Here is a 57,444-nt window from a genome sequence, read left to right on the forward strand (position 1 = left end):
GGCGCGGCAGCGGTTCGGCAGCGCGGCACGGCAGCGCGGCACGGCAGCGCGGCACGGCAGCGCGGCACGGCAGCGCGGCCGCGGTTCGGTCGAACGGAGGCCGCAGGTTGGACAGCAGCGACTTAGATAGCGGAGATCACCCGGGCGACAGCGCCCAGCGAGCCGGGCACCAGGCTGTAGTACGACCAGGTTCCACGTTTGGCGCGGCTGAGAAACCCCGCCTCCACGAGCACCTTGAGGTGGTGCGAGATGGTTGGCTGGCTCAGGGTGAGCTGGTCGGTCAGGTCGCAGACGCAGGCTTCCTGGTTGGCATGGGCTGAGACGATCGAGATGATGCGCAGCCGGGCCGGATCGGCGAGGGCTTTGAGCGAATGGGCGAGGGCGTCGGCGTGCTCAGGGGAGGTGGCCGCGCGCGTCGGCGGAGTGGAGCAGGCATCCGCTCGCGAAATGTCGGTCAGGGGCAGGATCTGGGTAAACGTCACGTGAATACACTCTCCTTAGATTGACATTGGTCGATGTACTGCTCTAGCGTAAGGATCGACAACGATCAATGTTAGCGCGAATCGCTGTCATCAATACTTGGAGATTCGTGAGCAACACAGCACTAGCACCCACCCGGCTCGGCGCAATGGACCGGCTGCTGCCGGTCTGGATCCTCGCCGCCATGGGCCTCGGCCTGCTGCTCGCCGTGTTCGTTCCGGCCGTCGGTGACGTGCTCCACGCCTTCACCATCGGGTCGATCAGCGTGCCGATCGCCATCGGACTGCTCATCATGATGTACCCGGTGCTCGCCAAGGTGCGCTACACGGATGCCCGTGCCGTCGCCGCCGACAAACGCCTGCTGGTCTCCTCCCTGCTGCTGAACTGGCTGGTCGGCCCAGCCCTCATGTTCGCCCTGGCCTGGATTTTTCTGCCCGACCTGCCGGAATACCGCACCGGGCTCATCATCGTCGGCCTCGCCCGCTGCATCGCCATGGTGCTGATCTGGAACGACCTTGCCTGCGGTGACCGCGAAGCCGCAGCCTTCCTCGTCGCCGTGAACTCGGTCTTCCAGGTCGTCGCATTCGGCGCCCTCGGCTGGTTCTACCTGCAAATACTGCCGGGCTGGCTCGGTCTGCCGACCACGAGCGCCGAGTTCTCGATCTGGGCCATCACCGCGAGCGTTCTGGTGTTCCTAGGCATACCGCTCCTGGCCGGTTATCTGTCCCGTCGCATTGGCGAGGCTCGGCGTGGCCGCGACTGGTACGAGGCCAAGTTCCTGCCCCGGGTCGGCCCGTTCGCCCTCTGGGGCCTGTTGTTCACGATCGTGATGCTCTTCGCCCTGCAGGGCCAGCAGGTCATCGATCATCCGGGTGATGTGGCGCGCATCGCCCTGCCGATGCTGGTCTACTTCGCCGTGATGTTCTTGGTCGGGTTTTTCACCGGTCGCCTGCTGCGCATGACGTACGAGCGCACCACGACCCTCGCCTTCACGGCCGCCGGTAACAACTTCGAGCTCGCCATCGCCGTTGCGATCGGAACCTTCGGCGCCCTCAGCGGCCAGGCCCTCGCCGGCATCGTCGGTCCGCTCATCGAGGTCCCCGCCCTCGTCGCCCTCGTCTACGTCGCGCTCTGGCTCAAGCCCCGCCTGTTTCCCGAGCGGATGCCCGCGGCCGACGCGCCGACGACGCCCGCGGCATCCTCTCTCGTTTAGACCACACTCAAGGAAGAAGCGTTCTATGAAACCCTCCGTACTATTCGTCTGCGTGCACAACGCCGGCCGCTCGCAGATGGCCGCCGGTTATCTGACCGCGCTGGCGCAGGGACGAGTCGACGTGTTTTCGGCTGGCTCCGAACCGAAGGATCAGATCAACCCGGTAGCGATCGCCGCGATGGCCGAAGAGGGCATCGATATCGCCGGTAACGTGCCGAAGATTCTCACGACCGAAGCCGTCAGGCAGTCCGACGTGGTCATCACCATGGGCTGCGGCGACGCCTGCCCGATCTTTCCCGGCAAGCGCTACGAGGACTGGCTGCTGGACGACCCGGCCGGCCAGGGCATCGAGAGCGTGCGCCCCATTCGCGATGAGATCAAGGCGCGCGTCGAGGCGCTCCTCGCCGAGATTCTGCCGGTCAAGGCCTAACCATGCTTCCCGGCCTCAGCTATCCCGAAGAGTCCCTCAAGCGACTCGCCGGTGACCTGGCCGAGCGCTTTCACGGCGTTTTCGCCACCGAAACCGTCGAACGGTACGTGCTCGAGTCCTACACCGGGCTGCTGCGCACCTCGAGCGTGAAGGCACACCTCACCACCCGCACGGCGCGGTTTTCGCGTGAGCGCCTCACCGCACTCGCCCAGGCCAAGGGCGCCATCGAGCGTGCGGTGCCCGAGGTACTGTTCGTCTGCGAGCAGAATGCCGGCCGGTCGCAAATGGCTGCGGTGTTCACCAACGTGCTGTCCGGTGGGGCCGTGCACGTGCGCTCGGCGGGATCGATGCCGTCGTCGGAGCTGGACCCCACGATGGTCGCGGTCATGACCGAGCTCGGCCTGTCGCTCGACGAGTCGTTCCCGAAGCCCCTCACCGACGACGTCGTGCAGGCGGCCGACGTCGTGATCACCATGGGCTGCGGCGACGCCTGCCCGATCTATCCGGGCAAACGCTACGTGGACTGGGAACTCGTCGACCCGGCGGGCCAGCCGATCGACGAGGTGCGGCGCATCCGCGACCAGGTCAAGGCCAATGTCATCGAGATGCTTGCCGGCCTCGGAGTGTCCCCCGCGGTCTGAGTCCCGCCTGTTCCAGCCCCGGGGAGCACGGGTCACTTCTGGGGACGGGGCCCGGGCCCCGTCCCCGGGCCCAGGTTATAAACTGGGCCCGGGGCTACAAGGTGGGCCCAGCGAGCGGATACCCCGCACCCCGCTCTCTACGCGAGCGTCAGGAACAACTTCTCGAGCTCGGCTACCGTGAGCGAGTTCTCGTCGTCGGGGTTCGCGATGCAGTCACGCATCGCAGTCGACACGATGACGAAACCCGCTTTGTCGAGCGCACTGGACACGGCAGCGAGCTGGGTGACGACGTCGCGGCAATTGCCACCGCCCTCGACCGCGGCAATGACGGCGGTCAGCTGCCCCTGCGCCCGGCGCAGCCGGTTCAGGATCTTTTTCTGCTCGGTAGCCCGGGCATCGTGTGCGATCGTCACCTCAGGCTCCCTGCTCGGTCGGAAGCCCGGCCTGCTGCCAGGCCTTCGTGCCCCCGGCAATGTTCACAGCGTCATGACCGTGGGCCGCGAGGTACTCGGCCACCTGCACGCTGCGACCGCCGACGGCGCAGATGACGTGCACCGGAACATCCGCTGGAATCTCACCTATGCGCTCGACGATCTCACCCATCGGAATGTGCATCACGCCGGGTACGTGGGCGGCTTCGTACTCGCCCGGTTCGCGCACGTCGATGACGACTGGCGCGTCGAGCACCGAGAGTTCGGTGACGGTGATCTCTTTCATACGGGGACCCTTTCAACAGTGGGGGAAACAACAAGATTAGACGTTCCGGCAAGCCAGGTGCGGTAGCCGCCGTCGAGGTTCTGCACGTCGAATCCGTGCTGGGTGAGAATGCGCGCGGCGGTGTGGCCGCGCTGGCCGACCTGACAGTGCACGATCAGCGGCGCCCGTGGCAGCTCGACGAGTCGCTCGCGCAGGTCGTCGAGCGAGAGGTTGATCGCGCCCGGAATGCTGCCCGTGGCAAATTCGCCGGCGGAGCGAACGTCAACGAGCACGGCGCCCGCCGCGCGCGCCGCCGCCAGCTCATGCCACTGGAGGTTCACGCTCGTGCCCCGCGCAAGGTTGTCGGCGACATAGCCGAGCTGGTTGATCGGGTCTTTCGCCGACGCATACTGCGGCGCGTAGGCGAGTTCCAGTCGGGTCAAAGCGGATGCGCTCAGCCCGGCCGCCATCGCGACCGCAATCACGTCGATGCGCTTGTCCACCCCCGCGCCGCCCACGATCTGCGCTCCCAGAATTGCATCGGACTCGGTGTCGATCAGAAGTTTGATCGACATGCCCTCAGCCCCGGGGTAGTAGCCGGCGTGGTTGGCCGGATGGGTGTGCACGATACGGTGGGCGCGTCCCGCCTCGACCAGGCGCTTCTCACTCCAGCCGACCAGGGCTACGGTGAGGCCGAAAATCCCGAGGATTCCGGCGCCGACGGCCGGGGCGGCCTGCTCGGCGGCGCCGGCGATGCTGTCGGCGACGGAACGGCCGTGGCGGTTCGCGAGTCCGGCCATGGTGACGAGCGTGCCGGAGCCGTTGACGGCATCCGCTTTCTCGACACCGTCGCCGACGGCGAAGATGTGCGGGTCACTGGTGGCCTGGGTGCCGTCGACCCAGACACCGCCGCTCTGGCCGATTCTAAGGCCCGCCTGCTCGGCGAGGGTCACGTCGGGGCGCACGCCGCTCGCGTCGATCACGAGGTCGGCGGGCACGGTCGTGCCGTCGCTCAGGGCGACAGTGCCTGGCGCGGCGGAACCGACCACGGTCGTGTTCAGTCGCACGTCGACGCCTCGTTCACGCAGGCGATCACGCACGGGCGCGGCCATTTCGGGGTCGAGCGGGGTGAAGATCTGCGGCCCGCGCTGCACGAGGGTCACGTGCACGCCACGGTGCACGAGGTTTTCAACGGCTTCAAGACCAATGAAGCCGCCGCCGACCACCACAGCCCATGCCCCGCTCGTTTCGGCGAGCACCGCGGTGATGTGGTCGACGTCGTCGACGGTGCGGAGGGTGTGGGTGGGGATGGCCGTGTCGACAATCGCGGCCGAGCGGGCCGAGGCACCGGCGGCGAGCACGAGCCGGTCGTAGCGCTCGACGCTTTGTTCACCGGTGACCAGGTTGCGCACAGAGACGGTCTGCGCCGTTCGGTCGATCTGCACGACCTCGGTATCGATACGCACGTCGAGCGCGAAGCGGGCCTCGAGGGATTCCGGGGTCTGCAACAGCAGTTCATCGCGATTACGGATGACTCCCCCCACGAAATACGGCAGGCCACAGTTCGCGAACGATACGTAGTGTCCACGCTCGAATACGATGATTTCGGCGCTCTCGTCGAGCCGGCGCAACCTGGTAGCCGCCGACATTCCGCCCGCAACTCCGCCTACAATGATGATTTTCACGTGTGCCTCCAGTGCAAATATACCCCATAGGGTATCCACGCACAAGGTGGCGGAGTAGCGACTCGCGCGGTATCCGCTCGCGCCGGGCCCACCTTATGAACGTGGGCCCGGTCTATAAACTGGGCCCACGTTCCGGGCCCGGGCCCCGTCCCAAAAGAACCCACACACTTTCGCGCACGGTTCAGGCGGTCGGCAGCACCCGAAACCCGCGCAGGCGCAGGCTGTTCGTCACCACGAAGACCGACGACAGGGCCATCGCAGCGCCGGCGATCAGGGGGTTGAGCAAACCGGCCATCGCCAGCGGAATCGCCGCAACGTTATAGGCGAAGGCCCAGAACAGGTTGGCTTTGATCGTCGCGAGGGTACGCCGAGACAAGCGGATGGCGTCGGCTGCGGCCAGCAGATCGCTGCGCATGAGGGTGAGGTCGCTCGCCTCAATGGCAACGTCGGTGCCAGACCCCATCGCAATGCCAAGGTCCGCTGTAGCCAGTGCGACGGCATCGTTCACCCCATCCCCCACCATGGCGACCACGTGCCCCTTCGCCTGCAACTCACGGATTACCCGCGCCTTGTCGGCGGGCAGCACCCCGGCGGTCACGTCGGTGATGCCAACCTCAGCCGCAACACTCTGCGCGACCGCGAGATTGTCACCGGTCACGAGCAGGGGCGTCAGCCCGAGAGTGCGAAAGCGTGCCACGGCAGCGGCGCTCGTGGGCTTCACAGTGTCGGAGACGGTGAGCACGCCGCGCACCCGTCCCTCCCAGGCCACCAGAACGGCCGTCTTGCCGTCCCCCTCGGCCGTACCCATCACGACCTGCATCTCGATCGGCACGTTCAACCCCCACCGGTCTAGCAGCCACACCGAACGCCCGACCAGAATCTGCCGGCCGTCAACCGTGGCCTGCACCCCGAGCCCTTGTTCCGACGCGAACGCCGACGAAGCTGGCAATGGGCCGAGCCGCGACAGCGCGCCCGCCGTGATAGCCCGCGCAATCGGGTGCTCCGACCCGCTTTCCGCAGCCCCCGCCAGTCGCAGCAACTCGTCTTCAGAACCACATTCGTAGGCGTTCACGGTCGCCAGCGTCATGCGGCCGGTGGTGATCGTTCCGGTCTTGTCGAGAACGATCGTGTCGACACGGCGCGTGGACTCGAGTACCTGCGGCCCCTTGATCAGAATGCCCAGCTGCGCGCCGCGCCCGGTGCCCACCAGCAGAGCGGTCGGCGTGGCGAGCCCGAGCGCGCATGGACAGGCGATGATGAGCGTCGCCACGGCCGCGGTGAATGCCATCGCCGGCCCGGCGCCGACCAGCAGCCAGCCGGCCAGCGTGGCCAGGGCGAGCCCGATCACGATCGGCACGAAGATGCCGGAAACCCGGTCGGCCAGGCGCTGCACCTCGGCCTTGCCGGTTTGCGCCTGCTCGACCAGTCGGCCGATCTGGGCCAGCTCGGTATTGGCGCCCACCTGCGTCGCCCGCACCACGAGCCTTCCGCCGGAGTTCAGCGTGGCACCCACAACACTGTCGCCGGGCCCCACCTCGAGGGGCACCGATTCGCCGGTGAGCAGGCTCGCATCGATAGCGCTCGAGCCATCGACGATCACCCCGTCGGTCGCGATCTTCTCGCCCGGCCGCACGACAAACTGGTCACCCACCACGAGCAGGGCGGTACTGATGCGGCTCTCGACGCCGTCCCGCAGCAGGGTGGTCTCCTTCGCGCCGAGCTCCAGCAATGCCCGCAGGGCCGCGCCGGAGTTGCGCTTGGCTCGTGCCTCCGCGTAGCGACCGGCCAGAATAAACACGGTGACAGCGGATGCCACCTCGAGATAGATCTCGTCGGCGCCACTACCCGGGGTGGCCGAGAACGTGAAGCTCATGGTCATTCCCGCCATCCCGGCCATGCCGAAAAACAGGGCGTAGAGCGACCAACCGAGGGCGGCCACCACGCCGACGCTGACCAGGGTGTCCATGGTTGCGGCGCCGTGGCGGGCGTTCACCCAGGCGGCGCGGTGGAACGGCCAGGCACCCCAGATGGCGACGGGAGCCGCCAGGGTCAGGGCCAGCCACTGCCAGTTCGTGAATTGCAGCGCGGGAATCATCGACAGGATGATTACCGGCAGGGTCAGTGCGGCTGAAATCAGCAGGCGCTGGCGCAGGGACGCTACCTCGAGGGAGGCGGCGTCTTTTTCAATGACAACGGCCGGCAACGCGGCCGTGTAACCGGTGGCTTCAATGGTCTTGATGGCATCGTCGACGCTCGTACCAGCGGGCACGAAAACGCTCACTTTCTCCGTGGCGTAGTTCACTGTGGCGGCGACTCCGGGCATGCGGTTGAGTTTCTTCTCAATGCGGGTAGCGCACGAGGTGCAGGTCATGCCCCCAACGAGCAGGTCAACCTGTTGGCCAGCGGCCATCAGGCAGCGGCTACCAGCTGGTAGCCCGCCTCCTCAACGGCCGCGGCGACCAGGGTTCGGTCGAGTTCCGACGTGCTCGTCACGGTGACCTTTGAAGTGCCGCCCTTGACGAGTTCTACGGTGACGTTTTCGGCGCCCGCAACAAGCCCGATCTCCTCGGTCACGCTCGCGACGCAGTGGCCGCAGGTCATTCCGTCAACGCCGTACGCGGTCGTGATGCTCATGGTGATTCCTTACTGTCTTGTACCTCGAATGGGTATTCATTCGAGCATACCCCTTGGGGGTACCGTTGCTCAAACTATACCCCGAGGGGGTACAATTGAGGCTGGGGTTCACGAGCAACGCAGAGGATAGGGCCATGAGCGATTCCGAGACCCACGACGGTCCGCACGGCTACATCTCGAACAAAGATGCTTACCTCAAGCGCCTGCGCCGCATCGAGGGCCAGGCTCGCGGCTTGCAGGGCATGGTTACCGACGACAAATACTGCATCGACATTCTCACCCAGATTTCCGCCATGACGAGCGCCCTCGAATCAGTCGCTCTGGCCCTGCTCGATGATCACCTCACCCACTGCGTGTTGCACGCGGCCATGGCCGGTGGTGCCGAAGCGGAGGCCAAGCTGCAGGAGGCCTCGGCGGCCATCGCGCGGTTGGTGCGTTCTTAGAGGACCGGACCTTTGGCCCTAGTCGCCGGGCCGAGCGGCGCGCGACACTGATTATACGCATGGAGCCAGCGTGCTCATTCGGGAAGGACCATTATGAACCTGCCGCACAGCGCGCCCCAGACAACGGCCGGGGCAACACCCGCCGTTCCCATCCGCGTTTTCATCCTCGACGACCACGAGCTGGTGCGTCGCGGCCTGCGTGAACTGCTCGAGGGCGAGGGTTTCGACGTCGTCGCCGACACCGGCCTGGCGGCGGAAGCCACCGTCCTGATCCCGCAGCTGCGCCCCGACGTGGCCATTCTCGACGCCCGCCTGCCCGACGGCACCGGGATCGAGGTCTGTCGCGACGTGCGCTCGGTCGATCCGGCATTGCAGTGTCTCATTCTCACGAGCTACGACGACGAGCAGGCCTTGCGCGGTGCGGTGCTGGCAGGCGCGGCCGGCTACGTACTGAAAGAGATTCGCAGCACCGACCTGCTCGGCAAGATCCGCCGCGCTGCCGACGGTGAATCCCTGTTCGATCCCGCGGTCAAGGCGGGCATCATCGCCGGACTGGCCGATCCACAAGACGTCCGCCTGGCGTCGCTCACCGCGCAGGAGCGCAAGGTGCTCGACCTGATCGGCGAGGGCTTGACCAACCGTGAGATCGGTCAAACCATGTTTCTGGCCGAAAAGACCGTCAAGAACTACGTGTCTTCGATGCTGGCGAAACTGGATTTTCAGCGCCGAACCCAGGCTGCCGTGTACGTTGCGAAACGTGGAGACGAACACCAACGGTAACTTCCGGAACCGGTGCCGACCAACGCAGCCGCGTTCCCTCGCCCACAACGCTGCGCACAGAGAACTTTCCGCCGAGCAGCGTCGCGCGCTCCTTGAGGTTGTCCAGGCCGCTGCGGCGGGTGAGCTTACTGAAACCACAGCCGTTATCGGCTATGACCAGCTTGAAACGATCGCCCTGAGCGTCAACCGAAATGTCGATCGTGCTCGCTTGGGAATGCCGCGCCGCGTTGCTGAGCCCCTCCGAGATCACGGCCAGCAGGCTGCTGCTGAGGTCATCGGACACCGACGCATCGATCGGCCCCGATAAGCGGATGCGCGGCGCGAACGGCAGGCTCGCCGCTCCCTCTTTGATCACAGCCAGAATGCGATTGCTCAGCGTGTCGGTGTCCTGCGCCATTCCGCGCAGCGAATAGATCGTGTCGCGCAGCTCCCGAATGGTGTCATCGAGCTCCGTCGTAACCGCGTTGATGCGGTCCAGCGCGATCGGATCATTGGTGAACCGCCGCAGACTCTGCATGCTCAGGCCGGCGGCGAAAAGCCGCTGGATGACCAGGTCGTGCAGGTCGCGGGCGATACGATCACGGTCACCCAGCACGGCCTGCTCTTCACGCATGCGATGCACCGAGGCCAGTTCGAGGGCGAGCGACAGCTGGGTGCCAAAGACCGCACTCATCTCGACATCGGTAAGACTGTATGCAGCGGATGCCGGTGCCCGCGACAGCAGAATCACGCCCTGCCCTTCCCCGGCTGGCCCCAGGGCGGCAATGAGCGTTGACCCCAGGTGCGACCACGCGGTAACCGAGCCGGGCGCGGCATCCGCATTCTGCAGGGGCGGCGTGAGAAGCGTGACAGACCGGCCGGTGGCCTGCAGTTCACGCAGCACGCCGGCCTGTAGCAGCACGGTCGTACCGACCAGCGCTGACGCGGCAGCACCGGTTTGCGCCGTGCCGGCTGCGGCTGCGCAGTACAGGCTGTCGTCGGTAGGAAACCCGATCACGGCCAGGTCGGCGCCGGATGCCGCGAGTGCCCGCTGAACGACAAGGTCGAGGCCGTTGTCTTCGCCGTCAACGGGTCGCAGCAGGTCGCGGCCCATCGCAGCGACCGCCTCGAGCCAGCGTGAGCGGGCGCGGGACTCATCGTAGAGACGCGCGTTCTCGATCGTGACACCGGCGGCCGCGGCGAGCGCGACGGCCAGGGTCTGGTCTTCGTCGGTGAAGTCGCCACCGCCCTCCTTCTCGGTGAGATACAGGTTGCCGAAGACGGTGTCGCGCACCCGCACCGGAACGCCGAGGAACGATTTCATCGGCGGATGATGGGCGGGAAAACCGAAGGAATCCGGGTGGTCGTGCAGGTCATGCAGACGGAGGGGGTGCGGTTCCCGAATGAGCAGCCCGAGCACGCCGTGCCCGACCGGAAGCGCCCCGATCTGCCGAACGGTCTCCTCGTCGAAGCCCACGGTGATGAAGTGACTCAGGGCTTGACCCGTGCCGATTACGCCCAGGGCACCGTACCGCGCCTGCACGAGCTCGCAGGCCGCGATGGTGACGCGTTCCAGCACGGCCTCCAGGCTGAGGTCTTCGGCCACCGAAACGACGGCGTCGAGCAGACCGCGCATGCGGTCCTGGGTGAGGGCGAGTTCGGCGGCGGTCGGATCCGTCATAGTCGCCCCCGCCCTTGTGCCGCCTGGTGGTCTAACTGTGGCACGACTTCAGGGCGGTGAAGCTATTTATGGGTGGTTCTGGTGACAATTGTCGGGCAGGTGATGTGCAGCAGCACCTCGTGGCTGACCGACCCCATCAGCAAGCGCTGCAGCGAGCCCCGGCCCCGGCTGCCCACGACGAGCAACTGGGCCGTGCGGGCGGCCGCAACGAGCGCCCTGGCTGGCGATTCGTCGGTCTCGAGAACCTGGTGCACCACCAAGTCGGGGTACTGAGTTGTCAGACCCGCCACGGACTCGGCGAGCACCACACGTTCCTCTTCCATGCGCTCGGTCACAGCGTCGGCGGGGATGCTGCGCAGCACGCGGCGATTCGGCAGGTGCACCGCGTAGAGGGCATAGAGTTCCTGACCGGTACGATCGGCCTCGGCGGCGGCGAACGCCACGGCGGCGATCGAATCCGCGGAGCCGTCGACGCCGACGTAGACGCCGGAGCGTTCGGTTTCGGGCAGCGAGGGGATGACGGCGACCGGACAGGTGGACAGTGCCGCGATCTGCAGGCTCACACTGCCAAACAATTCGCCTTCGACCCGGCCCTTTTGATCGGTTCCGACGACGACGAGGCCGGCGTCTTTCGACAACTCGCTGAGAACGCGCGGCGCACTGCCCGTGCGCAGCTCGGTCTGGGTGGTGACCGCGGGCGCGAGGACCTCGGCGCGGGCAGCGGCCTCGGCGAGCAGTTTCTTCTCGGCGTCGAGAATGCTGTCGTAGTAGCCGTAACCGTCGGCCAGCCAGGTTTCGTACACGGTGTGCATGAGCATCACCGGACTTTTAACGTTGGCGGCTCGGGCCATAGCCCACGCGAGGGCGGTCTCGCCGGCAGCCGAATCATCGATGCCGACCACAATCATCCGGTTCATTGCTCTACCTCGTTCTTGATCGCAGGTCGCAGCAGTGGAGTCTCCCGCCACGAAGGAGGAGCTGATGCCCCATCGCCTCGCCTTTATTCTGTCAGCCGCCCGCGCCAACACGTAGGGCCGGAAGTCCCGATTGGGTGCCCATTCTGCGGCCGCGCCCGGGCGGGACTTTCGGCCCTAGTCGCCGGTGACCGTTCAGTCGTACCGTGACTCCAAGGGGTTTTTTGCCCGCCCATATTCTTTAGAATCGAGGAGAAACTCGTGAAGGCACTCGTTTATGGTGGCCCCGGCCAAAAAAGCTGGACCGACGTTCCCGACCCGACGCTGCACAGCCCGACCGATGCCATCGTGCGCGTGGACACGACCACGATCTGCGGCACCGATCTGCACATTCTCAAGGGTGACGTTCCCGCTGTCACCGTCGGGCGCATCCTCGGCCATGAGGGCGTCGGCACCATCACCGAGGTCGGTTCAGCAGTCAGTAACCTGAAAGTCGGTGACCGCGTCATCATCTCGTGCATCAAGAGCTGCGGACACTGCAGTAATTGCAGCAACGGCCTCTACTCCCACTGCCTCGGCGACGAGGGCGCGTCGGGCATCGGCTGGGTCTTCGGCCACCTGATCGACGGTACCCAGGCCGAGTTCGTGCGCGTGCCCTACGCCGACAACTCCCTGCACAAGCTACCGGAGGGCGTCAGCGACGACCAGGGCGTCATGCTCAGCGACATTCTGCCGACCGGTTTTGAAATCGGCGTGCAGTACGGCCGGGTCAAGCCCGGCGATGTCGTCGCCGTCATCGGCGCCGGCCCGGTCGGCCTGGCCGCCATTGCCACCGCCGGCCTCTACGGCGCAGCGAGCATCATCGCGATCGACCTGGACGAGAACCGTCTCGAGCGCGCCCGCGACTTCGGCGCGACCGATACCGTCGTCTCCGGCGCCGCTGATTGGAAAGACCAGGTGCTCGCACTGACCGACGGCGCCGGCGTCGACGTCGCGATCGAGGCCGTCGGCATTCCGGCGACCTTCACCATGGCCACCGAGATCGTGCGCCCGGGCGGCAACATCGCCAACGTCGGCGTGCACGGCCAACCGGTCGACCTCCACCTCGAAACCCTCTGGATTCAAAACATCAACATCAGCATGGGGCTGGTCAACGCCAACACCACCAAAATGTTGCTCAGGCTCGTCGCGAGCAAGAAGCTGCCGGCTGAGAAACTCGCCACGCACCACTTCAACTTCGACCAGTTTCTCGAGGCCTACGACACCTTCAGCCGCGCCGCCGAAACCAAGGCACTCAAGGTCGTCATCTCCCGCTGACCAGGTATTCCCGGAGGTTTTCCTGGGAGGCTTTCCTGCGCACTCTGCTCGTCTGCGAATCGATGTCCGGCGTCCCCCGCTTCGAGGCGGGGGCCGATCGTGTGAGTTTTCCAGTGACCAGGAGTATCGCTCTGGCGCCGGGCGAGGTTCGCCGCGTGAATCACCACCAGACGTGACTTAAGGCCCTACTCGCGGGCACCGGTGATAGCTAAGGTGAAGAATGCTCGTTGGTGACGTTCACACGACATTCCCGCTCGTGGCCCGCCACCGTAGAAGGGATTGAGCTCATGACGCACACGCACACGCTCACACGGAACCAGACGGTGGTCGCGTGGGATGGCTCGGACCCCGCTCGGGCGGCCCTGGATTGGTCACTCGCCCGCTGCAACGATGGCGAGCTCACCCTGGTGCGCATCCTCGACCGAACGGTATCGTCGGCGGATTACTTCGCCGAGGAGTCCACCACCGTGCGCGCCCGCGAAGTACTCAAGGACGCTGCCGACCGGGTGAGCGCAAAATACCCGGATCTCACCGTGCACGCCGATCTACGTTCCGGGGACCCGGTCACCGAACTGCGCGCGTTGAGCGAAACCGACACCATCGTTGTGGTGGGAACGCACCGTCGTCGCGGGTCGACCCTGCGTTACGAGTGGTCGATGGGGGCCCGACTGGCCGGTTCGGCTCGGGGACCGATCGCGATTATTCCGGAGGGCGACAGCACACACCATGCCGGCGTCGTGGTCGGTGTCGACGGATCGGCGGCCTCGAACGCCGCCGTGGGCTTTGCCGCGAAGGAGGCCGACCGCACCGGCCAGGAACTGCACGCGATCCACGCGTGGCAGGAGCCGCTGGTCTGGCGCGACACGACCGAACCCGACGCTCGGTTTCTGCAGACGCTGGAGAAGTCCCATCGGCGCATTCTCGACGAAGCACTGGTCACCGTCGCTCGCCGTTATCCGGCGCTCTCGATTCGGCCCTCACTCGTGCGCGGCGCCCCGCAATCGGCGCTGCTCGACGCTTCCCGTGGAGCCGCGCTGCTCGTCGTGGGCGACCACGGGCAGAAGGGCATCTCGAAACTACTGCTCGGCTCGGTGAGCCACTCGATTGTGCTGAACATCCAGTCGCCCATGGTGGTCATTCCCGCTCCGCGCATCTGATTGGGAGGCGCCGCGCGCAGGTCGGGTGGTGGAGACCGGCGAAGCCGCCGGGCGAGCTCGCGGCACTCGTTGAAGACGGTGGCACCCCTAGCAACAAGTGCCCACTTCTCGGCGGAGTGCCGAGACGAACGAACGTTCACATCTCGCAGGCCTGCTGCGAACCGGCCGAGGCCGGTTAGGGTTTTGGTATGAGCACTTTCGCGCTGCCCCGTCGTCACCTGCGCATTCTGGCGACCGGGATGGCCCTTATCGGGCTTGCGGCGACGCTCATCGCTTTGCCGCCGGAGCCGGTCGCCGCCGCACCGCTGTCGGCCGCCACGGCTGACCCGGCTGACCCGACGGACCCGGTAACCACCGACCCCGCTGTGTTCGACCCCGGCCTCATCATCAGCGACTTCAACTTCTTCAATCCGGACGCCCTCACCCAGAGCGGCATCCAGGATTTTCTCGAACAGCGTTCCTGCCGGCCGAGCGACAGCGTGCCCTGCCTCTGGGAGTTTCGCGAAACGACGACCAGCCAGCCGGCCCAGGGTGATGGGCACTGCCAGCCCTACATCGGCGCCGAGAACGAAACGGCCGCCCGGATCATCGCGAAGATCGCGGCGGCCTGCACGGTCAGCCCCAAGGTCTTGCTGGTGTTGCTGCAGAAGGAACAATCCCTGCTGACCCGACCGAGCGCATCCGGTTATCTGCGCGCCACGGGCTACGGCTGCCCGGATACCGCGGACTGTGACGCCCAATATTTCGGTTTCTTCAACCAGGTCTACAACGCGGCCTGGCAGTTTCGGCAGTACACCCAGGAGCCCGATCGGGCGTTCAAAATCGGCAGTGTAGACGTGGGCTTCAACCCCAACGCCGAATGCGGGGCCTCCACCGTCGGCGTCAAGAACCAGGCCACCGCCAACCTGTATAACTACACGCCCTATCAGCCCAACGCGGTTGCCGTCGCGAATGCCGGCGACGACGGCGACGGATGCTCGACCTACGGCAACCTCAATTTCTGGCTGTTCTATAACGACTGGTTCGGGGATTCGACCCTCGAACCGTTCTCGGTGATGTTCGACGACTGCCTCAACTTCGTCGGCGGCCAGGACTGTGCGCCCGTGTCGCTCCTGCCGGACGTCAAGGCTGCCGGCTAGCTCACGCTGTACACCCACGGTACCTGGCCGACTTCCAGGCGGTGACGACCGCCGGCCTGCTCGGCGAGCGCGTCATCGGCGTAGGCGACATCCCCCGCCCAGAACAGCGCCGACCCCCGCTCGCTCGTACCGAGCCGGGTTTCGTAGTGTGCCACGGCGCGCCTTTGGGCACGCGCCATGATCTCGGCCACCGACCCGTCACCTTGCAGCCCGTGCAGGGTGACCCAGGTCGGCGCCACGAGGGTCATAAGAGCGGATGCGTGCCGCTCCAGCGCCTCGGCCGGCCGCAGCCAGGTGTAATCGATGACCTCATCCTCGGCGAGCACGATGGTTCCGGGCGGCGCGGTCGTGAGGTAGAACCAGGTGCGTAGTCGCTTTGGGGCGCTGCGCGGAGGCACCCACACCGCCGTCGCGATCAGCGCCTCGGGCACGACCTTGAGCCCGGTCTCTTCCCGCACCTCACGCACGGCAGCCCGACGGGCGGCGAGCTGTTCGACGGCCTCCGCTTTCGCAGCCGGGCCAAGCCCGTCGGGCAGGCCCACCGAGCTGCGGTCGACCGTCTTCTCCCCCGCACTGGTGGGGCCAGCCGGCGCGGCCTCATCCGCTGCCCGCCGGTCGCCCGGGTCGACGCCGCCGCCGGGAAACACCCACGCACCGGCGAAAGACCCTCGATGACGGGGGCGTTCGAGCAGCAGCACCTCGGGTCCGGTGGCACTGTCACGCAGCAAGACCACCGTGGCAGCGACTCCAATATGTGCTGGCACTGGGTCGGTGTCTCGCGTCATCGCTGGTCCTTCGGGTGTCGAGTCGGGCAGGCTTTCCCCACCCTAACGCCGGGCCTTCACTGCTACCCGGCGAGTAGGCTGCAAACACGCCGAAGAGTATCGCCGGTGCCACGAGGGTATTGTCGCTGTTTCGGCGCAAGGAGTAGTGAGGCATCATGAAAGCAGCGCGTTTTCACGGCCCAGCAGACATCCGCATCGAGGACATTCCCGCCCCCGAACTTCGACCAGGAGCCGTCACCATCGACGTGGCCTGGTGCGGAATCTGCGGAACAGACCTGCACGAATACCTCGACGGGCCGATCTTCATTCCGGCCGAGGGGCACCCCCACCCGCTCTCCCACGAAGAGGAGCCGGTCACGCTCGGCCACGAATTCTCCGGCACCATTAGCGCGCTTGGCGAGGGAGTGACCGACCTCGCGGTCGGAGACCACGTCGTGGTCGAACCCTACTTCGTCTGCAATGAATGCGCTCCCTGCCTGGCCGGCAACTACCACCTGTGCACGAAGATGGGTTTCATCGGGCTGGCCGGCGGCGGCGGAGGACTCAGCGAGCAGGTCGTCGTCGACCGCCGCTGGGTACACGCCATCGGCGATATCCCCTTGGATGAAGCGGCGCTGATCGAGCCGCTCTCCGTTGCCCACCACGCCTTCGTGCGTAGTGGCGCCAAAGCCGGCGATGTTGCCCTCATCGGCGGGGCCGGCCCGATCGGCCTGCTCGTCGCCGCCGTCCTCAAGGCCGAGGGCCTGACCGTGATCATGTCCGAACTCAGCGAGGCACGCAAGGAGAAGGCACGAGGCACCGGCGTGGCCGATCACGTGCTCGATCCGAGTAAGGAAGACGTCGTCGCTCGGGTGCGGGAACTCACCGGGGGCAACGGCGCCGACGTCTGCTTCGAATGCACGAGCGTGAACGTTGTACTGGACCAGCTGTTCGACGCTGTTCGCCCCGCCGGCGTCATCGTCAACGTGTCGATCTGGGGTAAGCCGGCCACCATCGACATGCAGAAGCTCGTGCTCAAAGAGATCGACCTGCGTGGAACGATCGCTTACGTGCGCGACCACCCGGCGACCATCAAGCTCGTGCAAGACGGGCGGGTCAAGCTGGCGCCGTTCATCACCGGTCGCATCGCACTCGATGACCTCATCACGCAGGGCTTCGACACCCTGATCAACCACAAGGAGACCGCGGTCAAGATCATCGTTCACCCCTGACCAGTGCCGAGTGGCGGCGCCTCGAGCCTCGGGGCGCCGCCACTGGCGGCAGTAAGCTGCCAGCTATGCCCGACGACATCATGCGCACGAGTCCGCTCACCCGCAGCCTGCTCGCGCCAAATGCCGGTCCGATGACGCTCGACGGCACCAACAGCTACCTGATCAAGGCGCCCGACGCGCACACGATCGTCGTCGTCGACCCGGGGCCGCTGCATGAGGGACACCTCGCAACCCTTGCCGCCGCCGGACGGGTCGAACTCGTGCTGATCACCCACCGGCACGCCGATCACACGGCCGCAAGCGTTCGATTCGCCGAGCTCACCGGGGCCCCGGTGCGGGCCTTCGATCCGGCCTTCTGCGTGAATGGCGACCCGCTGGGCGACGGGGAGCTGATTGCGGCCGCCGGCACCAGCATCCGCATTCTGGCCATGCCGGGGCACACCGACGACTCGGTCTGCCTGCACCTGCCCGGCGACGGCGCCACCGGCTCCGTCCTGACCGGCGACACCATTCTCGGCCGCGGAACGTCGATCATCGACGGCGCCCTCGCCGACTACCTGACCTCGCTCGAGGCCCTGCGCGTGCTCGGGCCGGCCATCGTGCTGCCCGCGCACGGCCCGGTGCTGCCCGACCTCGCGGCCATCTGCTCGGCCTACCTCGCGCATCGCCACGAGCGTCTTGACCAAGTGCGCGCCGCGCTCGACACCCTCGGTTCGGCGGCGACCGTGGCCCAGGTCACCGATCTGGTCTACTCGCAAACGGATGCCGCGGTGCGGTTCGCCGCCGAGGCATCCGTTCGGGCGCAGCTGGCCTACCTGCGCGCCACGCACTGACCGAGCTCGCGACGCTACCTGCCGGGCTTCTTGTTTTCCAGGGCGCGGGCCGCCAGGGCGCGGGCTCTGGCACCGGCACTGTCTGCTGCAGCGCTGAACCGGGCATTTTTAATGCCCGAGCTGGCCGTTCGGGCAACCTTGTTGCTCTGTTTAGGGTTTTGAGCCATGGTGCATTTTCCAATCACGTGAAACCGGGAGGTGACTCCTTAGTGAACCCTATCCGTACCTCACACCCCGTTCCACGCCATAACTCCTGCAATCTGTCTCGACAGATATTCCACTCGCCCGTCATTACGCGGATCTGATCATCACGGGTTAGAAATTGCAGGAGTTATGCGCGCAGCCTCACCGTGCCGTCTTCCGCTCGAGCACCGGCCCGAGCCGACAAGTTGCAGACAAAACAGACCAAGCAGTATGGTTCTTGGGGCGCTGCAATTTGGCGTTCACCCAGTCGTTCTCGCAGTGCGCTAGCGTGTGGGGAGATCGGGGGCGGCGATCGGTTATTGGCGCAGCCCAGACAATGCTCAAAGGGGAACTTCATGCGCCATCGCTCACTGCTCACGGCCATCGCCGCCGCCGCTCTTTTATCGCTGACGCTCGCCGGGTGCAGCGGCGAGAAGGCGGCCGAGAAGCTCGATCCGGCCGAGGGCCCGCTGGCGAAGTACATGTCGGGGATCTATGCGGGTTTCGACGAAGACTCGGCGATCGCTCAGCAGAACGAGCAAGAGGAACTCGTCGCTGCGTGCATGTCTGACGAAGGCTTCGACTACACGCCCGCCGACGCTGCGCAGTACAGCGGCATGATGGGCGACAGCGGCGAGGAGTACGGCACCGAGAAGTGGGTGGCGGAAAACGGATACGGCATGAGCCAGTCCCCGGAGCAGCTGGCCGCGCAGGAAGAGGAGAGCGAGGCGTACGTCGACCCGAACCAGGACTACCTGGCGTCACTCTCCGCGGGCGAACAAACCGCATACAACGAAGCACTCAACGGTCCTCAGCCCTCAGAAGAAGAGATCGCCGACGGTTCCTACGTGGACAGCTACGAAGCTAAGGGCTGCTACGGCGCAGCCTTTCAGAAAATCAACGGCGACCAGCCGTCACCAGAAGATCACGCTGCGGTTTACGACGCGATGAGCACCCTGTACGAAGACCTGCAGAAGTCCCCCGCGATCGTAAAGCTCGATGCTGAGTGGGCGGCCTGCATGGCCGATGCCGGGTATGCGACCTTCGCGAAGAAGGCCGACGCTCAGGAGTCGATCATGAACGAGCAAAACGCGCTCTATGAAGACGAGGCGGGCACCACCCCCGACGAGAAGGTCCTCGCGGATCTGCGCGAGCAGGAACTTGCGCTGGCGATGGCCGACTTCACCTGCGCCGAAGATGTGGACTACACCGAAGCAACAACCAAGGTGCAGTTCGAGCTGGAGGAACAGTTCATCACGGACCACAAGTCCGAGCTCGACGCGCTCATCGCGGACTCCGAGCAAGGCAAGTAGGTGTCGCGCCTGTTCGGGCGACGAGCAGCGACAGAGCCGGATGCGACCGAGGTGATGAACCTCGACGCTGTCGCGCCGCCCACCCGCTCAGGCAGTCAGGGCTGGCGCCGCCTGTTCGCCGGCAATCGGGTGATCTGGGTCATGGCCACTGTCGCCATCGTCGCGCTCGTGGCCGGCCTCGGGCTGGGCCAGTTGATCGTCTCGCCGGGGCAGGCTGCAGCGGATGCCGATGCTCCCGCCGGCGGCCTCATCACGGTCCCCATCGAAAACCGGCAACTGGCCAACGACGTCACCATGCGCGGCGACGCCACCTACGCTGACTCGGTGGAGGTCTCGATCGAAACCGGCGAACTCGCCGGGGCGCCCATCGTCACCGGGCAGGTGCCCGAAGTCGCCGCCATCTTCGACACCGCCTCGATCGCGCTCGAGGTCACCGGCCGTCCGGTGATCGTACTGCCCGGCGACCTGCCGGTCTACCGCACCCTGCGCGTCGGCGTCTCCGGCCCCGACGTGCTGCAGTTCAAACAGGGCTTGAACGCAGCCGGAATCGATGCCGGCGCGCTCGACTCCGACGTGTTCGACGCACAAACGGCGAACGCCGTCACCGCGCTCTACGCCAAGGTCGGCTACCCAGCGCCCACCGGCGGCGGCGTCGCGATCGCGGTGAGCGGCGCCGAAGCCGGAGTCACGAGCGCGCAGGCATCCGTCGACAGCGCCAACGGCGCCCTCACCACGGTGCAGGGCGCCGCGTCGAACGTGGACGTGGTCGAGCAGGGCAACCTCGTGCGGAGCGCAGAGCGGGCACTTGCCCTGGCCAGGACCGAGGGAACCCCCAACGAGATAGCGGATGCCGAGGAGTCCGTCACCCTGGCCGTCGCCCGCCGGGCCCAGGCTCTCGCGCCACGCGACGCGAGCGCTGAACAAGCCGCCGTCACCGCGGCCAAGGCCGAACTGACCCGTGCAAACGAGACCCTGAGCGACGCCCGTGACGGCGCGCTCGCGTACCTGCCGGCCGGCGAAGTGCTCTACCTGCCCGGCCTCCCCCGCCGGGTCGACGAGATCAGCGTCAAACGCGGATCGAGTATCACCGGACCCGTCATGCGGGTTTCCGGCGCGACGCTCGTGATCTCCGGCTCGGCGACCGCCAGCGATGCCGCGCTGCTCGAAGTCGGCGCCCCAGCCACTCTCGCCATGCCCGATGGTGACCAGCCCGCAACGATCACCTCCGTGCTCCCCACCGAACCGGCCAGCGGTGCAGCATCGAGTAGTGCAGCAACGAGCGGCCGCTTCACCGTCTTGTTCGCTCCGGATTCCCTCACTGACGAGCAGATCCAGGCCGTGCAGGGCAGCAACGTGCGCGTGCGCGTGCCGGTCAGTTCAACCGAGGGCGACGTACTCGCCGTTCCGCTCGCCGCGCTGACCGCGGGGCCTGGCGGCGAATCCCGCGTTGAATTCGCTCCCGGCGGCTCCGCCGACACGGTGCTGGTCGAGGTCACGACCGGGCTTGCCGCCGAAGGTTTCGTGGAGATCACCGCCGTCGACGGCTCGCTGGGCGTCGGAGATCTCGTCGTGGTGGGCCGGTGATCGCGGCCCCGGTCGTCGAACTGGTCAACGTCACCCGGTCTTTTCCCGGCCCACCCGAGGTGCAGGCGCTCAAATCGGTCAACCTGCGGGTGGAACGCGGCGACTACCTGTCGATCGTCGGCCCGAGCGGATCGGGCAAGTCAACGATGCTCAACCTGCTCGGCCTGCTCGACCGGCCGAGCGTCGGCGAATACCACCTCGACGGCACCTCGACGAGCCTGCTCGATGAGAAGCAGCGCGCCATCGTGCGCGGCGGCACTATCGGCTTCGTCTTTCAGGCGTTCCACCTGCTGCCGCACCGCACCGTGCTCGACAATGTGCTGCTCGCTACGCTGTATAGCGGCGTGCCGCGCGCCGATCGCGAGCACCGCGCCCGCGCCGCCCTCGACCGCGTGAAACTCAATCACCGCCTCGATTTTCTGCCTGGCACCCTCTCCGGCGGTGAACGCCAGCGCGTCGCCGTGGCGCGCGCCGTCGTCGCTTCGCCCGAACTGTTGCTCGCCGACGAACCGACCGGTAACCTCGATGAGGCCACCGGCGGCGAGGTCATGGATCTGTTCGAAGAGCTGCACGCCGACGGCCTCACCCTTATCGTCATCACCCACGACCAGGCCGTGAGCGAACGGGCCGAACGCCGCGTGCGCATCACCGACGGTCGCCTGAGTGAGCTGTCATGAAGGCCCTCGCCAAGCGGATGCTGCGCCGTTCCCGCGCCGCAGCGGCCCCTGGTACTGAGCTGACGGCATCCGCTGAGCTGACGCCCAGCATCGTTCCGGTCATTCGCCGCGCCGACCGGTTCTCGGTGCAGGACCTGCTGGTCGAGGCGAGTTACGGCGTGGGCGCCCGCCCGAGCCGACTCGTGATGACGACCCTCGGCACGGTGCTCGGCATCGCCTCGCTCGTGGTCACCATTGGGTTCGCGCAGACCGCCGCCGGGCAGATTTCCAACCAGTTCGACGCCGTCTCGGCGACCCAGGTCATGATCGAGCCGGCCTCGACCCGCAATTCGAGCGGCAACGAACAGGCCACCGGGCGGCTGCCGTGGGATGCCCCGGAGCGGGTCAATCGCCTCGCCGGGGTGGAACGCGCGGGCCTCGTGGCCGAGATCGACGTCGAAGGCCGGCTCGTGACATCCGTTCCCGTCAACGACCCCTCGGCCGCGCAAACCCTGAGCCCCTCCGTCATCGCCACCTCCCCGGGCCTGCTTGCCGCAGTGCGCGGGCAGGTCGTCACCGGGCGCTACTTCGACGTCGGCCACGACGAGCGCGCCGACCGGGTCGTCGTGCTCGGCGCTCGAGCCGCCGAAACGCTCGGCATCAACCGGGTTGACTCGCAGCCGTCGATCTTCATCGGCGAGGTTCCATACACGGTCATCGGCATCATTGACGGCGTTGAGCGCCGCGCCAATCTGCTCGACGCCGTCATTGTGCCGCTCGGCACCGCGCGCGCCGACTTCGGACTCACCGCCCCGACCGAGCTGCACGTCACGATCGATGTCGGCGCCGGCACGCTCGTGGCCCGGCAGGCACCGATTGCGCTCGACCCGAACGCACCCGAGAACTTCACGGTGCAGGCGCCCGCCGCCGCTTCGTCGCTGCAAGACAATATCCAGGCCGACATCAACATCGTCTTTCTCACGCTCGGCATTCTCGCCCTGCTCGCCGGCGGTCTCGGCATCGCCAACGTCACCCTGCTCTCGGTGATGGAACGGGTCGGCGAGATCGGCCTGCGCCGGGCGCTCGGCGCGACCAAGCGCGACATCGCACGGCAGTTCATCGTCGAGTCGGCCGTGATCGGTCTGCTCGGCGGCCTGATCGGCTCGGCGCTTGGGGTGCTCGCGGTCGTCGTCGTGTCGCTGCTGCAGGGCTGGACGCCCATACTCGACCCGTTCGTCGCCGTCGGCGCCGCGCTGCTCGGAACCGTCGTCGGACTCGCCGCCGGCGCCTATCCCGCCGTGCGCGCCTCCAACATCGAGCCGATCACGGCCCTGCGCGGTGGCACCTAGAAGCCAGCCACGGCAGCCCGCGTGCCGAAGACCGTACTGGCCTGTGACCCGCGATCTAGAATCAATGGACCATGCCGAAGACCACTCCTCCCGCCTCCGAGCATGCCGACAGGTCGAAGCGGCAAGCCTTCTGGGTGTGCGTCGGAGTTGCTTCGCTGACAATCCTCGACCTGTCCAAGATCAATGTCGGGTTACCGGCCATCGAGCAGTCGCTCGGCGGCGGTACCACCGAACTCCAGCTCATCGTCGCTGGTTACGCACTCGCTTTCGGGCTCGCGCTGGTACCGTCCGGTCGGCTGGGCGACATCCATTCCCGGCGACTCATGTTCATTGTCGGACTCTGCGCTTTCACGGCCGCGAGCATCCTGTGCGCGCTCGCGCCCACGATCGAATTTTTGATAGTGGCGCGTATCGCGCAGGGAATTGCTGCAGGAATTCAGATGCCGCAGGTACTCGGACTAATCCAACAGCTGTACCAGGGCGCGGCACGAGGACGCGCCTTCGGCTTGTTTGGAGCGGTCATCGGAGTTTCGACGGCCTTCGGACCGACCCTCGGTGGCCTTCTGATCGCCGTCGGCGGCCCCGATAACGGCTGGCGCCTGTCGTTTTGGATGAATGTGCCGCTGGGTCTTCTGGCACTCTTCTTCGCGATGCGAGTGCTTCCGAAACGCCAGAGCCATGAGCGAGAACGCACGGGGCTCGACCTCGTCGGCATCCTGTTGCTGGGAATTGCCACTCTCGGCCTCATGCTTCCATTCGTGCTGACGACCGGCGCCCCAACGGATGACCCCCGGCGCTGGTTCTGGCTGATCGTGTTCGGTCTGTCCAGCGCCGCGTTCTTCTGGTGGGAACGGCGCTACCAGCACAAAGGCAAGTCACCCGTTGTAAATTTCGGGCTCTTTCGCACGGCGTCCTATCGCAACGGGATACTGATCACTACGGCGTATTTTGCGGCAATTCCGCCGTACTTTCTGCTGGTCACCCTTTTTTTGCAACAGGGCCTTGGGCTTGAGCCCGTCTTCGCCGGAATGGTGAGCATCTCGTTTGCCCTCACCTCCGCTGTGACGTCGTGGATCGGCGGTCGCCTGGTCTTCCGTTGGGGCCGCCAGCTCGTCGCTCTCGGCCTGGTCACCGTCATGATCGGCTTTGTGCTCGTTCTATTGGCGGGATTATTCGCCTCGGTCGGCCTCGCACCGTGGCTGATCGCCGCAGCCATGACGATGACCGGCGCCGGCGGTGGCCTCGTCATTTCGCCGAACCAGACGCTCACCTTGAGCGAAGTTCCCATCACTCAGGGCGGCGTCGCCGGGTCGATGGCCCAGGTAGGCCAGCGGGTGGGAACGGCCATCGGAGTCGCCGCGATAATCTCGACCTTCTACGCAACGTTGTACGCGGAGGCGAGCCAGCCTGACCGCGTGCAGGTGTTTCGTGACGGCTTCCTCAACGGAATCCTGGTCGCGCTGGCGCTCGTCGCCGTTGCCCTGGTGTTCGCCCTGGTCGACCTGTTCGAACACCGAACGAAGACGTCTGCCCTGCCGATCGCCTGAACGCGACATTTCTTCGTCGATGAACGAAAATCTCCGCCTTGGTTTACGGCGGATCGGGGCACAATCTGCCATGCTGGCCGTGACCCGAGGTACGACAGGGGATCCCGTCCGTCTGCCGGGCGCCGGAGACAAGGGAGTGCAGCATGAGCCAGTACGTGATTGTTGGAGTGGTACCAGGGCAGCCGGATACCGTCGTAGAGCAGGCGGCCGCGTTCGCGGCGCGTTTCGATGCGGAACTGGTGTGCGCATCCGTGGACGCCGGCCAGTACCAGGTCTACGACCTGGGCTACGGCACGATGACGAGTTTGCCACTCACGGGGGACTCGCCCGAACGTGCGGAGGAGAGATTCGACCCGGACCTCACGGCGCACCTGGCTGTACTCCTCGACGGACACGGTCTCACCTGGAGCACCCGGGCCTTGGCCGGCAATCCGGCCCGGGCCCTCGGCGGCCTGGCCGACACGCTCAACGCGGCGATGATCGTGGTCGGAACCAGGGAGGCGACGTTGCGGGCCAGCCTGCAGGAGTTCATCAACGGTTCGGTGGCAGCGCAACTGGCGCACCGTCAGCATCGTCCGGTGGTGGTGATTCCGCTCGCCCCGATTCCGTCTGATCAGGCCCTGCCCTGGGACCCCGCCTGATCGCGGCACACGGTGTTGGCAACACCGCAGTTTCAACGGATGCTTCGAGCCCGCAGGTGTGACAACCGCGGCAGTCCTTACTCGCGGCGCGAGGGCTGCCTGACTTACCAGCGATTCACGAAAAACCACGCGTCGTACCAACCGGCCCGTTCACAAAAAGGGCGGATGCCACAGCATCCGCCCTTCTCGAAATTCGAGGCCTAGAAGTCCCAGTCGTCGTCTTCGGTAACGACAGCCTTGCCGATCACGTACGACGATCCCGAGCCCGAGAAGAAGTCGTGGTTCTCGTCGCCGTTCGGTGAGAGGGCGGAGAGAATCGCCGGGTTCACGTCGCAGACGTCTTTCGGGAAGATCGCCTCGTAGCCGAGGTTCATCAGAGCCTTGTTGGCGTTGTAGTGCAGAAACTTCTTGACGTCTTCGGTCAGGCCGACCTCGTCGTACAGGTCCTGCGTGTACTGCACCTCGTTCTCGTACAGCTCGAACACGAGGTTGAAGGCGTAGTCCTTGATCTCATCGCGACGCTCCTGCGTGGCCATCTCGAGACCCTTCTGAAACTTGTAGCCGATGTAGTAGCCGTGTACCGCTTCATCCCGAATGATCAAACGGATGAGGTCGGCCGTGTTGGTCAGGCGCGCCCGGCTGGAGAAGTACATGGGCAGGTAGAAGCCCGAGTAGAACAGGAACGACTCGAGCAGAACCGAGGCGACCTTGCGCTTGAGCGGATCGTCACCCTGGTAATAATCCATCACGATCGAGGCCTTGCGCTGCAGGTACTCGTTCTCGGTCGACCAGCGGAACGCCTCGTCGATCTCCTTGGTGGAAGCGAGCGTCGAGAAGATCGACGAGTAGCTCTTGGCGTGCACCGATTCCATGAACGCGATGTTCGTGTAGACAGCCTCTTCGTGCGGGGTGATGGCATCCGGAATCAACGACACGGCGCCGACGGTGCCCTGGATCGTGTCGAGCAGGGTCAGCCCGGCGAACACGCGCATGGTGAGCTGCTGCTCGACCGGCGTGAGCTGGTTCCACGACTGGATGTCGTTGCTGAGCGGAATCTTCTCCGGCAGCCAGAAGTTGTTGGTCAGCCGGTTCCAGACCTCGACGTCTTTCTCGTCTTCGATCTTGTTCCAATTGATCGCATCAACGTGCGACACCAGTTTGAGCTTGTCAATCATGGGTTCCTCCGGGAGCCGTACCACTACAGTCAGTCAGAAATTTACAGTGAACTCACTCGAGCGCTTGATGTGCTCAGAGTGCGCAGGACACGCAACCCTCAATTTCCGTACCCTCGAGGGCCATCTGCCGCAGACGGATGTAGTAGATCGTCTTGATGCCCTTTTTCCAAGCATAGATCTGGGCGCGGTTGATGTCGCGGGTGGTCGCGGTGTCCTTGAAGAACAGGGTCAACGAGAGGCCCTGGTCTACGTGCTGCGTCGCCGCCGCGTACACGTCGATGATCTTCTCGTAGCCGATTTCGTAAGCATCCTGGTAGTACTGGGTGTTGTCGTTCGTCATGAACGGCGCCGGGTAGTACACGCGGCCCAGCTTGCCTTCCTTGCGAATCTCGATCTTCGCCGCGATCGGGTGGATCGACGCGGTCGAGTTGTTGATGTACGAGATCGACCCGGTGGGCGGCACGGCCTGCAGGTTCTGGTTGTAGATACCGTGCTTGACAACGGATGCCTTCAGCTCGGCCCAGTCGGCCTGCGTCGGAATCGACACCCCGGCCTGGGAGAAGAGTTCGGCGCCGCGAGCCGTCGCCGGCTCCCATACCTGGTCGGTGTACTTGTCGAAGAACACCCCGGACGCATAGGTGGAGTTTTCGAAGCCCTCAAAAGCGCGGCCGCGCTCGATGGCGATGGCGTTGGAGGCGCGCAGGGCGTGGAACAACACCGTGTAGAAGTAGATGTTGGTGAAGTCGATGCTCTCTTCACTGCCGTAGTAGACGCGCTCACGGGCGAGATAGCCGTGCATGTTCATCTGGCCGAGGCCGATGGCGTGCGACCGGTCGTTTCCGTCTTCAATCGACCGAACCGAGCTGATGTGGCTCTGCTCCGATACCGCGTTGAGGCCGCGAATGGCAGCATCGACGGTGCGGCCGAGGTCGCCGGAATCCATGGCCAAGGCAATGTTCATCGACCCCAGGTTGCAGGAGATGTCCTTACCGATCTCGTTGTAGGAGAGGTCCTCGTTGTAGGTCGTCGGGGTGTTCACCTGCAAAATCTCGGAGCACAGGTTCGACATGTTGATGCGGCCCTCGATCGGGTTCGCTGCGTTCACCGTGTCTTCAAACATGATGTACGGGTAGCCCGACTCGAACTGGATCTCGGCGAGGGTCTGGAAGAACTCGCGCGCCTTCATCTTGGACTTCTTGATGCGGGGGTTGTCGACCATCTCGTGGTACTTCTCGCTCACCGAGATATCGGCGAAGGGCACGCCGTAGACGCGTTCCACGTCGTAGGGCGAGAAGAGGTACATCCAGTCGTCGTTCTTGGCCAGCTCGAAGGTGATGTCGGGAATGACGACACCGAGCGAGAGGGTCTTGATGCGAATCTTCTCGTCGGCGTTCTCTCGCTTGGTGTCGAGAAAACGCATGATGTCGGGGTGGTGCGCGTGCAGGTAGACAGCGCCGGCGCCCTGGCGGGCACCGAGCTGGTTGGCGTAGCTGAAGGAGTCTTCGAGCAGCTTCATGACGGGAATGATGCCGCTGGACTGATTCTCGATCTGCTTGATCGGTGCGCCGGCTTCGCGAATGTTGCTGAGCAGCAGGGCTACGCCGCCGCCACGCTTGGAGAGCTGCAGCGAGGAGTTGATGCCACGCGAGATCGATTCCATGTTGTCTTCGATGCGCAGCAGGAAGCACGAGACGAGCTCGCCGCGCTGGGCCTTGCCGGAGTTCAGAAACGTCGGGGTTGCCGGCTGGAAACGGCCGGCGATGATCTCTTCGACCAGGGCAACGGCGAGCTTCTCATCACCGGATGCGAGACCGAGCGCGGTCATGACTACCCGGTCTTCGAAACGCTCGAGGTACCGCTTGCCGTCGAAGGTCTTCAGCGTGTACGAGGTGTAGTACTTGAACGCGCCGAGGAAGCTCTGAAAGCGGAACTTCTTCGAGTAGGCCAAATCGTTCAGGCTTGTGATGAACTCGAAGGAGTACTGGTCGAGCACGGCCTGCTCGTAGTATTCTTTCTCGACCAGGTAGTCGAGGCGCTCGCGCAGCGAGTGGAAGAACACCGTGTTCTGGTTGACGTGCTGCAGGAAGAACTCGCGGGCGGCCTCGCGGTCCTTGTCGAACTGGATCTCCCCGTTCGGGCCGTACAGGTTGAGCATCGCGTTGAGCGAGTGATAGTCCATGGCCGACGGTGCGTCCATGGGTGTGACTTTCACGGCTGTTGTTTCCAAAATTCTTCCAATCCGTCGTGAACGATGCGCACATCATCCGGTGTTCCAAATACTTCAAAGCGATAGAGGTACGGCACTTTGCACTTCGCGGCGATGATGTCGCCGGCCAGGCAATAGGCCGTACCGAAATTCATATTGCCGGCGCCGATGACGCCGCGGATCAACGACCGATTGGTCTTGTTGTTCAAAAACTTGATGACCTGCTTGGGCACCGCCCCGCCCGCACTGCCGCCTCCATAGGTGGGCACGCAGAGCACGTACGGTTCCGTCGCAATAAGCGGCTCTTCACGCGTATGCAGAGGTATGCGCGCTGCCTTCCGACCGAGTTTCTCGACGAACCGGCGCGTGTTACCCGAGGTGCTCGAGAAATACACGATGTCAGTCATCTGCTGTGGCGATTCTGATCGGCAAGACTTTCGGGTGAGTGGGGCGCGCTGGTTGAGGTGAACTACGCGAGGCGAGCAGCGAGTGCGTTGATCTTGTCGGGGCGAAAGCCCGACCAGTGCTCTTCGTCGGTGATCACGACGGGAGCCTGCAGGTAACCCAAAGCCTTGACGGCCTCCAGAGCGTTTTCGTCGACCGAAAGGTCGAGCACCTCGTACTCGATGCCCTTGTTGTCGAGGGCACGGTACGTGGCCGCGCACTGTACGCAGGAGGGCTTCGTGTAAACGGTGATTGCCATGGTTATGGCCTTTCTTCTTGGCTGGTAAAGTCTAAATCTGTTCGACATACTTCGCAAGTATGTTCGATAAAACTCCTTGATCACCGGCAAGAAACCTGTCAAGGAACGTCGTGCAAAGTGAGTAAGTATACTGTCCGGCTGTAGCGCCTGACTAGAGTTCCAATACTACATCTAGTGATGGCCACACTCAATAGCCACTACATGCAGTAATTACAATTGTGTAGTTATCCACCGACATTCCACATTTTGCTCACAGTCCCCCCATTCCAATTCGCCCGAATCCCGCGGAACTCGACGCAGTTATCCACAGGCAACACTCGCAGCATAATTTTGCCTGTGAAATGGCATCCGGCGTGTCGGGCACCCTCCAGCCACGAAGATACGCGTATGCCGGCACAGACAAAACGGGCCGGCCCCCACGACTGTGGAGACCGACCCGTCGGATCAGCGGACGCTTCTCGCTACTTGGTCAGCGGCGACAGCTTCGGGTCGTTGGCGTACGCCTCAGCCGCGTTGTCCTTCGTCACGATGACCGGCGGCAGCAGAAACGCGGGCACGATCTTGTTGCCGTTGTCGTAGGTGTCGTCGTTGGTCTCGGGAGTGCCGCCGGTCTGCAGCATCTTGACCATGTCAATGGCCTGCTTCACGAGAACGCGGGTGTCCTTGTTGATGGTGGAGTACTGCTCACCGGCCATGATCGACTTGACCGACTCCACTTCGGAGTCCTGACCGGTGACCACGGGAATGGCCTTGCCGGCTGCCTTCACCGAGGTGATGATGGCACGGGCCAGGGTGTCGTTGGGCGAGAGCACGCCGTCGACTTCCTGGCTACCGTAGGTGCTGGTCAGCAGCGAGTCCATGCGGCTCTGCGCGTTCTCCGGCTTCCAGTCGGCGGTCGCAGTCTGCTTGATGTCGGTCTGACCGGAGGCAACAACGAGCGTTCCGTCGTCGATCTTCGGCTGCAGCACGCTCATGGCCCCGTTGAAGAACACCGGTGCATTGGCATCAGCGGAGTTGCCGGAGAACAATTCGATGTTGTACGGACCCTCGGGCTTTTTCGCCGCGAGACCGTCCAGCAGGGCCTGTCCCTGCAACTCGCCCACCTTGAAGTTGTCGTAGGCCACGTAGTAGTCGACGTCATCGGTATTCAGGATGAGACGGTCGTAGGCGATGACGATGGCACCGGCGTCATGGGCGTCCTTGACCTGCGTGCCGAGCTGGCCGCCGTCCTGGGCACCGACGATGATGACCTTGGCTCCGTTGGTGACCATGGCCGACATCTGATCCTGCTGGTCTTTCACCGTTGTAGACGCTCCGGCGTACTGCACGTCGCCCTTGAACCCGGCCTCTTTGAGACCGTCCTCGAACAGCCCCCCAGCGAGAACCCAGTTCTCGCTGGTCTTTGAGGGGAGGGCTACGCCGATGACGGAGTCAGCCGGGAACCCGACCGCGGCACTGCCGTCACCGGCCGTCTCAGGCGCTCGGCTCGAGCAGCCGGAGAGCGCCATGAGCGCTACTGCGGCCATCGCTGTGACCGTGAGAATTTTTCGCATGTCAATCACTTTCTGTTCATTGATGTACAGGACTTGGCGGAAGGGAATGGGAAAAAGCTCATGAGACCTGTGGCGTTACGAAACGCAGGGACTCAGTTGAACGGCAGGTCGGCTGGCCGCGAGGTCTCGGACGCGCCGGCCGCCGGGCGCACCGCGGGCGGCGGTGTCGCCGGGTCGGTAACCTTGCGCTTGCGGGTGAGGAGTCCGATAATCGAGGGTCGCCCCTGGCTCTTGTTCCAGACGTCCACTCCGACGGCCGCCAACAGCACCATGCCCTTGATGATCTGCACCAGGTCAGAGCCCACGCCGAGTAGCTGAAGCCCGTTGTTCAACACCGCCATCACCAAACCACCGACGATGGAACCGATGACGGTGCCGATCCCGCCCGACACCGCGGCGCCACCGATGAAGACCGCGGCAATCGCGTCGAGTTCCCAGCTGAGTCCGTCTTGCGGGCCGGATGCTCCGGCACGAGCGACGAAGATCATGCCGGCCAGGGCAGACAGGATCGACATGTTCATCATGACTAGGAAGTCCACTCGGCGTGAGTTCACTCCGGAGAGTTCCGCGGCGAGTTTGTTGCCGCCGACCGCATAAATGTGGCGGCCGAGGATGGTGTTGCGGGTGACGAAGCTGTAGAACAGCACGAGCACGCCGAGGATGATGCCCGACACCGGGAAGCTGGTGCCCACCCGGCCGCCAGCAAATAGGAAAGTCGCGTAGATGACAACAGCGTCGAGGAGTCCGATCTTGACCAAGCTGGCCCAGAGCGGGGAGGAATCCGAGTGCATCGTCTTCTGCACCCGCCTGGCCCGCCACTCCCGCACGGCGATGGCGATGGCGATGGCGAATCCGAGCAGCAGAGTGAGGTTGTTGTATCCAGTGTTCGGACCCACCTCTGGAAGGTATCCGGCACCGATTACGGTGAAGGCCTCTGGGACGGGCACCGTGTTGGCGTTACCAAAGAATTGGTTGCCGCCACGGAAAATGAGCATGCCAGCCAGGGTGACGATGAAGGCTGGTACGCCGATGTAGGCCACCCAAAATCCTTGCCAGGCCCCGATCACGGCGCCAACCAGGAGGCCGAAGAGCAGCGCCAGCGGCCAGGGGAAGTTCCACTGCGACATAGACGTGGCCACTACGATGCCGGCGAACGCTGCGACCGATCCAACCGATAGGTCGATGTGACCGGCGATGATCACCATGACCATGCCGATGGCCAGGATCAAAATGTAGGAGTACTGGCTCACCAGGTTGATCAGGTTGCCCGGAGAGAGCGTGAGCCCGCCGGTCAAAATCTGAAACAGCGCAATGATGGCGATCAGGCTGAAGAGAATGCCGAACTGACGAATATTACTGCCGAAGATCGACTTGCGTTTCTCGGTCGTGGTTGTGTTGCCGCTCATATGCTGCGCACCTTCTTTTTGGCAGAGGTCATGCTTTTCATCAGGGTTTCCGGGTCGGCGTCAACACCGTCGATGCAGTCGGTGATGGTGCCTTCGAAGATTGTGTAGATGCGGTCGGCCAGGCCAAGCAGCTCCGGCAGTTCGGACGAGATCAGGATCACGCCCTTACCCTGGGCGGCGAGCGCCTGGATGATCCCGTAGATCTCGTATTTCGCGCCGACATCGATGCCTCGGGTGGGTTCGTCCAGAATCAGGATGTCGGGGTCGGTAAACATCCATTTGGCCAACACCACCTTCTGTTGGTTGCCGCCCGACAGCTTGCTCACCCCCATCTCGACGTTGGGGGTCTTGATGCGCAGGTTTTTGCGGTACTCCTCGGCGATGGAGTATTCCTTGGCGTCGTTGACCACCGAGCCAACCGAGATCTTCGAGAGTTTGGCCGAGACGACGGAGCGCTTGATATCGTCGAGCAGGTTGAGCCCGAGCGCTTTGCGATCCTCGCTGACGTAGGCGAGGCCGTGATCGATGGCCTCGCCCACATTGCGAAGCACAATCTCCTTGCCGTCCTTGAAGATGCGGCCCGAGATGAAGTTGCCATAGGAACGGCCGAAGATGCTCATGGCCAGCTCGGTGCGCCCGGCACCCATCAGCCCGGCGATACCGACGATCTCGCCGGTGCGCACGGTGAGGTTCGACCCTTTTGCGACCATCCGCTCGGGCACTTGTGGGTGTTGCACGGTCCAATCGCGCACCTCGAAGAAGACCTCGCCGATCTTTGGAGTGCGATCGGGAAACCGACTCTCCAGGCTGCGTCCGACCATTCCACGAATGATCCGGTCCTCGTTGACGCCGTCGGCGGCGATGTTGAGGGTCTCGATCGACCGGCCGTCACGAATGATGGTAATCGTGTCGGCGATCTGCTCGATCTCGTTGAGCTTGTGGGAGATCATGATCGAGCTGATGCCCTTGCCCTTGAGCCCGCGAATGAGATCGAGCAGGTGCTGGGAGTCGGCTTCGTTGAGGGCGGCGGTTGGCTCGTCGAGAATGAGCACCTTGACCGATTTGTTGAGCGCCTTGGCGATCTCAACCAGCTGCTGCTTGCCGACACCGATGTTCTTGACTTGGGTGTCCGGATCGTCACGCAGGCCGACCCGGGCAAGCAGTTCGTAGGCGGTGCGCTTGGCGCCGATCCAATCTATGGCGCCCCACTTGGTGGGCTCGTTGCCAAGAAAGATGTTTTCGGTGATCGAGAGTTCCGGAATAAGCGCGAGCTCCTGATGGATGATCGCGACTCCAGCCGCTTCGCTTGAGCGAATGTCCTTGAACCGCATCTCGGCGCCCTGCAGGATAATGTCCCCAGAGTAGGAACCATACGGGTAGACACCGGAGAGCACTTTCATCAATGTGGACTTGCCTGCGCCGTTCTCACCGCAGATCGCATGGATTTCTCCAGCCTTGACCGTCAGCGACACGTCGGACAGCGCTTTGACACCGGGAAATTCTTTGGTGATGGAACGCATCTCAAGGATCACGTGCTCGACCGCCATTGGTTTACTCCTTGGTTAGCGGTCTTTGTGACCGTTCACATCGAAGTCAATGTTCGCTCCTGCGCCGATTCCTGTCAAGTCCCGCTAATAACGCTTAAGTAACGGCAGCCGCGAGACCGGAACCGGCCCCGAGGAATCACGCGCGACCAGGCAAGGCGCCGTGGGCCCGGTCGGAAAATCCACGATTGTTCCCATCGCGCCGAGCAGTGATGCGAAGGCCCGTCGACCGATTCCCTCGAAGTCCTGATGCACCGTGGTCAGGGGCGGCCAGGTGTGGCTGGAGACTGGAATATCGTCGAATCCGACCACGCTTACATCTCCCGGAATATCGAGGCCAGCGTCGTGCAGGGCGTGCAGTAAACCGAGCGCCATCTCGTCATTGGCAGCGAACACCGCCGAGAAATCTCGGGACCGCAACAGCTCCTGGCCAGCAAAGTACCCGAAATCTGCGGTCCAGTCGCCGAGGATCGGCGGATGGGTCATTAGCTCGGCATCGTCGATCTCGAGCAGGAATCCTTGCATGCGCGCTTCGGCCTCAGTCCAGTCCTGCGGCCCGGCGATGTGCACAATCTCTCGGTGGCCCAGAGCGATGAGGTGGCGGGTGGCCATCTTCGCGCCGAGAATCTGGTCCTCGGCCAGCGCCCGCAGATCGTGGTTTCCCGTGGACTGGAGGCTGACGTAGGGAACCTCGATAGACATCCGTTCGAGCACATCGAACACCCGCTCTTGCGGCGCGATAATGATCAGACCCTCGACCGCCTGGTCGAGAAGGTGTACCAGGGCATCTTCGATCGCGGCCGGATCAGCGACGCTGAGGTTGGCGGTGTCCACGAAGTACCCTTGCCGCCGGGCAGCGTCCTCGATGGCCGCCACACTGCGAGCCGGCCCGTATTGGGTGCTTGACGCGGTCAGAACACCGATCGTGCGCGACCGTCCCTTCGATAGGGCGCGCGCCGCCTGATTCGGCCGGTATTGCAGCTCCTCCATTGCCTGGAGAATGCGCGCCTTAGTGGAGTCGCGAATGCTGGGATGGTCGTTGAGTACGCGGGAGACTGTCTGGTGCGAGACTCCGGCCAGGCGCGCAACATCCCGAATACTCGGTGCACGTTCCTTGGGCAGCTCTGCCGACATGGATAACCTTGCTCGCATGTGCACGGTCACAATTGTGAGTGCAGGTCCATTATGCCCTCCGACCTGTTCCACCGGGGAACGAGTATTTCAAGTCGGGCTGACCGATCGCTGCGGCGAAACGCGCCACACTGTACCCATGCCCATTCTCAACAAAGACATGACCCTGTGCATTTCACTCTCGGGCCGGCCCAGCAATCTCGGCACCCGGTTTCACAACTACCTCTACGAGGAGTTGGGTCTGAACTACGTCTACAAGGCTTTCGCCCCTTCGAACCTGGCCGATGCGATCGCGGGCGTGCGCGGGCTGGGCATTCGCGGCTGCGCTGTATCGATGCCCTACAAGGAAGACGTCATCGCGCTCATCGACGACATGGATGCCTCGGCGTCGGCGATCGATTCGGTCAATACGATCGTGAACGATGACGGCCACTTGACCGCGTACAACACCGACTACTCGGCCGTGCAGCGCCTGCTGGGCGAGCATGACGTTCCACGCGCCTACTCGGTGATCGTGCACGGCAGCGGCGGCATGGCCAAGGCCGTCGCGGCAGCCCTGCACGATTCCGGGTTCACGCAAGGAACGATAGTGGCGCGCAACGAAGTCACCGGCCGGGCCTTGGCCGCACTGTACGGCTACGACTGGGCGCCCACGGTGGGCGCGCTCACCGCCGACCTGATCGTCAACGTCACACCGGTAGGCATGGCCGGCGGCACTGAAGCCGATCAAACGTCGTTTTCCGCTTCAGCCATCGCGGGCGCGAGCGTTGTCTTCGACGTCGTAGCCTCTCCCGCCGAGACGCCGCTGATCCTGGCCGCGCGTGCGGCCGGAAAGCCGGTCATCACCGGCGCTGAGGTGGTGGCGCTGCAAGCCGAGGAGCAGTTCTATCTGTACACCGGCATCCGTCCCACGCCAGACCAGGTACGCCGCGCCTCCGCCTTCTCCCGCCTCCCCTGACCCCCTTCTCTTGGACGGGGCCCGGGCCCCGTCCACGGGCCCAGGTTATAAACTGGGCCCACGTTCCGGGCCCGGGCCCCGTCCCCGGCCCCGGCCCCGGCCTCGGCCTCGGCCTCGGCCTCCGAGCATGCCCGCGGTCAGGCCCGGGGCAGTGCGCTCTCAAGGTCGGCGATGAGGTCGGCGACGTCTTCGATGCCGACCGAGAGGCGCACGATGTTGTCGGGCACCTCGAGTTCGGTGCCGCGGACGGAGGCGTGCGTCATCTCCGAGGGGTAGTTCACGAGAGATTCGACCCCGCCGAGCGATTCGGCAAGCTGGAACAGGTGCATCGACTCGGCGAACAGGCGCGCAGCAGCGGCTCCGCCGGCGAACGCGACGGAGATCATGCCGCCAAAGCCGGACATCTGCTTTTTCGCCAGTTCGTGGCCGGGATGGCCGGGTAGTCCCGGGTAATAGACCTGTTCGATGGCCGGGTGGCCGTCGAGAAATTCCGCGATGGCCTGGGCGTTGCTCGAGTGCCGTTGCATGCGGACCGAGAGCGTCTTGATGCCGCGCACGGTGAGCCAGGAGTCGAGTGGAGCCGACACGGGGCCGGCCGCGAACTGCAGAAACTGGGCCTTCTCGTAAAGCTCGTCGTCGTTGATGATGAGCGCGCCACCGAGTACGTCGGAGTGGCCGCCGAGATATTTCGTGGTCGAGTGCACGACCACGTCAGCGCCAAAGTCAAGCGGATGCTGCAGGGCCGGTGACGCAAAAGTGTTGTCGACGATCGCGACTATGCCGTGCCGGTGTGCGATCTCGGCGAGCGCCGCAATGTCGCTGATCTTCATGAGCGGGTTGCTCGGCGTCTCAACCCAGAGGATCTTCGTTTCCGGACGGATGGCCGCTTCGACCGCCGTGAGGTCGCTCATCTCGACCGTGGTGTTGAGCACACCCCAGGCGGCGTGCACCCTGTTGATGAGGCGGTGGGTTCCGCCGTAGACATCGTTGCCGAGCACGACGTGGTCGCCGGGCTTGAGGATGGCGCGCAGGATGGTGTCTTCCGCGGCGAGTCCGCTCGCAAATGACAAGCCGTGCTTGCCGCCTTCCAGGGCTGCGAGCAGCGTTTCGAGCACGGTGCGGGTGGGATTGCCGCCTCGACTGTACTCGTACCCGCCACGCAGGTTGCCGATGCCGTCCTGAACGTAGGTCGAGGTCTGGTAGATCGGCGGAATGACTGCGCCGGTGGTCGGGTCGAACGCCTGACCGGCGTGGATGGCGATCGTGTCGAAGTTCTGGTTATTGGCCATTGTGGGCTCCTTCAATGAAAAAGATCAGACGCTCAGGTAGCTGAGCAGGTCATGCCGGGTGATGACGCCGAGCGGTTTACCTCCGTCGGTCACCAGCAGCGCATCGTGGTCGGCGAAGGCGGCGCGGGCGGCTGCCACCGGCTCGTTGACCCCGATCAGCGGCAACGCATCACCAACGATTGAGCCGACCCGATCGGTGAGCTTCGCGTCGCCGGAGAAGACGAGGCCCATGAGGGCACGCTCATCAACCGCGCCGAGTACCTCGCCCATGACGACGGGCGGTTTAGCGCTCAAGACCAGCAGCTGGGACACTCCCTGGCTCGTCATGGTCTCGATCGCATCGTGCACGGTGTCGCTTGGATGCACGTATACCAGGGCTGGCAGGCGCCCGGTCTTCGATTCCAGCAAATTAGCGACCGTGTGACCGACCGGAGCGTTGCTGAAACCGTAGCTGCGCATCCACCCGTCGTTGAAGATTTTGCCCAGGTAGCCGCGACCGCCGTCGGGCAGCAGCACGACGATCGTGTCCTCGGGCCCGAGCTTCTCGGCTGCGCGCAGGGCTGCGACAACGGCCATGCCGCTCGAACCGCCGACGAGGATCCCTTCTTCGAGGGCGAGTCGGCGGGTCATGGCGAAGGAATCTGCGTCGGAGACGGCGATGACCTCGTGCACGACCGTTGGATCGTACGCGCCGGGCCAGAAATCTTCGCCGACACCCTCGACCAGGTAGGGCCGACCGGTGCCGCCGGAGTAGACCGAGCCTTCCGGGTCCGCTCCGATGATGCGCACGGCATCGTTCGAGACCTCGCGCAGGTAACGGCCGGTTCCGGTGATGGTTCCGCCGGTGCCGACGCCGGCGACGAAATGGGTGACGGTTCCGTCGGTGTCGCGCCAGATCTCGGGCCCGGTGGTCTCATAGTGACTGAGCGGGCCGTTCGGGTTGAAATACTGGTTGGGTTTAAAGGCACCCGGAATGTCCCGGGCCAGCCGGTCTGAGACGCTGTAATACGACTGGGGGTCCTCCGGCGAAACGGATGTCGGCGTCACGACGATCTCGGCGCCGTAGGCCGTGAGCACGTTGCGCTTGTCTTCGCCGACCTTGTCAGGCAGCACGAACACACACTTATAACCGCGCTGCTGCGCCACCAAAGCAAGACCGACGCCGGTATTGCCGGACGTCGGCTCGACGATCGTGCCGCCGGGCTTCAACAGGCCGTCGCGCTCGGCGGCATCGATGATGCGTACCGCGATACGGTCCTTCGCGGAGCCGCCCGGATTGAGGTACTCGAGTTTCACAAGCACCGTCGCGGTCAATCCGTCGGTGACCTTATGCAGTTTGACCAGCGGGGTGTCACCGATAAGGTCAAGAACAGTGTCTGCGATCTTCATGGAAATTCCTTCTGTCGGGCTGCGCGCCAAGTGGCAGGCGCGGCCTCGGGGTTGCTCACCGGCTCAGCGCTGCCCGGCGCGTTCGTACGAAATCGACTCGCGACCGCAGCAACACGACGATGAGCGGACGCCCCTTCACTCTAACGGGCGGCGAGATCCGGTCACCAGCCTGAGAAATACCTGCGAGAGCGGCGCCGGGGGAAGCTACAGGGACGACTGCTACGTTCAGGTAGAAGAAGCTCCCATAGAGAGGCCCTCGTGACCCCCCAGCCCGGTTCCCCAATCAACAAAGCGTCAATCAAGGAAGAACGCACCGCGAAGCGTGCGAAAAAGCTGGAGCAATATCACCGCCAGCAAAAGCGCGGCAAGCGTAATCGTCTGATTGGCATTATCGGCGGCGCTGTGGCGATCGTCGCGATCATCGCCCTGATCGTGACCGCGTTCGTGCTCACGCCGAAGGCCGCCAACTATGCCGGCGGCGGCGCGGGCGATGCGTCGACGATCGACGGTGTCGAGACCTTCACGAACGGAGCCGGCCACGTCGAGACTGCCGTCACCTACGAGCAGACGCCGCCCGCCGGTGGCCAGCACGCTCAGGCTTGGCTCAATTGCGGCGTGTATGATCAGGCAGTTCCGAACGAGAACGCCGTGCACGCACTCGAACACGGTGCCATCTGGGTCACCTACGATCCATCCATCTCCGACGCTGAGCTCGATGCGCTGAAGACGGAACTACCCTCCAGCTACGTTGTGCTGTCGCCCTTCGAAGGAATTCCCGCACCGATCGTGCTGAGCGGCTGGAATTCACAGCTGCAGGTCGACAACGCTGACGACCCGCGCATCGCCGAGTATCTCAGCGAATTCTGGAAGAGCACTAACGTGCCAGAAGACGGAGCCCCCTGCTCCGGCGGGATTGACGCACCCGGCAAAGTTTCATAAGCCGCGCTAACCCGTGACTTCTGATCACTTACAGCCCACAGCGGATGCCCACCCACCGCGCCAACGCCGCTCCGTTTTGCGCGCCATCACCGTCACTGTTGCGGTCACGGCGCTCGTTGTCGGCGCTGCGGCCTTTTCGGCGGGGCGCCTGAGCACGCTTACCGACGCCACGCCCGACACGACAAGCGCCGAGGCTGGCTTTGCCAGGGACATGCAGGAACACCACAACCAGGGCGTTGAACTCGCCCTGATTGTTCGCGATCGTACCGACGACGCGCCCGTGCGGCTACTCGCCTACGACATTGCCACAACGCAGGCCAAGCAAAGCGGGCAGATGTCGGGCTGGCTCGCTGTCTGGGGGCTACCGCAATTTGCTCCCGAACCGTCGATGACCTGGATGACCCGGCCCGGGCTGTCCGGCACCACTCACGATTCGTCCCACTCGGCCAGCGCCGACGCCGTCCATGTCGCCGGAGAACCGATGCCCGGACTCGCGACCCCGGCGCAGATTGCCGCGCTCACCGCGGCATCCGGTGTGGAAGCGGAGCGGCAGTTTCTCGTCATCATGATCGCCCACCACCGGGGTGCGATCGAGATGGCCGATGCCGTTCTGGACCGCAGCACGAACGCGACCGTGCAGGCCTTCGCTACGTCGGTAGTGCTGAGCCAGGAATCTGAGATCGAACTGATGACCGGCATGCTCGCCGAACGTTCGTAGTCCGCGCCGTCTCGGGCCCACCTTGTGAACGCGGGCCCAGTTTATAAACTGGGCCCGGGGACGGGGCCCGGGCCCCGTCCGTGAAAGTCCCGTGGGGGGAGTCAGGGGGTGGGGGGAGTCAGGGGGTGGGGGCGTCAGCGGGGAGGGGGCTCGCGGTGATTTGGCGGGNTGATTTGGCGGGCGTAGAGGCTCGCGTAGACAGCGCCGCGGGCGAGCAGTTCGACGTGGGTGCCGCGCTCCACGACGCGGCCGGCGTCGACGACGAAGATCACGTCGGCGTCGACGATCGTCGAGAGCCGGTGCGCGATTGCAATAGTGGTGCGACCATGGCTCGCGGTGTCGAGCGCGGCCTGCACCACGCTCTCCGAGATGGAATCGAGCGCGCTCGTGGCCTCGTCGAGGATGAGCACCGGCGGGTCTTTCAGTAAGACGCGTGCGATGGCGATGCGCTGCTTCTCACCGCCGGACAGCCGGTAGCCGCGCTCCCCCACCATGGTGTCGTACTTCTCCGGAAAGGAGTCGATCGTGTCGTGAATGTTGGCGGCGCGCGCGGCCGCGATGAGCTCAGAATCCGTGGCCTCGGGTTTGGCATAGCGCAGGTTCTCGGCGATGGTGGCGTGGAACAGGTAGGTTTCCTGGCTCACGATGCCGATGTGGGAGACGAGCGACTCCTGTTGCAGGTCGCGCACATCGAGGCCGGAGAACAGCACCCGGCCGGCAGCGGCTTCGTAGAAACGCGGAATCAGGTACGAGACGGTGGTCTTGCCGGCCCCGGACGGCCCCACAAAAGCGGCGAACTGCCCCGGCTCGATTGTCAAGGACACGTCGTCGAGGGTCGGGCGCGCGTCACCGCGAGCGTCCGGGTAGGCAAATTGCACCCGGTCGAACTCCACCCGGCCTCGAGCCGCCCCGGCCGACGGCACCAGGGCAGCGCCGGGCTTGTCGCTGATCGCCGGCTTCAGGTCGAGGTATTCGAAGATACGCGCGAACAGCGCTGACGAGGTTTGCAGATCGAGGGCGACACGCATGAGGCCGAGCAGCGGAAAGATCAGTCGCGCCTGCACGGTAGTGAACGCCACGATCGTGCCGGGCGTGACTTCCGTGGTGCCGTTGAAGATGAGCGCCCCGGCCACGAGGTAGACGATCGCGGGGATGGCCGACAGGAACACGCTCACCGTGGCGAAGAACCACTGGCCGCTCATCTGCTGGCTCACCTGCAGCCGCACCTGGTTGCGGTTCTCTTCGGCGTAGCGTTCGATCTCGTTCTGCTGTCGGGTGAAGCTCTTCGACAGCAGAATGCCGGACACGCTCAGGGTCTCCTGCGTGATGGCGGTCATATCCGACAGTGATTCCTGCGTCTTGCCGGCGATGCGTGCCCGCACCTGCCCGACGCGGCGTTGCGCGAACACCAGAATCGGCATCAGCACCACGGCCACGATGGTCAGTTGCCAGTTCAGCAGCAGCATCGCCACGAAGGCGGCGATCACGGTCACCGTGTTGCCGAGGATGCTCGAGATGGTGTTGGTCAGCACCGTCGCGACACCGCCGACGTCGTTTTGCAACCGCGACTGAATCACGCCGGTTTTAGTCTTGGTGAAGAAGCTCAGCTCCATCGCCTGCAGGTGGGTGAACAGCCTTACGCGCAGGGCGCCCATGACCTTGTTGCCCACCGTGGCCGTCAGCCAGGTCTGCCAGACACCAAGCAGTGCATTGACCAGAAAAACGCCGAGCATGAGCGCAACGAGAACGCCGAGAACCGAGAGGTTGGGAGTGTTGCCGGGCGGAAAAAGACCGTCGTCGAAGGCGCGTTGGGTGAGGAGCGGCGGCACCACCGAGAGGGCGGCGCTGACCAGAACGAGCACGACGGTAACGATGAGGGTGTTGCGGTGTGGCGAAAACAGCGCGAAGACACGTTGCAACAGGTGCGGGATGCGCGGTGCCTCGGCGTTCTCGGCCCGCTGCGCCGCGGCATCCGCCCCGCTCACCCGGCCGCGTTTCATAGCGACGGCCGGCCGCGACCCGAAGCTTCCCGACCCGTGCGCTGAACTCATATCCTCATTTTAGGTGTAGCGGCAGAGACTACCCGGTGAAGCGGATGTCCCCATTCGGCCCGGGACCCTCCGTCACTTCCACGCTAACCGGGCCACGACAGCTGCGTGGTCGGTCGGCCACGCATTCTCCAGGTGGTGGCCCAGAATATCTGCGCCCAGGCCGACACAGCGCTTTCCGGTGGCGCTGAGTATCGGGGGTGCTGCACTTTCTATCTCAGAAGCAACGGTGAACGCCTCCAAAGCGCGCGCCCCGCGGCTATAGATAAAGTCAATCCGGTCTCGAGGCTCCTCATCAGCCGAAATGATAGGGGACCACGTGTGTCCGGGCACGGCAGCGACATCGGGATGAACGACTCGAAATGCATCGGCGTACCCTGCGACCTCGAGCATGCGTGAGGCAGGCCACTCGACGCTGTTCGTGTGGTGCCCCGGCTTCCAGTCCAGATGCGAGGGCACGTTGAAATCGCCCATGACGAGAATTGGGTCCTGTGCAGACACGATGCCCTCACTTTCGAGCCGACCCTGCTCCGACAAGATTTCCGCGAGCTGTGCTGTGCGCCGGCGTTCGCCTCGGCTTGCGAGGGTGTAGCGCGCAGGAATACCTGCCTCGTCGGCGGTATACGGGCCGTAGTCCGCATGCCACAGGTGCACAGACCACACCGTGACGGCGCCGTTCGGTGTGAAAACGGTGGCACAGGTCGCGAACGTATCGGTCTCGGTGTGATGAAGCGACACGGGATACGGGCTGATCACCGCTGTGTCATGACCCTGTTGAGCGATATTCCAACCCAACGCTGCCGCCAACTGACGGCCATGAGCTCCGAAACACTCCTGCAGGGCCACGATCGAGTGGGGAAATTCTTGAAGGTAGGCGACCTGCTTGGCGTGCCCGTCGTTGGAGTGACATCCGCCGAACCAGAGATTCCAGGTCATGGCAGCCACGCCCCGCTCCGGCATTTTTGGAGAGAACACAGCGGGCGCGGCGATTTTTGACGCTGCCGCCTGCGCCCCGAGCATATTGGTCCGCACCGTGAATTCACCGGTGCGCCCATTCCACTCCGGCACTAACCCATCCGTCACCAGCAAAAAGCGATAGGCCCCGTCCGGGAGGTGCGCCAGATCCATTGATAAAGGTTCCCTATCGGTCAGCGCGGAAGCCGCTGCCACGGGTGGGCTTTCCGGCAGTTCGTTCCACCGACAGTCTTTCTGCGCATAAACCTGCACACGCGCCGCTTGTTCGGTTGAATACGTGCACTGCACGGTCAGAGTCGAAGTCGCCGCGTCAAAGGAGCCGACGACGACGGCGGACGGCTCGAGATGCGTGGGCGTCTCCCGTTCCACGACTTGGGCCCACGCGACGAGTTCTTCTTCGAGCAGAGTGTTGTGCCGTACGTGGCAGCCGAGGACCACTGCCGGGTCAGCGTTGACGCCGACGACGAGCAGGCCGGCGCTCGTGGCAGCCAACGCCCCCACCGCTGAGTCTTCGAAGGCGACGGCCGTCTCGGCGTTTACCGAGGGATCGAGCTCTCGTAGTTTGCGCAGGGCAGCCACGTACAGATCGGGAGCTGGCTTGGAAGCCGACACCTCATCCCGGGCGACAGAACAGGTGATCAAGGTATGCACACCGATACGCTCCAGAATCTGATCGAGCAGCGCACGCGGGCTGTTCGATGCGACCGCGACGGGAAACCGCGCCGCGAGTTCCCTCACCATGGCCACCGCTCCCGGCATCGCTATCGCCTCCTGGGCGACTAGCGCCTGAAATTCTTCGGACAGTGACGTCACCAATTCACCCACCACGGGAGCTGGAAGCCCGGCGACCTTGAAAATCGTCACGAGCTGCGCGGCCACGTCATCTATCGCGCCACCACGAAACCCGGCCAAGTCGGTCAGGGATGTGCCGTGCGCGTTCGCGCAGGCATCGACAGCGCGAAGCCACAGATCCTCGGTGTCGGCGAGCAGTCCGTCGCAATCAAAGATAATCGCGGATGCTGCGCCCGGCAGCAGGCTCACGCTCACGTCGATGCGGGTGTTGAGAAATTGCGCTTGCATTTATGCCTCCACTCGAAGTGCCGGGCGCCCCGTGAGGCGAACCCGGACTCTGAGGCCGATCGGTAACTCGGTGACGCTGGCTGAGGGAACGTCGACCTTGATCTCGGAACTTCCGCGACTAATGCTGCCGTCGATTTTGGCCGTGATGCGAGTGGTGGCACCTCGGTAAACGTGGGAAACGATGTGGGCACATCCGCGGTCGTACTCCTCGAACATGAGCGATTCGGGCCGTATGTAGAGCAAATCATGGTCGCCCTCACGCAGAGGCACCCAGAGATCGGGGATGGCGGCGCCGCGGGCGACGGCGAGTTGGTTCGTAGTACCGACGAAACGAGCAACGAAATCAGTACTCGGTTGGTCGTAGAGAACTCCCGGCTGGTCAATCTGTTCGATTCCACCGCCCCGCATGACCGCGACCCGATCGGCCATCGCCAGTGCTTCATCCTGGTCATGAGTGACGAAGAGCATTGTGATTCCGAGACGCAGCTGCAGGTTGCGAATCTCCTCCCGAAGCGAAGAACGCACCTTGGCATCGAGCGCCGACAGCGGTTCATCGAGGAGCAGTACCCGGGGCTCAATCGCGAGGGCTCGTGCCAGCGCGACGCGCTGTTGCTGCCCGCCGGAGAGCTGGGCTGGAAACCGGTCTGCGTAACCGGGCAGCCCGACCAGATCGAGCAGAGAGGTGAGTTTCGCTACCCGCCTGGCCTTAACTTCGCGTCGCACGACGAGCCCGAACGACACGTTGTCGGCCACACTGAGGTTGGGAAACAGGCTGTAGGACTGAGACACCATGCCGATGCCGCGACGGTGGGCCGGAACCCGCAATACATCGCGCCCATCCACCGTGAGAGTACCGCTCGACGCGGTCTCGAACCCAGCGAGAATACGCAGTGCTGTTGATTTTCCGCAGCCGGAAGGGCCGAGCAGCGCGACGAATTCCCCGGGTTCGACGGTGAGGTCAAGGCCAGTGAGCACAGTGGTGTCACCAAACTTCTTGCTCACCGCGGTGTACTCGATACGCGCCGCCGTTGTACTTCGGGGGTGAGCGGTTGTTGCTGTGAGCGTCACGATTCGTGTCCTTTCAAGGCCAGGGCGCGCGCAGGGGCTGCCCGTCCGGCGAGTACTGTCATGGCGATCAACAAGGCCCAGGTGAGGGCGTTGATGAGGAGGGACATGGAAATGGAAGCGCGAAAGTTGGAGCCGGCGATTTGGGTGAGCCAGACCGGCAGGGTTCGATAGCCCAGCGTCACCGCCACCGTGAATTCACCCAGGCACAGTGCTATACAGAAAAACGCAGAGAAGATTACTGGCCCCTTGATGTTGGGCAGGATGACCCGTCGGAGCACCGTGGCGCCGCTCGCACCGAGCGAATGGGCACTCTCGACCAGGGTGCGCAGGTCAATGGTGCGCAGACCAGCATCGAGCGATCGAAAGACGAACGGCAAGGTCAAGACAATGTAGCTGCCGACCAGAACGACGGGCAGGTCAGGGTTTTGAAGCAGCTGGCTGACCTGAGCTGGCAGAGAACCGCGACCGAAACCGGCCATGCTGCGCAACACCGTGACCAACCCGGCCGCTAGGGCGATTGACGGTACGACGAGAGGGATCGTGCAGACGATCTCGATAATGGGACGCCACCGTGGCGCCCGAAGGTGGAGATAGACCATGGTCGGAACCATAAGGGCCAGCAACCCCACAACGGTCAAAACAGTTATGAGCAGTGTCAGCGATAGCGCACCAGGAAACCCCGGGTCGCGCACCGATTCTAGATATGGCTCAAAAGTGAACCCGGCAGTGGGCACGTAGATACTGAAGGCGAAAGCGCACAGCATGGGCACCGCAATGTAGAGCGCCATCAGGATGATCAAAGCCCAGCTGAGCCCCGGCGCCACGACACGGATACCCCGAGCCGCGCGAGTTTTCCGACTCACTTGAACCACTTGAGACTCCGTTTCTGCAGGGGCATGTAGATGAGCAAGACGATTAGGGCCACGACGATCATGTTGACACCCAGCGCCATGGCGACATTCTCCTGGCCAGCCAGGTTGCCACCGGCCAGTCCACTGTCGATGCGCAGGCTGATAAGGGGTACCCCGCCGCCGCCGATCAGGGCCGCCGCCGACGCGTGGGTCGCAAATGATGCCCCGAAGAGCAGGACGAAGCCGCTCAGAATCGCTGGACTGGCGATAGGCAAGGCGATCTTCTTCCAGAACTGCCAGCTGGTTGCCCCCACGGAGGCGGCCGCCTCCTTCCATTCCACGCGCAGGCCGGTCAGGGTGGGGAGAACAACCATGACCATGGTCGGTATCAGAAAATACTGGTACATCAGGATGAGGCCGCCACTGCTGTAGAGGGTGAAGCCCCGGTCTGTGAGCGACAAAAGTCCGGTGATGATGCCCGCGTTGCCGACCGCTGCAATAAAGGAGAAAGCGAGAGGAACGCCTCCGGAATTGGCCAGTACGCTCGTGAGCACGGTGACCACAGCGCTGAGTTTCCTGGAGCGCGTAGTGAGAATGGCCTGCGCGAGGGCCAGGCCCACGATGCCGCCGACCAGTGCTGCGATGACGCTAATCTGCAAGCTGTTTCGCATTGCGTCCCAGGATGCGCCCCGAAAACTGGCCGCAAAGTTGGCCAGGCTGGGCACGTAGTTTCCCGGCTCGTTCACGTCGGCCACCCGGAACGCCGACAGCACGATGCCGCAGACCGGTACGCCCAAAAAAAGCACGATGAAGGCAAGGAACGGGATGAGTCCCCAGAAGGAAGCGGTTCGGCGTTCGGCCCGGGCACGCAACGAATGAATGCGACATATCGCCCGCTCGATCGCACCAGGGGCCGAGGGGGCGTTGCGCGTGGCCACCGTGGGGGTCACGAGGCGACCGCTGCGTCCCACTTCTCAGCGAGGAGCAGGTTGGCGGAGCTGCGCTGGGCTTCCGACGGAAGCTCGAATCCATTCACCACGATCGGGAGCTTGTCGGCCGCAGCCGTGTCGACAGCACCGGACTGGATTAGGGCATCGAATCGCACCGGTCGGGTGTAACCATTGAGCAGGATGTTCTGGCCCTCATCGGAGTACATGAACTCGATCCATAGGCGTGCCGCAGCGGGGTGTGGGGCGTCCGCGTTGATTGACGCGGCGTAGTAGGACGCCATGGTGCCGTCGGTCGGGATGACCACCTGAAAATCGACACCAGCCGCGGCAGTGTCATCGGCCACGGCCAAATTGAGGTAATCCCAGTTGATGATGATGGGGGTTTCACCGGTTTCCAGGGTGCCGGCGTTGGCCTCGACGGGAATGAGGATGCCGCGCGCCGACAACTCCGCCATGAACTCGATACCGGGCTGGATGTCGTCGAGACTGCCACCCGTCGCCATCGCTGCGGCCCAGACTGCGTTGAAGCCAGATTCGCCCTGGGCAGGATTTCCGGTGAGGGCGACTTTGCCGACGTACTGCGGGTCGTTGAGTTGGGCGAATGAGGTGGGACACACCGCGACTGCGGCCGCGTCACACCCGATGGTGACGTAGCCGCCGTATTGGTTCGTCCACATGCCCTCGGCATCGGTGAATGACGAGTCAATGTCAGCGACCGTCGCGGGACGATATTCGGCCAGGAGTCCCTCGGCACTTGCGCTATTGGCGAAGGAAACTCCAGTGTCGAGGTAGTCCAGGGACCGGCTCTGGCCGACGCGGTTCTTGATGGCGTTGACCTGGTCCTGGCTGGAACCGGCCGAGGTGTCGTTGTCTACTTCGATACCGTAGGTGGCCGTGAATTCCTCGATCAAGACGCCGTAATTCGCCCAGTCCGCATATAGGCCCATGACGTTCAGAGTTCCTTCAGCCTGCGCAGCGCTCACGAGACTGTCCAACCCACCGCCGGTCTCGACGGAGGTCGCGGCGGCCCAGTCGACGTCCCCGGCAGCGTCGTTGGAGGTACTTGTACAACCAGACAGGCCGAGTGCGCTGACAAGCAGGACTGCGGGCAGGTAACGGCGGCGCGATGTGTTCATGGAAATCCTCTTCAGCCAGAATGATCGTGTACGAGTGGGTCGCCGACGGAGACTCCCAAGGCAAAACGTCATCGTTCATTCGACTTATCTAGTGAACTTTGATCGTTGACGATTGAAGTTCACTAGAGAAGTTTGGCCGGGATGGGTAAATTAAGTAACGAAAGGGTGAACGCTCGGTGAACCCCCAAGCGTGAGGCCGGTCCGGTCACGCTACGTTGCGGTGACGCAATACTTTGGAAGGTGAACCAGGCCGGGCTGTCAAAGCCAGGCCGCACAGAGTGAGGTTGGGCGTGGCAAGGTATCACGACATCGCAGAAGCCATTCGAGGCGCAATTACGCGGGGGCTCTACGCACGCGGGAGTCAACTGCCCAGCGAACGTGTGCTCTCCGAAGAATTTGCCGTTGCCCCCGGTACTATCCGGCAGGCGCTGGGCGAGCTCGAAACCGAGGGAGTTTTAGCCTCCCGTCGCGGCAGTCGGCGTACCGTCATCGGTGAGCCCCGGTCGGCGGTGACGTTTGAAGAGTTTCGGAGTTTTGCCCAATGGGCCTCGTCGCGCGGGCGCGTACCGGCCGGCCAGGTCATCTCGGGGGTGTGGCAGAACGCTTCGCCGCTCGATCGTGAGGCACTTCGGTTGCCGAACGCTGCTCGCGTGTTCTGTGTCGTGCGGGTTCGCCTGCTCGACGGCGATGCCATCATGGTGGAGCGCACCCGCTACCGGGATTCGGTCGGCGCCGAGGTGGAGCGGATTCCGTCCGACTGCCCGTCGGTGACTGCCTGGCTCGCAGCGACGGCCAAAATCACCTTCTCCCGCGCGGAGCATCAGTTTTCCGCCTGTCCAGCAGGGGCGGAAGATGCCCGGCTGCTCGATGTGCGCCGCGGATCCCCGATGCTCATGCATAAACGGATGAGTTTCAGCCGCGACGGCGTGCCGCTGGAGTGGTCGGTCGACCGCTACGTCGCCGACACCATCAGCCTTGTGGTCGACAACTCCCTCAACGCCAACGCCTTGCGCTGGAAATGACTGCGAGAGCTAGCGTGCCAGAGTGGGCCCCCGGCATCCATTCACCGGAGCGTCACCGGCTCGGCTAGCCCTTGGTCGACCCGGCGAGCAGTCCGCGCACGAAGAAGCGTTGCAGGGAGAAGAAGACGATCAGTGGAACCAGAATCGACAGGAAGGCACCGGCCGTGAGCAGATGCCAGTCCTGCCCGCGGGCACCGGAGAGTTCGGCGAGCAGTTTGGTCATCGGAGCGACCGCGCCGTCCGCGAAGATCAGCGCCACCAGCAGGTCGTTCCAGACCCAGAGAAACTGGAAGATGGCAATCGACGCGATGGCCGGCATGGTCAGCGGCAACACGATGCGAAAGAAGATCTGCCCGTGGCCGGCGCCGTCGACCCTGGCCGCTTCAATGACCTCGCTCGGTATCTCCGCGACGAAGTTGTGCAGCAGGTAGATGGCCAGCGGAAGAGCGAACATCGTGTGCGCGATCCACACCTGCGAATAGCCGCTGCCGGGGTTGAGCGCCGCGACGACCGGGAAGCCAAAAACAGTGCCGCCGGAGAAGAACTGCAGGAGCGGCACGAGGGCCATCTGAATCGGCACGATCTGCAAGGCAAAGACGCCGATGAACATGGCGTTCTTGCCCCGAAAGTCAATCCAGGCGAAGGCATAGGCCGCGAGGCTGGCAATCATCAACGGAATGAGCGTGGCCGGCAGGGTGATCGCGACCGAGTTGATGAATGACCCGGCCAGATTGAGCTGGCTGTTGCCAGCAGCGAGCGCCGCGATGTAGTTGTCGAAGGTGACCCCGGTGTTGGTGAAAATAGTCCACCACCCGGTGGTGCGCACCTGCTGCGCAGGCCGGAACGACGATACGAACAGGCCCAGCGTGGGGATAGACCACAGCACCGCGATGATGAGCGCCCCAATGGTCGCCCCGCGGCTGGTGAGTCGCTTCTTGGTGTTGCGGGCGATGGGCGACTCCATTCGGCGTACTCCGCGACGAAGGCGCCGCGTGGTCTGGGCGTCCACGGGAAGTCGTACGGGCATGACGGAGCTCATCGGATTTCCCTCTGCTTCTTGATCTGGCGGGCGTTGTAGACGACGATCGGCAGCACTAGCAGAAACAGCACCAGGGCGAAGGCGGCTGAACGGCCCTGCTCGAAGTTCTTGAACTGGGTATACATCTCGTTGGCCACGACGCTGGTCTCGTTTGATCCGGCCGTGGTGGTGCGCACAATGTCGAAGACCTTGAGTGAAACAATAGAAATCGTCGTCAGAACGACCACGAGGGCGCTGCGGATGCCGGGAATGGTCACGTTCACGAACTGCTCCCAGGCGTTGGTGCCATCGAGTTCGGCCGCCTCCATCTGCTCGGTCGGTACGCCCTTGATGGCGGCAGACAGCACCACCATGGCGAACCCGGTCTGAACCCAGATGAGAATCACGATGAGAAACAGGGTATTGAACGGCGACACCGAGAGAAAGTCCACCGGCTGCCCGCCGAACATGACCACGAGCTGGTTCAGCAGGCCGATCTGCTCCTGGTCGGCCGGACGGGCCGTGTAGACGAAACGCCAAATAATGGATGCTCCCACCAGGGAGATGGCCATCGGCATGAAGACCAGAATCTTGAAGTACTTCTCACCGCGGCTCTTATCGATGAACACCGCGTACGCGAGCCCGGCGATGGTCGAGATGGTCGGAACGATCAGCACCCAGATAACGGTGTTGAGCACGATGCGCACATTCTCGGGCTGGGTGAAGATCCAGGCGAAGTTGTCCAGGCCAACGAACCGGTCACCGCGAGCGCTCATGAAGGCCTGCACCGTGGTTTGAATGGTCGGAATGACCAGGCCGATGCCGAGCAGGATTAGAGCCGGTGCGAGAAAACCGACCAGCTGGAACAGGTAGCCAGCACCCTTGCGCGCGCGGTAGTCGATGTAGAAGAACCCGAGTCCCAAGACACCGGCCCCAATGATGGCCCAGGTGTAGGAGTTGGCAACCAGCAAGATAAGCAGTGGTGCCAGAACGCAGACGGCAAGACGAATGACCGTGTAAATCCGGCCAGAGCGTGGCGCGATCTCGACAAAAAACAAGATGGCACCGACGACGACACCGAAAGCCAGGATGATGATGGGGACTTGTGCCAGCGCTGGTAATTGCGCCAGCCAGGAGAAGAAAGCGGACATCTGAAACCTTTCGAGTACGACAGTAAATCCTGGTATTCGCTGACAACCGGTGGAGCCGTATCGATAACGCACACCTGCCACGCACGGTGTGCCGCCCGGTATTCGAAGCGGACGGCACACCGTTTTCATGCCTGAGTGATGGCTGTTCCAGCTAGTTGGACGGCCAGCCCGCTTCGATGCTCGTGAGCACCTCGTCGGTCGGCGTGCCGTTGACCCAACTGACGATGCCCTTGAAGAACGTTCCCGCTCCCACGGCACCCGGCATTAGGTCGGAAGCGTCGAAGCGGAACGTGGTTTCCGGGTCCTGCAGGATAGTGATCGCTTCCTGCAGAATGGGGCTTTTTGCGTTCGACGCATCGAGGCCCTTGTTCGCGCTGATCACACCGCCGAGACCGACCCGGCTGTTGGCCCAATCAGCGCTCGAGAGGTATTCCAGCACCTTCTGGGTGTCGGCGTCATCGGAGAATGCACCGACGATTTCGCCACCACCGGTGACCGATTGGCCGCCGGCCTTGACCGAGGGAGTGATGAAGGCCCAGACGTCGGCGTCCGGTCCGACTGTTCCGCCGGCATCCGTGATGAAGCCATCGAAGAAAGAGGCCTGGTGGGTCATTGCGCAGGTGCCGTTGGAAATGGGGGTCGCGACATCTCCGAACGGGGTGCTGATGATCGACTTGACATCGCCATAGGTGGCGTTGACGTAGTTGGGGTTGAGCAGAATTTCACCAACAGAGTCGAAGGCACTCTTGATGGCCGGGTCGGTGAAGGGAATCTCGTTGGCGACCCACTTGTCGTAGGTCTCAGCGCCGGCCTCGCGCAGCACCAGGTCTTCGACCCAGTCGGTGCCCGGCCAACCGGTGGCGTCGCCGGAGCCGAAGCCCGCGCACCAGGGAGCCGCGCCGGTCTTTTCCTGGATGGTCTTGGTAACGGCCAGTAGCTCATCCCACGTGGTGGGGACTTCAACGCCCCACTCCTTGAATTTCGCCGGTGAATACCAAACGAAACCCTTGACGCTGGCCATCAACGGTGCGCCGTACAGCGTGCCATCTACGGTGCCGTAGGCCTTCCAGTCGGCCGACCAGTTCTTGTCAACATTAGCCTCGACGGCCGCCGGGGCCGGCTTGAGGAAATTGCGCGACGCGAGGTCCTTCATGAGGCCAGGCTGCGGGAAGATCGCGATATCGGGAGCGCTTCCGCCCTGCGCCCGAATGGAGATCTGCGATTCGAACTCCTTCGACGATTCGTACTGAATGTCGATCTTGTTGTCTTTCTCCCAGCCGGCCCAGGACTCTTCGAGGAGCGTGGCTTCGGCGTCGGCGATGGTGCTGTAGACGGTGACGACTCCGTCTCCCGCGGCGCCGGACTCGGCGGTGGTGGCGCCGGGGCCGCCGGAACAACCGGCCAAGGTCAGGCCGGCTATCGCCGCCATGGCGATCGGTGCTGTAATTCGACGGTGCAGGGAAGGCCGCATCTTATTTCTCCTCTTTGAGTGGTGCCGGATCAGGTTGTGCACGTTTGAGCTGTGGATGGAGCTGGCGTTACCGAGGTGGGACCAACCGTTGGGACAGGTCTTTTGATCGAATTTCGGGAACCGGTTCCAGACCATAAATTACGTTACCCGTAGCGGGATAGCAAGTCCGGAGATGTAACAAAATGGCAAAGATCAGAGCCATATCATCGACCGATATCAAAGTTTAGCGGCTGCATCGCAGGAGAATCAAGGGATATCATGGAACCGATTCCATGCCCGGCAAACGCACGCTAGGGTATGAGAAGCAGTCACCACAGACGGAGGCACAGATGAGCGCGATCGCCGATGTCGCGCGCCTCGCCGGAGTGGCCAAAGCCACGGCCAGCCGTGCGCTGAGCGGTCGTGGCTATGTCTCCACGGAGACCCGAGCGAAGGTCATCGCTGCTGCCCGGCAAATTGGGTACGTCGCGTCACCGAACGCCGCAAGTCTTGTGACCGGCCGCACCCAGAGTGTCGGCGTGATCATCCCGTACATCAGCCGCTGGTTTTTCGGGGAGGTCCTGGAGAGCCTGGAATTAGCCTTGCTCGAACACGGCTACGACATGACGCTATACAACCTTCCGCCTGCTTCCCCGGAGCGCGACCGGGTCTTTGAGTTCTTCCTGGCCCGCAAACGATTCGACGGCATTATCTCCGTCTGCGTCGCGCTCAGCGAGCAGGAGGTCGACCAGCTGCATCGCCTTCGCCGCCCCCTCGTCGGCATCGGTGGGCCCATCCGCGGCGTGGCCACAATCGAGATCGACGACGTCGCCGCCGCGCGACTCGCCACCGAACATCTGCTCAGTCTCGGGCATCGCGACATCGTGCACGTGGGTGGCAGCCAGGCCGACGAGATGGACTTCGAGGTGCACAGTAATCGGCTGCGCGGCTTTGAGGCCGCGATGACGGAAGCCGGCCTGCCGGTCAGCGGATGCTTCTACTCCTCTGATTTCACCATGCCCGGTGGGTACGCCAGGGGCCTGGCCATTCTCGGAGATCCTCGCCGTCGTCCTACCGCGATCTTCGCGGCGAGTGACGAGATTGCCTTCGGGCTGATTCTCGCGGCCCGCGAGCTAGGTATCCGGGTACCCACCGAACTCAGCGTCATTGGCATCGACGGACATCCGCACTCCGAGATGTTTCGTCTCACCACCCTCGCGCAGCATCCGCGCACCCAGGGCCAGCTCGCAGTGCGCACGCTGCTGGACGGACTCGCCAGCGGGAGCAGCATCGGCGCATCGGCCGTTTTGCCCACCAGCCTGGTCATCCGATCGAGCACCAGTGCGCCGCGCGCGCTTCGCGCCTTGCGGGCCGAATGACAACCGGAACGAGCCCCGGAATCCGCAACCGACCGGGAACCAACCACCATGAATGAATGACGGCGGGTACGACAAAGGGGGCGCCGTCTCCTTACGGAAATGACGCCCCCTGCGCAATGATCGGCACGAAGCCGGTCGGCTACGCCTCAATCAGAGCCCCTCACGGGGCCTAGATTACTTGAGGGTAACGGTGGCGCCGGCCTCTTCGAGCGAAGCCTTGGCCTTGTCGGCAGCGTCCTTGGCAACGCCCTCGAGGACGGCCTTCGGCGCGCCATCGACAACGGCCTTGGCCTCGCCGAGGCCCAGGCTGGTGAGCTCGCGCACAACCTTGATGACCTGGATCTTCTTGTCGCCGACGGCGTCAAGGATGACGTCGAATGCGGTCTGCTCTTCAACCTCTTCTGCAGCAGCGGCGGGGCCAGCGGCTCCGGCAGCGGCGACGGGAGCGGCTGCGGTGACCTCGAAGGTCTCCTCGAACGCCTTGACGAACTCGGAGAGCTCGATGAGGGTCAGGCCCTTGAACTGCTCAAGCAGGTCTTCAGTGGAAAGCTTTGCCATGATGTACTCCTTTTAGTTTCTTAAAAATTCGTGAACCGTGATGCCAGGCAGATGCCTAGTTCGCGGACTCCTGCTTCTCACGCAGCGCGTCGATGGTGCGAACAGCCTTCGACAGCGGTGCCTGGAAGAGATAAGCGGCTCCGAACAGCGATGCCTTGAAGGCGCCGGCCAGCTTGGCCAGCAGCACCTCGCGGGACTCGAGGTCGGCAAGCTTGCCAACCTCCGCTGCGGTGAGCGGGTTACCGTCAAAGTAACCGCCCTTTACCACCAGGAGAGGGTTTGCCTTGGTAAAGGCACGCAGGGTCTTCGCGACGGCGACGGGGTCTCCGTGCACGAAGGCGATAGCGGACGGACCGACAAGTTCCTCGTCGAACGAGGTGATGCCGGCCTTGTTGGCCGCAATCTTGGTGAGCGTGTTCTTTACCACGGCGTACGTGGCGTCCTCACTGATGGACGTACGCAGGCTCTTGAGCTGCGCAACAGTGAGACCGCGGTACTCGGTGAGCAGAACGGCGGTCGAGCTCTGGAATTTCTCCGTAAGCTCGGCGACCGTTGCTTCCTTGTTCGCCATGGTGCTCCTCATTAATAATCATGTGCCGGGTAGCCCGGGGCGCAGACATGAAAAAAGCTCCAGCGCAGGGCGCCGGAGCTTGGGCAACAATCTGAAAGACTGTAACTGAACTTCGAACACCTGCGCGGGCCGTTCACGTGAATGAACCTTCGTCTGCACTTCTGTCTTTCAACATGGCGCAGCAACCGGCGGTCTGTGGCTAGGTTTCAGCATAGGCGAGCGTCTAGCACCGTGCAAATCGAAGAGGATGACACATGGCTGACATCGCGACCCTCTCGGCGGGTGTCGCCATATTCAGCACCTCGGCTGAACACTCCCGACTGACCCGCGTCAGGCCAGCGCGTCAGGCCAGCGCGTCAGGCCATCGGCAGCGAGACGCGGAAGGTTGTCTGGCCGGGCCGGCTGTCGACGGTGACCTCGCCGTGGTGCGCAGCGACGACCGCGGCCACGATGGCCAAACCGAGGCCGGTGCTCCCGGTACTCGGCGTGCCCGCGGCGTTGGCGGCGCGAAAACGTGAGCTGTCACCGCGGGCAAAACGCTCGAACAGGGTGGCTGAAAGCTCCTCGGGAATGCCGGGACCGTCATCCGTCACTGATATCACTGCGCGTTCGTCGTGCTCGTCGAGCGCGACCAGAACCGTGGTGCCAGCATTGGTGTGCACCCGTGCGTTGGTGAGCAGGTTGGCGATCACCTGGCGCAGGCGCGATTCGTCGCCGATCGCCTCGAGGGGTTTGTCGGGCAGGTCGAGGTTCCAGACGTGATCGCGGCCGGCGGCGTGGGCATCGCTGACGGCGTCGACGAGCAGCATGGTGAGATCCACCGGCTGCAAATCAAGCTCGCGGCCCTCGTCGAGGCGGGCGAGCAGCAGCAGGTCTTCGACTATCCCCGTCATGCGCACCGACTCCGACTCGATGCGACCGAGTGCGTGCATCGTGTCGGGCGGCAATTCCTGGCCGCTGCGCCGGGTGAGTTCGGAGTAACCACGAATGGAGGCCAACGGCGTGCGCAACTCGTGGCTCGCGTCGGCGACGAACTGACGCACTCTGCGCTCGCTGGCCTGCCGCGCTTCCAGGGCGCGGTTGACATGGTCGAGCATGCGGTTGAGCGCCGCGCCGACCCGGCCCACCTCGGTGCGCGGGTCGGTGTCCCCCGCCGGAACCCGATCATCGAGGGACACCTCGCCGCGGTCGAGGGGCAGCTGCGCCACCCGAGTGGCCGTCGCTGTCATGCGTTGAAGGGGACGCAGGGCCAGCCGCACCACCCAGGCGGCAATGACAGCGACCACGACAAGCCCCGCGAGCGAGACCAGGCCAATGATCACAGCCAGCTGGGCTGCGGTGGCCGCCACTCCGGTCAGGGGCAAACCGACCAGATAGAGCGTGCCGGAGCGGGACGTCTCGACCTGCACCCGATAGTCACCGAGCTCACCGCCGAGATCGACGGTTACTGGCGCCAACTGGTTGACGTGGTCGGCGAGAAGCTGCACCTGCTGGGTGGTGAGCGCTTCGATCACGCCACTGCGATCGTCGGTGTAGCCGGTAGTGATGGTGGATTTATCGTAGACCAGCGCGAGCAGACCGGGCGGCTGGGCGGGTCCACTGAGAATGCTGTCGGCCGTCGGCGTGCCAAAGTAGCGGCTCCCCGGCAGGTCACCGGAACGATCGCCGTCGTTGTCTCCGACACCGCCCAGCGCAACGCCCGATCGGTCAACGGCGGAGGCCAGCTGCACGTCGAGGCGATCAAGCAGGGAGGCGCGCAAAATAACCACGCTCACCACGCCGATCGTGAGGCTCACGAGCGCGAGCAGCCCGACCACAGTGAGTACGAGACGCCGCTGCAGAGTCCAGGGCGAGCGGTGTCGGCTGAGGCGGCGCGGCATCCGCT

At 64.1% G+C, this 57,444-nt stretch carries 53 protein-coding genes (1 of these 53 only partly in view); 21 read left to right on the plus strand and 32 right to left on the minus strand.

Annotated features, from left to right (window positions below):
- Window positions 1–122: 122 nt before the first annotated feature.
- Window positions 123–482: a helix-turn-helix transcriptional regulator gene (locus E3T38_RS14255; RefSeq protein WP_134548805.1), complete on the minus strand. Its 360-nt coding sequence runs from the start codon at window positions 480–482 to the stop codon at window positions 123–125.
- Window positions 483–628: 146 nt separating this feature from the next.
- On the opposite strand from E3T38_RS14255, the gene arsB reads away from it, so the two are divergent.
- Genes arsB through E3T38_RS14270 form a run of 3 tightly spaced genes read left to right on the plus strand, consistent with a single transcriptional unit; the run spans window position 629 to window position 2,764 of the window.
- The gene (arsB, locus tag E3T38_RS14260; RefSeq protein ID WP_134548874.1) at window positions 629–1,693 is read left to right on the plus strand and encodes an ACR3 family arsenite efflux transporter; all 1,065 of its coding nucleotides are present in this window, start codon (window positions 629–631) and stop codon (window positions 1,691–1,693) included.
- 25 nt (window positions 1,694–1,718) lie between these two features.
- Complete coding sequence (locus E3T38_RS14265) at window positions 1,719–2,123, plus strand: arsenate reductase ArsC (protein ID WP_104127764.1); 405 nt, start codon at window positions 1,719–1,721, stop codon at window positions 2,121–2,123.
- Between the two features lie 2 nt (window positions 2,124–2,125).
- On the plus strand, window positions 2,126–2,764 hold the full coding sequence (locus tag E3T38_RS14270) for an arsenate reductase ArsC (RefSeq protein WP_104196774.1): 639 nt from the start codon (window positions 2,126–2,128) through the stop codon (window positions 2,762–2,764).
- A gap of 137 nt (window positions 2,765–2,901) precedes the next feature.
- On the opposite strand, the gene E3T38_RS14275 is transcribed toward E3T38_RS14270, so the two are convergent.
- From E3T38_RS14275 to E3T38_RS14295, 5 genes are all read right to left on the minus strand, one after another.
- Window positions 2,902–3,177 carry a metal-sensitive transcriptional regulator gene (locus tag E3T38_RS14275; RefSeq protein ID WP_104200213.1) on the minus strand — a complete coding sequence of 92 codons (276 nt, stop codon included), beginning with the start codon at window positions 3,175–3,177 and terminating at the stop codon, window positions 2,902–2,904.
- A 1-nt stretch (window position 3,178) separates the two neighbouring features.
- Window positions 3,179–3,481: a rhodanese-like domain-containing protein gene (locus tag E3T38_RS14280; protein ID WP_134548806.1), complete on the minus strand. Its 303-nt coding sequence runs from the start codon at window positions 3,479–3,481 to the stop codon at window positions 3,179–3,181.
- Entirely contained in the window at window positions 3,478–5,145 is a 1,668-nt protein-coding gene (locus E3T38_RS14285; protein WP_134548807.1) for an FAD-dependent oxidoreductase, read from the minus strand. Before E3T38_RS14285 ends, E3T38_RS14280 begins: the two co-directional genes overlap by 4 nt.
- Before the next feature lie 181 nt (window positions 5,146–5,326).
- The gene (locus E3T38_RS14290) at window positions 5,327–7,555 is read right to left on the minus strand and encodes a cation-translocating P-type ATPase (RefSeq protein ID WP_134548808.1); all 2,229 of its coding nucleotides are present in this window, start codon (window positions 7,553–7,555) and stop codon (window positions 5,327–5,329) included.
- Window positions 7,555–7,779 (minus strand): heavy-metal-associated domain-containing protein, encoded by a 225-nt coding sequence (locus tag E3T38_RS14295; protein WP_134548809.1) that lies wholly within the window; start codon window positions 7,777–7,779, stop codon window positions 7,555–7,557. Before E3T38_RS14295 ends, E3T38_RS14290 begins: the two co-directional genes overlap by 1 nt.
- A 134-nt stretch (window positions 7,780–7,913) precedes the next feature.
- Between E3T38_RS14295 and E3T38_RS14300 the strand changes: the two genes are divergently transcribed.
- Complete coding sequence (locus tag E3T38_RS14300; RefSeq protein ID WP_134548810.1) at window positions 7,914–8,222, plus strand: metal-sensitive transcriptional regulator; 309 nt, start codon at window positions 7,914–7,916, stop codon at window positions 8,220–8,222.
- A 93-nt stretch (window positions 8,223–8,315) separates the two neighbouring features.
- Entirely contained in the window at window positions 8,316–9,002 is a 687-nt protein-coding gene (locus tag E3T38_RS14305; protein WP_134548811.1) for a response regulator transcription factor, read from the plus strand.
- Here E3T38_RS14305 and E3T38_RS14310 read toward each other — a convergent pair.
- Window positions 8,902–10,662, minus strand: coding sequence for a GAF domain-containing sensor histidine kinase (locus E3T38_RS14310; RefSeq protein WP_134548812.1), 1,761 nt, complete (start codon window positions 10,660–10,662; stop codon window positions 8,902–8,904). The two genes, E3T38_RS14305 and E3T38_RS14310, sit on opposite strands and share 101 nt — an antisense overlap.
- A 62-nt stretch (window positions 10,663–10,724) precedes the next feature.
- On the minus strand, window positions 10,725–11,579 hold the full coding sequence (locus E3T38_RS14315) for a universal stress protein (protein WP_134548813.1): 855 nt from the start codon (window positions 11,577–11,579) through the stop codon (window positions 10,725–10,727).
- Window positions 11,580–11,837: 258 nt separating this feature from the next.
- Between E3T38_RS14315 and E3T38_RS14320 the strand changes: the two genes are divergently transcribed.
- The 3 genes from E3T38_RS14320 (at window position 11,838) to E3T38_RS14330 (ending at window position 15,189) form a co-directional block, all read left to right on the plus strand.
- Complete coding sequence (locus E3T38_RS14320) at window positions 11,838–12,893, plus strand: zinc-dependent alcohol dehydrogenase family protein (RefSeq protein ID WP_134548814.1); 1,056 nt, start codon at window positions 11,838–11,840, stop codon at window positions 12,891–12,893.
- Between the two features lie 287 nt (window positions 12,894–13,180).
- Window positions 13,181–14,050: a universal stress protein gene (locus tag E3T38_RS14325; RefSeq protein ID WP_134548815.1), complete on the plus strand. Its 870-nt coding sequence runs from the start codon at window positions 13,181–13,183 to the stop codon at window positions 14,048–14,050.
- Between the two features lie 188 nt (window positions 14,051–14,238).
- Complete coding sequence (locus E3T38_RS14330) at window positions 14,239–15,189, plus strand: hypothetical protein (RefSeq protein WP_134548816.1); 951 nt, start codon at window positions 14,239–14,241, stop codon at window positions 15,187–15,189.
- Here E3T38_RS14330 and E3T38_RS14335 read toward each other — a convergent pair.
- A complete protein-coding gene (locus E3T38_RS14335) occupies window positions 15,186–15,974 on the minus strand; it encodes an NUDIX hydrolase (protein ID WP_134548817.1) in 789 nt (262 codons plus the stop codon). The two genes, E3T38_RS14330 and E3T38_RS14335, sit on opposite strands and share 4 nt — an antisense overlap.
- 155 nt (window positions 15,975–16,129) lie before the next feature.
- On the opposite strand from E3T38_RS14335, the gene E3T38_RS14340 reads away from it, so the two are divergent.
- Both E3T38_RS14340 and E3T38_RS14345 read left to right on the plus strand, forming a co-directional pair.
- On the plus strand, window positions 16,130–17,185 hold the full coding sequence (locus tag E3T38_RS14340) for a 2,3-butanediol dehydrogenase (RefSeq protein ID WP_134548818.1): 1,056 nt from the start codon (window positions 16,130–16,132) through the stop codon (window positions 17,183–17,185).
- Window positions 17,186–17,250: 65 nt separating this feature from the next.
- Complete coding sequence (locus tag E3T38_RS14345) at window positions 17,251–18,018, plus strand: MBL fold metallo-hydrolase (protein ID WP_134548819.1); 768 nt, start codon at window positions 17,251–17,253, stop codon at window positions 18,016–18,018.
- Window positions 18,019–18,032: 14 nt separating this feature from the next.
- Here the strand turns inward: E3T38_RS14345 and E3T38_RS16790 are convergent, their stop codons facing one another.
- Window positions 18,033–18,185: a hypothetical protein gene (locus tag E3T38_RS16790; protein ID WP_166805530.1), complete on the minus strand. Its 153-nt coding sequence runs from the start codon at window positions 18,183–18,185 to the stop codon at window positions 18,033–18,035.
- Window positions 18,186–18,521: 336 nt separating this feature from the next.
- On the opposite strand from E3T38_RS16790, the gene E3T38_RS14350 reads away from it, so the two are divergent.
- The 6 genes from E3T38_RS14350 (at window position 18,522) to E3T38_RS14375 (ending at window position 25,291) form a co-directional block, all read left to right on the plus strand.
- The gene (locus E3T38_RS14350; RefSeq protein WP_134548820.1) at window positions 18,522–19,514 is read left to right on the plus strand and encodes a hypothetical protein; all 993 of its coding nucleotides are present in this window, start codon (window positions 18,522–18,524) and stop codon (window positions 19,512–19,514) included.
- Entirely contained in the window at window positions 19,515–21,098 is a 1,584-nt protein-coding gene (locus tag E3T38_RS14355) for a hypothetical protein (RefSeq protein WP_241984494.1), read from the plus strand.
- Window positions 21,095–21,775 (plus strand): ABC transporter ATP-binding protein, encoded by a 681-nt coding sequence (locus E3T38_RS14360; protein WP_134548821.1) that lies wholly within the window; start codon window positions 21,095–21,097, stop codon window positions 21,773–21,775. Before E3T38_RS14355 ends, E3T38_RS14360 begins: the two co-directional genes overlap by 4 nt.
- A complete protein-coding gene (locus E3T38_RS14365; protein ID WP_241984495.1) occupies window positions 21,772–23,103 on the plus strand; it encodes an ABC transporter permease in 1,332 nt (443 codons plus the stop codon). The genes E3T38_RS14360 and E3T38_RS14365 overlap by 4 nt, the downstream gene beginning before the upstream one ends.
- 71 nt (window positions 23,104–23,174) lie before the next feature.
- Window positions 23,175–24,650, plus strand: a complete 1,476-nt coding sequence (locus tag E3T38_RS14370; protein WP_134548822.1) for an MFS transporter — start codon at window positions 23,175–23,177, stop codon at window positions 24,648–24,650.
- A 143-nt stretch (window positions 24,651–24,793) separates the two neighbouring features.
- Window positions 24,794–25,291, plus strand: a complete 498-nt coding sequence (locus E3T38_RS14375; protein WP_134548823.1) for a universal stress protein — start codon at window positions 24,794–24,796, stop codon at window positions 25,289–25,291.
- Between the two features lie 200 nt (window positions 25,292–25,491).
- Here E3T38_RS14375 and nrdF read toward each other — a convergent pair whose 3' ends face one another.
- From nrdF to E3T38_RS14415, 8 genes are all read right to left on the minus strand, one after another.
- The gene (nrdF, locus tag E3T38_RS14380; RefSeq protein WP_134548824.1) at window positions 25,492–26,466 is read right to left on the minus strand and encodes a class 1b ribonucleoside-diphosphate reductase subunit beta; all 975 of its coding nucleotides are present in this window, start codon (window positions 26,464–26,466) and stop codon (window positions 25,492–25,494) included.
- 73 nt (window positions 26,467–26,539) lie between these two features.
- Window positions 26,540–28,645: a class 1b ribonucleoside-diphosphate reductase subunit alpha gene (gene nrdE, locus E3T38_RS14385; RefSeq protein WP_174775253.1), complete on the minus strand. Its 2,106-nt coding sequence runs from the start codon at window positions 28,643–28,645 to the stop codon at window positions 26,540–26,542.
- 29 nt (window positions 28,646–28,674) lie between these two features.
- Window positions 28,675–29,079, minus strand: coding sequence for a class Ib ribonucleoside-diphosphate reductase assembly flavoprotein NrdI (gene nrdI, locus E3T38_RS14390; RefSeq protein WP_104127790.1), 405 nt, complete (start codon window positions 29,077–29,079; stop codon window positions 28,675–28,677).
- 62 nt (window positions 29,080–29,141) lie between these two features.
- Window positions 29,142–29,375: a glutaredoxin-like protein NrdH gene (gene nrdH / locus E3T38_RS14395; RefSeq protein ID WP_104127791.1), complete on the minus strand. Its 234-nt coding sequence runs from the start codon at window positions 29,373–29,375 to the stop codon at window positions 29,142–29,144.
- Window positions 29,376–29,836: 461 nt separating this feature from the next.
- Window positions 29,837–30,928, minus strand: a complete 1,092-nt coding sequence (locus tag E3T38_RS14400; RefSeq protein WP_134548825.1) for a sugar-binding protein — start codon at window positions 30,926–30,928, stop codon at window positions 29,837–29,839.
- Window positions 30,929–31,020: 92 nt separating this feature from the next.
- On the minus strand, window positions 31,021–32,334 hold the full coding sequence (gene mmsB / locus E3T38_RS14405) for a multiple monosaccharide ABC transporter permease (RefSeq protein ID WP_134548826.1): 1,314 nt from the start codon (window positions 32,332–32,334) through the stop codon (window positions 31,021–31,023).
- Entirely contained in the window at window positions 32,331–33,881 is a 1,551-nt protein-coding gene (mmsA, locus tag E3T38_RS14410) for a multiple monosaccharide ABC transporter ATP-binding protein (protein WP_134548827.1), read from the minus strand. Before mmsA ends, mmsB begins: the two co-directional genes overlap by 4 nt.
- 84 nt (window positions 33,882–33,965) lie before the next feature.
- Window positions 33,966–35,012 carry a LacI family DNA-binding transcriptional regulator gene (locus E3T38_RS14415; RefSeq protein ID WP_134548828.1) on the minus strand — a complete coding sequence of 349 codons (1,047 nt, stop codon included), beginning with the start codon at window positions 35,010–35,012 and terminating at the stop codon, window positions 33,966–33,968.
- 136 nt (window positions 35,013–35,148) lie between these two features.
- On the opposite strand from E3T38_RS14415, the gene E3T38_RS14420 reads away from it, so the two are divergent.
- A complete protein-coding gene (locus tag E3T38_RS14420; protein ID WP_174775252.1) occupies window positions 35,149–35,967 on the plus strand; it encodes a shikimate 5-dehydrogenase in 819 nt (272 codons plus the stop codon).
- 137 nt (window positions 35,968–36,104) lie between these two features.
- Here E3T38_RS14420 and E3T38_RS14425 read toward each other — a convergent pair whose 3' ends face one another.
- Both E3T38_RS14425 and E3T38_RS14430 read right to left on the minus strand, forming a co-directional pair.
- A complete protein-coding gene (locus E3T38_RS14425) occupies window positions 36,105–37,256 on the minus strand; it encodes a cystathionine gamma-synthase (protein WP_134548829.1) in 1,152 nt (383 codons plus the stop codon).
- Window positions 37,257–37,280: 24 nt separating this feature from the next.
- Window positions 37,281–38,645: a cystathionine beta-synthase gene (locus tag E3T38_RS14430; RefSeq protein WP_134548830.1), complete on the minus strand. Its 1,365-nt coding sequence runs from the start codon at window positions 38,643–38,645 to the stop codon at window positions 37,281–37,283.
- A gap of 258 nt (window positions 38,646–38,903) precedes the next feature.
- Here E3T38_RS14430 and E3T38_RS14435 point away from each other — a divergent pair, with 258 nt between their 5' ends.
- Together E3T38_RS14435 and E3T38_RS14440 are read left to right on the plus strand one after the other, a co-directional pair.
- Window positions 38,904–39,584 carry a DUF3105 domain-containing protein gene (locus tag E3T38_RS14435; RefSeq protein ID WP_134548831.1) on the plus strand — a complete coding sequence of 227 codons (681 nt, stop codon included), beginning with the start codon at window positions 38,904–38,906 and terminating at the stop codon, window positions 39,582–39,584.
- A gap of 13 nt (window positions 39,585–39,597) precedes the next feature.
- The gene (locus tag E3T38_RS14440) at window positions 39,598–40,302 is read left to right on the plus strand and encodes a DUF305 domain-containing protein (RefSeq protein WP_134548832.1); all 705 of its coding nucleotides are present in this window, start codon (window positions 39,598–39,600) and stop codon (window positions 40,300–40,302) included.
- A gap of 134 nt (window positions 40,303–40,436) precedes the next feature.
- On the opposite strand, the gene E3T38_RS14445 is transcribed toward E3T38_RS14440, so the two are convergent.
- The 6 genes from E3T38_RS14445 to E3T38_RS14470 form a co-directional block, all read right to left on the minus strand.
- A complete protein-coding gene (locus E3T38_RS14445; protein WP_370449045.1) occupies window positions 40,437–42,353 on the minus strand; it encodes an ABC transporter ATP-binding protein in 1,917 nt (638 codons plus the stop codon).
- A 72-nt stretch (window positions 42,354–42,425) separates the two neighbouring features.
- Window positions 42,426–44,405, minus strand: a complete 1,980-nt coding sequence (locus E3T38_RS14450; protein ID WP_134548833.1) for an HAD hydrolase-like protein — start codon at window positions 44,403–44,405, stop codon at window positions 42,426–42,428.
- The gene (locus E3T38_RS14455) at window positions 44,406–45,473 is read right to left on the minus strand and encodes an ABC transporter ATP-binding protein (RefSeq protein ID WP_134548834.1); all 1,068 of its coding nucleotides are present in this window, start codon (window positions 45,471–45,473) and stop codon (window positions 44,406–44,408) included.
- Window positions 45,470–46,336, minus strand: coding sequence for an ABC transporter permease (locus tag E3T38_RS14460; protein WP_134548835.1), 867 nt, complete (start codon window positions 46,334–46,336; stop codon window positions 45,470–45,472). The genes E3T38_RS14455 and E3T38_RS14460 overlap by 4 nt, the downstream gene beginning before the upstream one ends.
- Window positions 46,333–47,274: an ABC transporter permease subunit gene (locus E3T38_RS14465; protein WP_134548836.1), complete on the minus strand. Its 942-nt coding sequence runs from the start codon at window positions 47,272–47,274 to the stop codon at window positions 46,333–46,335. Before E3T38_RS14465 ends, E3T38_RS14460 begins: the two co-directional genes overlap by 4 nt.
- Window positions 47,271–48,410 carry an ABC transporter substrate-binding protein gene (locus tag E3T38_RS14470; protein ID WP_134548837.1) on the minus strand — a complete coding sequence of 380 codons (1,140 nt, stop codon included), beginning with the start codon at window positions 48,408–48,410 and terminating at the stop codon, window positions 47,271–47,273. Before E3T38_RS14470 ends, E3T38_RS14465 begins: the two co-directional genes overlap by 4 nt.
- A gap of 290 nt (window positions 48,411–48,700) precedes the next feature.
- Here E3T38_RS14470 and E3T38_RS14475 point away from each other — a divergent pair, with 290 nt between their 5' ends.
- Window positions 48,701–49,432: a GntR family transcriptional regulator gene (locus tag E3T38_RS14475; protein WP_166805531.1), complete on the plus strand. Its 732-nt coding sequence runs from the start codon at window positions 48,701–48,703 to the stop codon at window positions 49,430–49,432.
- Window positions 49,433–49,496: 64 nt separating this feature from the next.
- On the opposite strand, the gene E3T38_RS14480 is transcribed toward E3T38_RS14475, so the two are convergent.
- From E3T38_RS14480 to E3T38_RS14490, 3 genes are all read right to left on the minus strand, one after another.
- Window positions 49,497–50,471 (minus strand): carbohydrate ABC transporter permease, encoded by a 975-nt coding sequence (locus tag E3T38_RS14480; RefSeq protein WP_134548839.1) that lies wholly within the window; start codon window positions 50,469–50,471, stop codon window positions 49,497–49,499.
- Window positions 50,468–51,601, minus strand: a complete 1,134-nt coding sequence (locus E3T38_RS14485; RefSeq protein WP_134548840.1) for a carbohydrate ABC transporter permease — start codon at window positions 51,599–51,601, stop codon at window positions 50,468–50,470. Before E3T38_RS14485 ends, E3T38_RS14480 begins: the two co-directional genes overlap by 4 nt.
- Before the next feature lie 151 nt (window positions 51,602–51,752).
- Window positions 51,753–53,072, minus strand: a complete 1,320-nt coding sequence (locus E3T38_RS14490) for an ABC transporter substrate-binding protein (protein WP_134548841.1) — start codon at window positions 53,070–53,072, stop codon at window positions 51,753–51,755.
- A gap of 329 nt (window positions 53,073–53,401) precedes the next feature.
- On the opposite strand from E3T38_RS14490, the gene E3T38_RS14495 reads away from it, so the two are divergent.
- Window positions 53,402–54,430 carry a LacI family DNA-binding transcriptional regulator gene (locus tag E3T38_RS14495; protein ID WP_104196826.1) on the plus strand — a complete coding sequence of 343 codons (1,029 nt, stop codon included), beginning with the start codon at window positions 53,402–53,404 and terminating at the stop codon, window positions 54,428–54,430.
- 174 nt (window positions 54,431–54,604) lie between these two features.
- On the opposite strand, the gene rplL is transcribed toward E3T38_RS14495, so the two are convergent.
- The 3 genes from rplL to E3T38_RS14510 form a co-directional block, all read right to left on the minus strand.
- Window positions 54,605–54,988: a 50S ribosomal protein L7/L12 gene (gene rplL / locus E3T38_RS14500; RefSeq protein ID WP_104192488.1), complete on the minus strand. Its 384-nt coding sequence runs from the start codon at window positions 54,986–54,988 to the stop codon at window positions 54,605–54,607.
- A gap of 55 nt (window positions 54,989–55,043) precedes the next feature.
- Window positions 55,044–55,559 (minus strand): 50S ribosomal protein L10, encoded by a 516-nt coding sequence (gene rplJ / locus E3T38_RS14505; protein ID WP_104083138.1) that lies wholly within the window; start codon window positions 55,557–55,559, stop codon window positions 55,044–55,046.
- Between the two features lie 356 nt (window positions 55,560–55,915).
- Window positions 55,916–57,444 carry the 3' portion of a cell wall metabolism sensor histidine kinase WalK gene (locus E3T38_RS14510; protein WP_134548842.1) on the minus strand. It continues 10 nt past the right edge of the window, so 1,529 of the gene's 1,539 nt are visible here — the last part of the coding sequence; its start codon lies off the right edge, out of view — the gene reads right to left on this strand; it ends in the stop codon at window positions 55,916–55,918.

Source organism: Cryobacterium sp. Hb1 (genome assembly GCF_004403585.1).
Lineage (GTDB): Bacteria > Actinomycetota > Actinomycetes > Actinomycetales > Microbacteriaceae > Cryobacterium > Cryobacterium lyxosi.

Coding starts and splice junctions, on each gene's coding strand:
- arsB (WP_134548874.1), top strand. CDS start 629: ATGGACCGGCTGCTGCCGGTCTGGATCCTCGCCGCCATGGGCCTCGGC.
- E3T38_RS14265 (WP_104127764.1), top strand. CDS start 1,719: ATGAAACCCTCCGTACTATTCGTCTGCGTGCACAACGCCGGCCGCTCG.
- E3T38_RS14270 (WP_104196774.1), top strand. CDS start 2,126: ATGCTTCCCGGCCTCAGCTATCCCGAAGAGTCCCTCAAGCGACTCGCC.
- E3T38_RS14280 (WP_134548806.1), bottom strand. CDS start 3,481: ATGAAAGAGATCACCGTCACCGAACTCTCGGTGCTCGACGCGCCAGTC.
- E3T38_RS14290 (WP_134548808.1), bottom strand. CDS start 7,555: ATGGCCGCTGGCCAACAGGTTGACCTGCTCGTTGGGGGCATGACCTGC.
- E3T38_RS14295 (WP_134548809.1), bottom strand. CDS start 7,779: ATGAGCATCACGACCGCGTACGGCGTTGACGGAATGACCTGCGGCCAC.
- E3T38_RS14300 (WP_134548810.1), top strand. CDS start 7,914: ATGAGCGATTCCGAGACCCACGACGGTCCGCACGGCTACATCTCGAAC.
- E3T38_RS14305 (WP_134548811.1), top strand. CDS start 8,316: ATGAACCTGCCGCACAGCGCGCCCCAGACAACGGCCGGGGCAACACCC.
- E3T38_RS14310 (WP_134548812.1), bottom strand. CDS start 10,662: ATGACGGATCCGACCGCCGCCGAACTCGCCCTCACCCAGGACCGCATG.
- E3T38_RS14315 (WP_134548813.1), bottom strand. CDS start 11,579: ATGAACCGGATGATTGTGGTCGGCATCGATGATTCGGCTGCCGGCGAG.
- E3T38_RS14325 (WP_134548815.1), top strand. CDS start 13,181: ATGACGCACACGCACACGCTCACACGGAACCAGACGGTGGTCGCGTGG.
- E3T38_RS14330 (WP_134548816.1), top strand. CDS start 14,239: ATGAGCACTTTCGCGCTGCCCCGTCGTCACCTGCGCATTCTGGCGACC.
- E3T38_RS14335 (WP_134548817.1), bottom strand. CDS start 15,974: ATGACGCGAGACACCGACCCAGTGCCAGCACATATTGGAGTCGCTGCC.
- E3T38_RS14340 (WP_134548818.1), top strand. CDS start 16,130: ATGAAAGCAGCGCGTTTTCACGGCCCAGCAGACATCCGCATCGAGGAC.
- E3T38_RS14345 (WP_134548819.1), top strand. CDS start 17,251: ATGCCCGACGACATCATGCGCACGAGTCCGCTCACCCGCAGCCTGCTC.
- E3T38_RS16790 (WP_166805530.1), bottom strand. CDS start 18,185: ATGGCTCAAAACCCTAAACAGAGCAACAAGGTTGCCCGAACGGCCAGC.
- E3T38_RS14365 (WP_241984495.1), top strand. CDS start 21,772: ATGAAGGCCCTCGCCAAGCGGATGCTGCGCCGTTCCCGCGCCGCAGCG.
- E3T38_RS14370 (WP_134548822.1), top strand. CDS start 23,175: ATGCCGAAGACCACTCCTCCCGCCTCCGAGCATGCCGACAGGTCGAAG.
- E3T38_RS14375 (WP_134548823.1), top strand. CDS start 24,794: ATGAGCCAGTACGTGATTGTTGGAGTGGTACCAGGGCAGCCGGATACC.
- nrdF (WP_134548824.1), bottom strand. CDS start 26,466: ATGATTGACAAGCTCAAACTGGTGTCGCACGTTGATGCGATCAATTGG.
- nrdE (WP_174775253.1), bottom strand. CDS start 28,645: ATGGACTATCACTCGCTCAACGCGATGCTCAACCTGTACGGCCCGAAC.
- nrdI (WP_104127790.1), bottom strand. CDS start 29,079: ATGACTGACATCGTGTATTTCTCGAGCACCTCGGGTAACACGCGCCGG.
- nrdH (WP_104127791.1), bottom strand. CDS start 29,375: ATGGCAATCACCGTTTACACGAAGCCCTCCTGCGTACAGTGCGCGGCC.
- E3T38_RS14400 (WP_134548825.1), bottom strand. CDS start 30,928: ATGCGAAAAATTCTCACGGTCACAGCGATGGCCGCAGTAGCGCTCATG.
- mmsB (WP_134548826.1), bottom strand. CDS start 32,334: ATGAGCGGCAACACAACCACGACCGAGAAACGCAAGTCGATCTTCGGC.
- mmsA (WP_134548827.1), bottom strand. CDS start 33,881: ATGGCGGTCGAGCACGTGATCCTTGAGATGCGTTCCATCACCAAAGAA.
- E3T38_RS14415 (WP_134548828.1), bottom strand. CDS start 35,012: ATGTCGGCAGAGCTGCCCAAGGAACGTGCACCGAGTATTCGGGATGTT.
- E3T38_RS14420 (WP_174775252.1), top strand. CDS start 35,149: ATGCCCATTCTCAACAAAGACATGACCCTGTGCATTTCACTCTCGGGC.
- E3T38_RS14425 (WP_134548829.1), bottom strand. CDS start 37,256: ATGGCCAATAACCAGAACTTCGACACGATCGCCATCCACGCCGGTCAG.
- E3T38_RS14430 (WP_134548830.1), bottom strand. CDS start 38,645: ATGAAGATCGCAGACACTGTTCTTGACCTTATCGGTGACACCCCGCTG.
- E3T38_RS14450 (WP_134548833.1), bottom strand. CDS start 44,405: ATGCAAGCGCAATTTCTCAACACCCGCATCGACGTGAGCGTGAGCCTG.
- E3T38_RS14470 (WP_134548837.1), bottom strand. CDS start 48,410: ATGAACACATCGCGCCGCCGTTACCTGCCCGCAGTCCTGCTTGTCAGC.
- E3T38_RS14480 (WP_134548839.1), bottom strand. CDS start 50,471: ATGAGCTCCGTCATGCCCGTACGACTTCCCGTGGACGCCCAGACCACG.
- E3T38_RS14485 (WP_134548840.1), bottom strand. CDS start 51,601: ATGTCCGCTTTCTTCTCCTGGCTGGCGCAATTACCAGCGCTGGCACAA.
- E3T38_RS14490 (WP_134548841.1), bottom strand. CDS start 53,072: ATGCGGCCTTCCCTGCACCGTCGAATTACAGCACCGATCGCCATGGCG.
- E3T38_RS14495 (WP_104196826.1), top strand. CDS start 53,402: ATGAGCGCGATCGCCGATGTCGCGCGCCTCGCCGGAGTGGCCAAAGCC.
- rplL (WP_104192488.1), bottom strand. CDS start 54,988: ATGGCAAAGCTTTCCACTGAAGACCTGCTTGAGCAGTTCAAGGGCCTG.
- rplJ (WP_104083138.1), bottom strand. CDS start 55,559: ATGGCGAACAAGGAAGCAACGGTCGCCGAGCTTACGGAGAAATTCCAG.